This is a genomic window from Coprococcus sp. AF16-5, from assembly GCF_003479365.1.
GTDB classification, from domain to species: Bacteria; Bacillota; Clostridia; order Lachnospirales; family Lachnospiraceae; genus Coprococcus; species Coprococcus aceti.
Map to the genome: position 1 here is coordinate 57672 of NZ_QUGZ01000003.1, position 56564 is coordinate 114235.

67 protein-coding genes (2 of these 67 cut by a window edge) are annotated in these 56564 nt (G+C 43.0%); 2 read left to right on the top strand and 65 right to left on the bottom strand.

Features of this window, described 5'->3' with window-relative positions; all coding sequences use genetic code 11:
- The 13 genes from DWW70_RS08825 to DWW70_RS08885 form a co-directional block, all read right to left on the bottom strand.
- Positions 1-1413, bottom strand: partial view of an MBOAT family O-acyltransferase gene (locus tag DWW70_RS08825; protein WP_118649696.1) — the 5' portion only. Its footprint begins 177 nt before the window's first position; the window shows 1413 of its 1590 coding nt (coding positions 1-1413); it begins with the start codon at positions 1411-1413; its stop codon lies off the left edge, out of view.
- Between the two features lie 31 nt (positions 1414-1444).
- Positions 1445-2866: an SLC13 family permease gene (locus tag DWW70_RS08830; RefSeq protein WP_055273732.1), complete on the bottom strand. Its 1422-nt coding sequence runs from the start codon at positions 2864-2866 to the stop codon at positions 1445-1447.
- A 101-nt stretch (positions 2867-2967) separates the two neighbouring features.
- A complete protein-coding gene (locus DWW70_RS08835) occupies positions 2968-4365 on the bottom strand; it encodes a sensor histidine kinase (RefSeq protein ID WP_118649697.1) in 1398 nt (465 codons plus the stop codon).
- The gene (locus DWW70_RS08840; protein ID WP_015533818.1) at positions 4359-5027 is read right to left on the bottom strand and encodes a response regulator transcription factor; all 669 of its coding nucleotides are present in this window, start codon (positions 5025-5027) and stop codon (positions 4359-4361) included. Before DWW70_RS08840 ends, DWW70_RS08835 begins: the two co-directional genes overlap by 7 nt.
- 160 nt (positions 5028-5187) lie before the next feature.
- A complete protein-coding gene (locus DWW70_RS08845; RefSeq protein ID WP_118649698.1) occupies positions 5188-6414 on the bottom strand; it encodes an ATP-binding protein in 1227 nt (408 codons plus the stop codon).
- 90 nt (positions 6415-6504) lie between these two features.
- Complete coding sequence (locus tag DWW70_RS08850; RefSeq protein ID WP_117874582.1) at positions 6505-7911, bottom strand: amidophosphoribosyltransferase; 1407 nt, start codon at positions 7909-7911, stop codon at positions 6505-6507.
- A gap of 73 nt (positions 7912-7984) precedes the next feature.
- Positions 7985-8221, bottom strand: a complete 237-nt coding sequence (locus tag DWW70_RS08855; protein WP_147360144.1) for a hypothetical protein — start codon at positions 8219-8221, stop codon at positions 7985-7987.
- 125 nt (positions 8222-8346) lie between these two features.
- Positions 8347-9288: a DUF3137 domain-containing protein gene (locus DWW70_RS08860; RefSeq protein ID WP_117874580.1), complete on the bottom strand. Its 942-nt coding sequence runs from the start codon at positions 9286-9288 to the stop codon at positions 8347-8349.
- Positions 9289-9436: 148 nt separating this feature from the next.
- Positions 9437-10444: a LacI family DNA-binding transcriptional regulator gene (locus DWW70_RS08865; RefSeq protein WP_243002923.1), complete on the bottom strand. Its 1008-nt coding sequence runs from the start codon at positions 10442-10444 to the stop codon at positions 9437-9439.
- Between the two features lie 115 nt (positions 10445-10559).
- Positions 10560-12059 (bottom strand): 4-alpha-glucanotransferase, encoded by a 1500-nt coding sequence (malQ, locus tag DWW70_RS08870; RefSeq protein ID WP_117874578.1) that lies wholly within the window; start codon positions 12057-12059, stop codon positions 10560-10562.
- A gap of 78 nt (positions 12060-12137) precedes the next feature.
- Positions 12138-13031 carry a carbohydrate ABC transporter permease gene (locus DWW70_RS08875; protein WP_117550678.1) on the bottom strand — a complete coding sequence of 298 codons (894 nt, stop codon included), beginning with the start codon at positions 13029-13031 and terminating at the stop codon, positions 12138-12140.
- Complete coding sequence (locus DWW70_RS08880; protein ID WP_117874577.1) at positions 13031-13873, bottom strand: carbohydrate ABC transporter permease; 843 nt, start codon at positions 13871-13873, stop codon at positions 13031-13033. Before DWW70_RS08880 ends, DWW70_RS08875 begins: the two co-directional genes overlap by 1 nt.
- Positions 13874-14139: 266 nt before the next feature.
- The gene (locus DWW70_RS08885) at positions 14140-15477 is read right to left on the bottom strand and encodes an ABC transporter substrate-binding protein (RefSeq protein WP_117874576.1); all 1338 of its coding nucleotides are present in this window, start codon (positions 15475-15477) and stop codon (positions 14140-14142) included.
- Positions 15478-15768: 291 nt separating this feature from the next.
- On the opposite strand from DWW70_RS08885, the gene DWW70_RS08890 reads away from it, so the two are divergent.
- Entirely contained in the window at positions 15769-16203 is a 435-nt protein-coding gene (locus tag DWW70_RS08890) for a cupin domain-containing protein (RefSeq protein WP_238051488.1), read from the top strand.
- Positions 16204-16398: 195 nt separating this feature from the next.
- On the opposite strand, the gene DWW70_RS08895 is transcribed toward DWW70_RS08890, so the two are convergent.
- The 44 genes from DWW70_RS08895 to DWW70_RS09110 all read right to left on the bottom strand — a co-directional run bounded on the left by DWW70_RS08895 (position 16399) and on the right by DWW70_RS09110 (position 46043).
- Entirely contained in the window at positions 16399-16932 is a 534-nt protein-coding gene (locus DWW70_RS08895; protein WP_117874575.1) for a hypothetical protein, read from the bottom strand.
- Between the two features lie 370 nt (positions 16933-17302).
- Positions 17303-18082, bottom strand: coding sequence for an amino acid ABC transporter ATP-binding protein (locus tag DWW70_RS08900; protein WP_004850188.1), 780 nt, complete (start codon positions 18080-18082; stop codon positions 17303-17305).
- A gap of 187 nt (positions 18083-18269) precedes the next feature.
- Positions 18270-18956, bottom strand: a complete 687-nt coding sequence (locus DWW70_RS08905; protein WP_004850185.1) for an amino acid ABC transporter permease — start codon at positions 18954-18956, stop codon at positions 18270-18272.
- Positions 18957-19007: 51 nt separating this feature from the next.
- On the bottom strand, positions 19008-19805 hold the full coding sequence (locus tag DWW70_RS08910) for a transporter substrate-binding domain-containing protein (protein ID WP_015533807.1): 798 nt from the start codon (positions 19803-19805) through the stop codon (positions 19008-19010).
- 240 nt (positions 19806-20045) lie between these two features.
- On the bottom strand, positions 20046-21230 hold the full coding sequence (locus tag DWW70_RS08915; RefSeq protein WP_055146501.1) for a cation diffusion facilitator family transporter: 1185 nt from the start codon (positions 21228-21230) through the stop codon (positions 20046-20048).
- A 103-nt stretch (positions 21231-21333) separates the two neighbouring features.
- Positions 21334-21729: a 30S ribosomal protein S9 gene (gene rpsI / locus DWW70_RS08920; RefSeq protein ID WP_004850181.1), complete on the bottom strand. Its 396-nt coding sequence runs from the start codon at positions 21727-21729 to the stop codon at positions 21334-21336.
- Positions 21730-21747: 18 nt separating this feature from the next.
- Positions 21748-22182 (bottom strand): 50S ribosomal protein L13, encoded by a 435-nt coding sequence (gene rplM, locus DWW70_RS08925; protein WP_004850178.1) that lies wholly within the window; start codon positions 22180-22182, stop codon positions 21748-21750.
- A 233-nt stretch (positions 22183-22415) separates the two neighbouring features.
- Positions 22416-23633, bottom strand: a complete 1218-nt coding sequence (locus DWW70_RS08930; RefSeq protein ID WP_015533805.1) for an iron-containing alcohol dehydrogenase — start codon at positions 23631-23633, stop codon at positions 22416-22418.
- 369 nt (positions 23634-24002) lie between these two features.
- Positions 24003-24740 (bottom strand): tRNA pseudouridine(38-40) synthase TruA, encoded by a 738-nt coding sequence (truA, locus tag DWW70_RS08935; protein ID WP_117874640.1) that lies wholly within the window; start codon positions 24738-24740, stop codon positions 24003-24005.
- 186 nt (positions 24741-24926) lie between these two features.
- Complete coding sequence (locus DWW70_RS08940; protein ID WP_015533803.1) at positions 24927-25727, bottom strand: energy-coupling factor transporter transmembrane component T family protein; 801 nt, start codon at positions 25725-25727, stop codon at positions 24927-24929.
- A gap of 10 nt (positions 25728-25737) precedes the next feature.
- Positions 25738-27372, bottom strand: coding sequence for an ABC transporter ATP-binding protein (locus DWW70_RS08945; RefSeq protein WP_055273737.1), 1635 nt, complete (start codon positions 27370-27372; stop codon positions 25738-25740).
- Between the two features lie 146 nt (positions 27373-27518).
- A complete protein-coding gene (locus DWW70_RS08950; protein ID WP_015533801.1) occupies positions 27519-28055 on the bottom strand; it encodes a bL17 family ribosomal protein in 537 nt (178 codons plus the stop codon).
- An 80-nt stretch (positions 28056-28135) separates the two neighbouring features.
- Positions 28136-29092, bottom strand: a complete 957-nt coding sequence (locus DWW70_RS08955; protein ID WP_015533800.1) for a DNA-directed RNA polymerase subunit alpha — start codon at positions 29090-29092, stop codon at positions 28136-28138.
- A gap of 71 nt (positions 29093-29163) precedes the next feature.
- Positions 29164-29757, bottom strand: coding sequence for a 30S ribosomal protein S4 (gene rpsD / locus DWW70_RS08960; protein WP_015533799.1), 594 nt, complete (start codon positions 29755-29757; stop codon positions 29164-29166).
- A 20-nt stretch (positions 29758-29777) separates the two neighbouring features.
- A complete protein-coding gene (gene rpsK / locus DWW70_RS08965; protein ID WP_004850165.1) occupies positions 29778-30173 on the bottom strand; it encodes a 30S ribosomal protein S11 in 396 nt (131 codons plus the stop codon).
- Between the two features lie 45 nt (positions 30174-30218).
- Positions 30219-30587, bottom strand: coding sequence for a 30S ribosomal protein S13 (rpsM, locus tag DWW70_RS08970; RefSeq protein ID WP_015533798.1), 369 nt, complete (start codon positions 30585-30587; stop codon positions 30219-30221).
- A 248-nt stretch (positions 30588-30835) separates the two neighbouring features.
- The gene (rpmJ, locus tag DWW70_RS08975) at positions 30836-30949 is read right to left on the bottom strand and encodes a 50S ribosomal protein L36 (protein WP_015533797.1); all 114 of its coding nucleotides are present in this window, start codon (positions 30947-30949) and stop codon (positions 30836-30838) included.
- Positions 30950-31038: 89 nt separating this feature from the next.
- Positions 31039-31257, bottom strand: coding sequence for a translation initiation factor IF-1 (gene infA / locus DWW70_RS08980; protein WP_004850160.1), 219 nt, complete (start codon positions 31255-31257; stop codon positions 31039-31041).
- Between the two features lie 99 nt (positions 31258-31356).
- On the bottom strand, positions 31357-32127 hold the full coding sequence (gene map / locus DWW70_RS08985; RefSeq protein WP_015533796.1) for a type I methionyl aminopeptidase: 771 nt from the start codon (positions 32125-32127) through the stop codon (positions 31357-31359).
- Positions 32128-32129: 2 nt separating this feature from the next.
- Positions 32130-32774 (bottom strand): adenylate kinase, encoded by a 645-nt coding sequence (locus tag DWW70_RS08990; protein WP_022216653.1) that lies wholly within the window; start codon positions 32772-32774, stop codon positions 32130-32132.
- A gap of 123 nt (positions 32775-32897) precedes the next feature.
- Complete coding sequence (gene secY / locus DWW70_RS08995) at positions 32898-34211, bottom strand: preprotein translocase subunit SecY (RefSeq protein ID WP_022216652.1); 1314 nt, start codon at positions 34209-34211, stop codon at positions 32898-32900.
- Position 34212: 1 nt separating this feature from the next.
- Complete coding sequence (gene rplO, locus DWW70_RS09000; RefSeq protein ID WP_004850150.1) at positions 34213-34653, bottom strand: 50S ribosomal protein L15; 441 nt, start codon at positions 34651-34653, stop codon at positions 34213-34215.
- Positions 34654-34674: 21 nt separating this feature from the next.
- Entirely contained in the window at positions 34675-34857 is a 183-nt protein-coding gene (rpmD, locus tag DWW70_RS09005) for a 50S ribosomal protein L30 (protein WP_004850147.1), read from the bottom strand.
- 14 nt (positions 34858-34871) lie between these two features.
- Positions 34872-35381 carry a 30S ribosomal protein S5 gene (gene rpsE / locus DWW70_RS09010; protein ID WP_015533792.1) on the bottom strand — a complete coding sequence of 170 codons (510 nt, stop codon included), beginning with the start codon at positions 35379-35381 and terminating at the stop codon, positions 34872-34874.
- Positions 35382-35400: 19 nt separating this feature from the next.
- The gene (gene rplR, locus DWW70_RS09015) at positions 35401-35769 is read right to left on the bottom strand and encodes a 50S ribosomal protein L18 (RefSeq protein WP_022216651.1); all 369 of its coding nucleotides are present in this window, start codon (positions 35767-35769) and stop codon (positions 35401-35403) included.
- Between the two features lie 17 nt (positions 35770-35786).
- A complete protein-coding gene (rplF, locus tag DWW70_RS09020; RefSeq protein ID WP_022216650.1) occupies positions 35787-36326 on the bottom strand; it encodes a 50S ribosomal protein L6 in 540 nt (179 codons plus the stop codon).
- Positions 36327-36341: 15 nt separating this feature from the next.
- The gene (gene rpsH / locus DWW70_RS09025) at positions 36342-36743 is read right to left on the bottom strand and encodes a 30S ribosomal protein S8 (RefSeq protein ID WP_022216649.1); all 402 of its coding nucleotides are present in this window, start codon (positions 36741-36743) and stop codon (positions 36342-36344) included.
- Positions 36744-36766: 23 nt separating this feature from the next.
- Positions 36767-36952 carry a type Z 30S ribosomal protein S14 gene (locus tag DWW70_RS09030; protein ID WP_004850137.1) on the bottom strand — a complete coding sequence of 62 codons (186 nt, stop codon included), beginning with the start codon at positions 36950-36952 and terminating at the stop codon, positions 36767-36769.
- Between the two features lie 20 nt (positions 36953-36972).
- The gene (rplE, locus tag DWW70_RS09035; protein WP_004850134.1) at positions 36973-37512 is read right to left on the bottom strand and encodes a 50S ribosomal protein L5; all 540 of its coding nucleotides are present in this window, start codon (positions 37510-37512) and stop codon (positions 36973-36975) included.
- A 20-nt stretch (positions 37513-37532) separates the two neighbouring features.
- Positions 37533-37850: a 50S ribosomal protein L24 gene (gene rplX / locus DWW70_RS09040; protein WP_004850132.1), complete on the bottom strand. Its 318-nt coding sequence runs from the start codon at positions 37848-37850 to the stop codon at positions 37533-37535.
- Positions 37851-37862: 12 nt separating this feature from the next.
- Positions 37863-38231: a 50S ribosomal protein L14 gene (gene rplN, locus DWW70_RS09045; protein ID WP_022216648.1), complete on the bottom strand. Its 369-nt coding sequence runs from the start codon at positions 38229-38231 to the stop codon at positions 37863-37865.
- A 13-nt stretch (positions 38232-38244) separates the two neighbouring features.
- Positions 38245-38499 carry a 30S ribosomal protein S17 gene (gene rpsQ / locus DWW70_RS09050; RefSeq protein ID WP_022058713.1) on the bottom strand — a complete coding sequence of 85 codons (255 nt, stop codon included), beginning with the start codon at positions 38497-38499 and terminating at the stop codon, positions 38245-38247.
- A gap of 23 nt (positions 38500-38522) precedes the next feature.
- Positions 38523-38726, bottom strand: coding sequence for a 50S ribosomal protein L29 (rpmC, locus tag DWW70_RS09055; protein ID WP_004850126.1), 204 nt, complete (start codon positions 38724-38726; stop codon positions 38523-38525).
- On the bottom strand, positions 38716-39153 hold the full coding sequence (rplP, locus tag DWW70_RS09060; RefSeq protein WP_022216647.1) for a 50S ribosomal protein L16: 438 nt from the start codon (positions 39151-39153) through the stop codon (positions 38716-38718). Before rplP ends, rpmC begins: the two co-directional genes overlap by 11 nt.
- A complete protein-coding gene (gene rpsC / locus DWW70_RS09065) occupies positions 39153-39818 on the bottom strand; it encodes a 30S ribosomal protein S3 (RefSeq protein ID WP_022216646.1) in 666 nt (221 codons plus the stop codon). Before rpsC ends, rplP begins: the two co-directional genes overlap by 1 nt.
- A 10-nt stretch (positions 39819-39828) precedes the next feature.
- Positions 39829-40215, bottom strand: coding sequence for a 50S ribosomal protein L22 (gene rplV, locus DWW70_RS09070; RefSeq protein ID WP_004850120.1), 387 nt, complete (start codon positions 40213-40215; stop codon positions 39829-39831).
- Positions 40216-40248: 33 nt separating this feature from the next.
- Positions 40249-40527, bottom strand: coding sequence for a 30S ribosomal protein S19 (gene rpsS, locus DWW70_RS09075; protein WP_022216645.1), 279 nt, complete (start codon positions 40525-40527; stop codon positions 40249-40251).
- A 16-nt stretch (positions 40528-40543) separates the two neighbouring features.
- Positions 40544-41389 (bottom strand): 50S ribosomal protein L2, encoded by an 846-nt coding sequence (gene rplB, locus DWW70_RS09080; protein ID WP_022216644.1) that lies wholly within the window; start codon positions 41387-41389, stop codon positions 40544-40546.
- 98 nt (positions 41390-41487) lie between these two features.
- Positions 41488-41787, bottom strand: a complete 300-nt coding sequence (rplW, locus tag DWW70_RS09085) for a 50S ribosomal protein L23 (RefSeq protein WP_004850114.1) — start codon at positions 41785-41787, stop codon at positions 41488-41490.
- Entirely contained in the window at positions 41787-42407 is a 621-nt protein-coding gene (rplD, locus tag DWW70_RS09090) for a 50S ribosomal protein L4 (protein ID WP_015533790.1), read from the bottom strand. The genes rplW and rplD overlap by 1 nt, the downstream gene beginning before the upstream one ends.
- Before the next feature lie 23 nt (positions 42408-42430).
- The gene (gene rplC, locus DWW70_RS09095; RefSeq protein ID WP_015533789.1) at positions 42431-43114 is read right to left on the bottom strand and encodes a 50S ribosomal protein L3; all 684 of its coding nucleotides are present in this window, start codon (positions 43112-43114) and stop codon (positions 42431-42433) included.
- A gap of 160 nt (positions 43115-43274) precedes the next feature.
- Entirely contained in the window at positions 43275-43586 is a 312-nt protein-coding gene (rpsJ, locus tag DWW70_RS09100; protein ID WP_004850108.1) for a 30S ribosomal protein S10, read from the bottom strand.
- A gap of 333 nt (positions 43587-43919) precedes the next feature.
- Positions 43920-44819 carry an OST-HTH/LOTUS domain-containing protein gene (locus tag DWW70_RS09105; protein ID WP_118649700.1) on the bottom strand — a complete coding sequence of 300 codons (900 nt, stop codon included), beginning with the start codon at positions 44817-44819 and terminating at the stop codon, positions 43920-43922.
- Positions 44820-44882: 63 nt separating this feature from the next.
- Positions 44883-46043 carry a class I SAM-dependent methyltransferase gene (locus DWW70_RS09110; protein WP_118649701.1) on the bottom strand — a complete coding sequence of 387 codons (1161 nt, stop codon included), beginning with the start codon at positions 46041-46043 and terminating at the stop codon, positions 44883-44885.
- A gap of 151 nt (positions 46044-46194) precedes the next feature.
- Between DWW70_RS09110 and DWW70_RS09115 the strand changes: the two genes are divergently transcribed.
- Positions 46195-47058, top strand: a complete 864-nt coding sequence (locus DWW70_RS09115) for a class I SAM-dependent methyltransferase (RefSeq protein ID WP_118649702.1) — start codon at positions 46195-46197, stop codon at positions 47056-47058.
- Between the two features lie 149 nt (positions 47059-47207).
- On the opposite strand, the gene ybaK is transcribed toward DWW70_RS09115, so the two are convergent.
- The 8 genes from ybaK to DWW70_RS09155 form a co-directional block, all read right to left on the bottom strand.
- A complete protein-coding gene (ybaK, locus tag DWW70_RS09120) occupies positions 47208-47705 on the bottom strand; it encodes a Cys-tRNA(Pro) deacylase (protein ID WP_055146749.1) in 498 nt (165 codons plus the stop codon).
- Positions 47706-47828: 123 nt separating this feature from the next.
- A complete protein-coding gene (locus DWW70_RS09125; RefSeq protein ID WP_117550712.1) occupies positions 47829-49187 on the bottom strand; it encodes a citrate/2-methylcitrate synthase in 1359 nt (452 codons plus the stop codon).
- Positions 49188-49373: 186 nt separating this feature from the next.
- Positions 49374-49970 carry a metallophosphoesterase family protein gene (locus tag DWW70_RS09130; protein WP_055223143.1) on the bottom strand — a complete coding sequence of 199 codons (597 nt, stop codon included), beginning with the start codon at positions 49968-49970 and terminating at the stop codon, positions 49374-49376.
- A gap of 49 nt (positions 49971-50019) precedes the next feature.
- A complete protein-coding gene (locus DWW70_RS09135) occupies positions 50020-51978 on the bottom strand; it encodes a BMP family ABC transporter substrate-binding protein (RefSeq protein WP_117550713.1) in 1959 nt (652 codons plus the stop codon).
- A 355-nt stretch (positions 51979-52333) separates the two neighbouring features.
- A complete protein-coding gene (locus tag DWW70_RS09140) occupies positions 52334-53698 on the bottom strand; it encodes a sensor histidine kinase (protein WP_118649703.1) in 1365 nt (454 codons plus the stop codon).
- A gap of 3 nt (positions 53699-53701) precedes the next feature.
- Positions 53702-54376 carry a response regulator transcription factor gene (locus DWW70_RS09145; protein WP_118649704.1) on the bottom strand — a complete coding sequence of 225 codons (675 nt, stop codon included), beginning with the start codon at positions 54374-54376 and terminating at the stop codon, positions 53702-53704.
- Positions 54377-54469: 93 nt separating this feature from the next.
- Positions 54470-56242 carry a Na/Pi cotransporter family protein gene (locus DWW70_RS09150; RefSeq protein WP_118649705.1) on the bottom strand — a complete coding sequence of 591 codons (1773 nt, stop codon included), beginning with the start codon at positions 56240-56242 and terminating at the stop codon, positions 54470-54472.
- 227 nt (positions 56243-56469) lie between these two features.
- Positions 56470-56564, bottom strand: partial view of a hypothetical protein gene (locus DWW70_RS09155; RefSeq protein WP_118649706.1) — the final stretch only. It continues 166 nt past the right edge of the window; 95 of the gene's 261 nt are visible here — the last part of the coding sequence; its start codon lies off the right edge, out of view; its stop codon occupies positions 56470-56472.

Sequence of the window (56564 nt, forward strand, 5' to 3'; positions counted from 1 at the left end):
CACAGCAAGAAGGAGAAGGCATCCAAATATCAAAACTCTCCACTCTCTTCCTGAAAGTGAAAATTCATCCACAATATTATACACCCTTGAGTGATCAAAAACCATGGAACGGATCATCCAGATCGAGCTTCGGATTCCCTGTCCCATAAATATAAGACGTCCGATGACACAGAGGATGAATGTCCTGAGCATTCTGAATATCTCCCAGCTTATGCAGTCAGTCTTTATCCTGAGCGCCTTTGTAAGCTTTGCCAGCGGTTCCTCAAAAAGTGTCGACATGCATATCAGCACTCCGTGATACAAGCCCCATGCTATATAATTCCACTTTGCGCCGTGCCAGAGACCGGTCAGCACCCACACACACAGGATAGGTATGCTCGCTGCAAATACCTTTCCTATCACATTTCCTAGGTGATCTCTTATCTTGACATTGAGCTTGAGGAACAGCTTTGATGTTGACACCGGGTAGAATACATATTCTCTGAAGAATGCACCCAGTGACAAATGCCATCTTCTCCAGAACTCAGGAAGTGTCTGTGAAAAGTATGGTCTTCTGAAGTTCTCTCCCAGAACGATGCCGAAGCACTCTGAAGTGCCCCTTACTATGTCCATACATCCTGAGAAATCGCAGTATATCTGGATGGAATATGCGATTCCCACTGCCAGGAATATTCCGCCATGATAATCAAATGTATGCCCAAATATCTCTGTTGTAAAAGCTCCTATCCTGTCAGCTATAACGATCTTCTTCACAAATCCCCAAAGCATGAGCCAGACACCTCTCATGATAGTGTCCATATTGAAGCTGTGCTCCTCCCAGAGCTGATGTCCTACTTCCTCATATCTGGCTATAGGTCCCTGGGTAACATGTGGGAAATAAAGCACATATGACAGGTATCTGAAGAAATTCTTCTGCGCTGATATTCGTCCGTTATACAGATCCACGAGATATGAGATCATCATGAATGAGTAAAATGATATTCCCAAAGGTGCTATGAGATTCCAGTCAGGAATGCTCTGCAATCCGTCGTATGGTATGAATCTCTTTATATTGTCGAGCACAAAGCCAAATGCCTTGAACACCGCCAGAACACCGATAACTATGACAAGTGCCCACACAAGGAACTTCTTTCTCTTCGCCTTCTCAGCAGCCTTGATCTTTCGTGCGGTTCTTCTGTCCGCATCCTTTGCCAGCTCCTCCTGCTCGTCCAGACTCTTCTGCAGCCTCAGTGAGAACAGATAAACGACAACAGCCGTGGCAATGACCAGAAACAAATACTCTATCCCGGCATATCCGTAGAACACAAGACTCGCAAGGAGCAGTATCACCCACTGTATCTTCTTTGGAACTATGTAGTATAGCACTATTGTACACAATAAAAAAACTATAAATGTATAAGTTACTACTGACATGTCCTCTCCCTCTTCTACAAGTAAAAATTATTTATACACTGCTAAACGCCGGCCAGTATTTTAACAGCAGCGCACATACTACTGACATGACCGCCAGAACCAGCAGAGTTATCTTCCAGCCCTCTTTGAACATATACTTTGGCGACAGGCCGTATCCAACCGGTATCGCCCTGATGGATGTCGGAAGCATGTATGACAGGTTGACTCCCACAGATGCCACATATATGTACGGTATCGGATTGAGTCCGCAGCCCTGTGTGATGGATATTACCAGCGGCATGGCTACCGCAGCCGTGGCTGTGTTAGATGTCACATCCGACATGAGAAGTGTAACGGCAAGTATCACGAACACTGTGATAAATCCGCCCTTCATATCAAGCTTTGATATACACTCACCAAGTGCCTCTGCAGCACCGGATTTGTTGATGAGTGTTCCGGCGGCAAGTCCACCGGCAAATATATACATAAGTCCCCAGATGATCTTACCCTGAACATTCTTCCACACCATAATACGCTCTCCGTTCTTGTTGGTGAGAAGGAATGATACTATGGCGCATATGATAAATACATACGCCGGCTTGAGTCCCGGAAGTATGCTCTGGTAGAGCTGTCTGGTAAATGCAAGCACCGTGGCAAGAACAAATAACACAAGTGCTATCTTCTCCTCGTAGCTCATAGGAGGAAGCTCCTTGTATTTTGCTACAAAGTATTCCCTTGAACCGCCAAGCATCTCTGTCTTCTTCACATCACGGATCATGAACAGGATATTTACAAGCACAAGTATGAGCATGATAGGCAGGAATCTTACGACCCATGAAGAGTACATGTACTCCTCGCCTGTTATCTGCTGTATATATTCGACCGTCACAAGATTCATCGCACCTCCGAGCGGCGATGCCAGACCACCGAGTCCGGTTGCATATGCTATCGTGAGAAGTATCTTTGATGCAGTCTTGTTTGTCTTGATGTCGTCCATTCCTATATACTTGAGCATGGCGATCGCTATAGGTGTGATCGTCGCACATACCACTGCATTTGGAAGCACCGCTGACAGAACTGCAGACAACACAAACCAGAACACAAGCTGTATCCTCAAACTGCTGCCGATAAGTCTCAGGAATGTAATGGCTATCCTCTTGTCAAGCCCGGTATTCTCCCACATCACGCTTATGATGGAAGCTCCCAGAAGAAGCAGTATCGTCTCGTCTGCGTAGTTGGAAATGACCGCCGACATGTCAGTCATCTGAAATATCGCATTTAAGGCTATCGGGAGGAATGCAGTTACCGCATAGTCCACCGGGCCTGTTACCCACCAGTACGCCATCCACATGATGGTTCCTATCGCTGCTCTTGACTCAAATGTCGTGAATACTCCGTGTGGCAAAAGTGCCGTAAACAGCCCGAATAACAATGGGCCGATCAGTAAATGTACTATTCTCTTTCGTTCTTTCATAAATATAGCTCCTATTTTCAATAAAACACTGATTTTAAATTATACACATTTAAGATTAATCTTTCATTAAAAAAATTAATATATATTAAAATCCACAGACATTATTCTGCATTTACCGGGATTTTAAATGTAAACAGGCTTCCTTTTCCGGGCTCACTGTCAACATCCACGATTCCGCCGTAATATCTGGCGATCTGCATTACCTGTGACAGACCCAGGCCAAAACCCTCCGCACTTCTGTCTGGCTCACCTCTGTAAAAACTCTCAAATATCTTTTCCTTTGTGCTCTTATCCATTCCCCGGCCCTCATCCCTGACCGAGATAAAATAGCTGTCATTTTTCACACCGCAGGACACATGGATACTACCTCCATCATTGCTGTACTTCACCGCATTTGACATCAAATTGTTCACGACGATAACTATATGGTTCATATTCGCTTTGACCATCGTTGGCTTCAGGTCGTAGGTAAACTTAAGATTCTTCTTACAGATGTACTCCACATCATCGCACACAGACTCCACCACATCCAGCAGATCTACATCCTCAACCGCTATGACTGCGTTTTCATTGTCCATGACCGACATCTGAAGAAGCTGTTCTATGAGCCCCTTCATACGTGAGGTCTGTCTCTCGAATACCTCTATGCTCTCAAGCATCTCCTCATCGCCATTCTTCTCCGCGATCTCCCTGGAAAGCTGACACTGTGCATGCATGACTGCTACAGGTGTTCTCAGCTCATGGGATACATTTGCATTGAACTCAGCCTGTCTCTCAAGCTCCTGATGGACTTTTCTGTACAGGTTGTTATTCGCATCGGTCAGCATATCAAGCTCTTTGAACGGACCGTCATACTCCAGATTCTCTGTAAAATCAAGATTGTCCACGCTCTTATCTATCGAACGGTTCAGGCTTCCCATTGGAACTGCTATCAGTTTCCTCAAAGCAAATGCATATATCACAAATGCTATCAGCACGATTCCAATAACACAGTATGATTTATATAACAGTTCACTGTAATTGCTCTCTATATCCCTGACGGATACCATGACACAGATCTTGTATTTAGAAGTCTTCTTCAGCGGCTCTTTGTCTGTTCTTCCCTGCCTGACGACCGCAAAATACTTGACCTTCCCTGCATCTATAAGCATAAGATCTCTTATGCTTATATCCGGATTATCCGCATATTCCTCAGGCACCTCGCCGTCAAGGATCTCGCCGTCATTTCCCTGAAGGAACACATATATCTGCTCATTACTGTCCGGATCGTCTTCACGGTCGTAAAATCCATCATCTATATGTGGCTTCTTCTGTGAATCATACACTATGTATCGTCTGATCTGGGCTACCTCCTGTGTCAGCTTCTTATAAGCCATCAGGTTCATATCATCCTTCATAAGATTGTTCTGGATGACCAGCAGACAAGATATACCCACCACCAGAATAAGCGCTGTAATTATAATAGTGTATGTTACAAATGATATTTTTCTCTTTAACATTCCAGTTTATAGCCGACACCTCTTATAGTATGGATCAGCTTCTCCTCATAATTATCGTCTATCTTCCTTCTCAGATAACGGATATACACATCTATCACATTTGAATTGACATCGTCATCTATGTTCCAGATGTTCACCCGTATCTGTTCCCTAGTTACTACCACATTTCTGTTTCTGGCTAGGTACTCAAGGATAGCATACTCCCTGACCGTGAGATCAATTACCTTTCCATCCCTGATCGCCTGTCTGTTGTTCATGTCGACCACCAGTGAACCACAGGTTATCACATTCTCATTTACCGGATTCTGGGTTCTCAGCATGACCCTGAGTCTTGCCATAAGCTCCGAGAACTCAAATGGCTTTGTCATATAATCGCTGGCTCCGGCATCCAGTCCCCTGACTATATCCTGTGTCTCCGTCTTGGCCGTGAGGAAAAGCACAGGAACCTGTATCCCCGCATTTCTCATCTCGCGCAGGACTGTTATTCCGTCCTTGTTCGGGATCATTATATCCATGATCGCCCCGTCGTAATTCTCCGCTTCCATATAATCAAGTGCCGCCTGTCCGTCATAACAGGCATCCACATTATAGCCCTCTTTGACCAGCTTACTGCATATTATGCTGTTCAGATCCTTCTCATCCTCAACTACAAGTACACGCATACATCCATCCTCCCTGTCATTTTCATCTGTTGGCCACTACAGTATATCGCTGCACGATCGCTGAACAGATATATATTGCCATGCTTTTATGAAAATAACATTAAAAGCCGTCACTTACATCTGCCAAATGTAAATAACGGCTCTCAAATGCTGTTTTTATCTATTCTGTCTTACCGCTCTTCTCATCGTAGGTATCAAGAAAGCTGTGTCTCACGCCTCCCTGCTTGTACTCTATAAGGGTATCGATATTGACATTCTCCACACTCTTGAATATGTTGCCCTCCACAAACGGATTTGTCTTCTTGAGTGTCGCTATAAGCTGCTTGATCTCCTGACGCTTGGACTTCGTCTCCTCATTGTTACATGTTGTGCATGTGTCAGTGAACTTACATGCGCACTGTATGAAATGAAGCTCGTTGTAATCTCTCCACGCCTTGATGTCGTCCTCTCTCACCATATAGAGAGGTCTGATTAGTTCCATTCCCTCAAAATTGGTGCTGTGGAGCTTCGGCATCATGGTCTGCATCTGCGCTCCATAGAGCATACCCATGAGTATGGTCTCTATGACATCATCGTAGTGGTGTCCAAGAGCTATCTTGTTACAGCCAAGCTCCTTCGCATAGCTGTACAGATGGCCTCGTCTCATTCTTGCACAGAGATAACACGGCGACTTCTCTACGTTATACACTGAATCAAATATATCAGACTCAAATATCTGGATAGGGATGTTCAGCATCCTGGCATTATCCTCTATGACCTTGCGGTTTGCCGGGCTGTAACCCGGATCCATAACTATGAACTTGAGCTCAAATGGGAACTTGTTGTGCCTTTTCAGCTCCTGAAAACACTTTGCCATGAGGAAGGAATCCTTGCCGCCCGATATACATACGGCTATCCTGTCGCCCTCCTTCACCAGCTCATATCTGTTGATGGCCTTTGTGAAGTTGCACCATATCTTCTTGTGGAACTTCTTGCGGAGGCTCTTCTCAACGTCGGCACATATATCAGTCTGTTCCTGCTTGCCCATGGTGTAGAGCAGCCATGATATATATCCGCCTTTGAGGCTCACCGCATCGTATCCCAGCTCCGTAAGTCTCTCCGCCAGCGGAATGCTGTTGGTTCCGTGGGTGCAGCAGATTATGAGTTTCTTTCCCTTTGAGTTGTCCCCGGGCATATATTTCTCAACCGGGAATATCTCACTGGCTGTCTCCGCCAGATTCTCCGGCATCAGCTTGTCCGTCTGGACTGCCATCGCACCCGGGATTGCTCCGTGGGATATCTCAACTTCATCCCTGATGTCAACTATCAGATATGAATCCTTATCCAGTTCCTGTATCTCTTCTATTGTGATTTCATTTGAAGTTTCTTTTGAGTTTTCTAATGCCATATCCCTGTCACCATTTTTCTTAGTATTACAAATAAGCTATTTTTATATATGCTACTGTCTGCTGCATATGGCATCGCCGTCATCCGCAGCTTACTCCTTACCATCCCAGCAGTATGTACAAAGCTTGCACTTCTCAACTCCGCATGCCTCAAGCATATCATCAAGTCTGTTGAATCTGAGTGATGTGAAATGCAGCTCCTTGCAGATCTCATCAACCATTTTCTCATACTTCTCTGAATCAGGATCTGTGTACTCCTGAAGTACCTCGTCTGTCACGTTGCCGTTCTCAAGTCTCTCGATAACTCTTCTTGTTATAAGATCCATCTCTGATGATGATCTTGAGAAGTTAAGGTATTTACATCCGTATACAAGTGGTGGACATGCAGGTCTGATGTGCACTTCCTTGGCACCGCTGTCAAACAGATACTCGGTTGTCTCTCTGAGCTGTGTTCCACGCACGATGGAATCGTCTATGAGCAGAAGGCTCTTATCCTTTATAAGATCCTCAACTGCCAGAAGCTTCATCTTCGCGATGAGGTTACGCTGGCTCTGTATGGTCGGCATAAATGAACGTGGCCATGTCGGTGTGTACTTGATGAATGGTCTTGAGAAAGGTATTCCTGATTCATTGGCATAGCCGACTGCATGCGCTGTTCCTGAATCCGGAACTCCGGCTACGATATCAGGCTTAACGTTATCTCTCTTTGCCATGCTGGCTCCGCAGTTGTATCTCATCTGCTCTACACTCATACCCTCGTATGAACTTGCAGGGTAACCATAGTATACCCACAGGAAGGTACAGATCTTCATGTCCTTGCCCGGCTGCACAAGCGTCACGCAGTTTGACGGTGTGAGTACAACAACCTCACCAGGACCGAGTTCTTTATAGTCATGATAGCCAAGGTTCTTGTAGGCAAAGTTCTCAAATGACGCACAGAATGCACCATCTTTCTTGCCTATGACCACAGGAGTTCTTCCATACATATCCCTGGCTGCATATATTCCATTCTGGTTCATGAGCAGGAGTGACAGAGAACCATCTATCTTCTCCAGCGCATATCTTATTCCATCTATCAGATTATCCTTCTGGTTGATGAGGGCTGCCACAAGCTCTGTGCTGTTGATATCCCCTCCGCTCATCTCAAGGAAATGTGAATGTCCCTGATCAAATATCTCCTTGGATATCTCGTCAACATTGTTGATCTTGCTGACAGTTGTCAGAGCATATGTTCCGTGATGTGAACGCACTATGAGTGGCTGTGGCTCATAATCGGATATACATCCTATTCCAAAATAGCCCTTCATGTTCTGCATATCTTTGTCGAACTTTGTTCTAAATGGAGCATTCTCGATATTGTGTATGGATCTGTCAAATCCCTTATCTCCATACACTGTCATGCCTCCGCGTCTTGTTCCAAGATGTGAATGATAGTCTATTCCAAAGAACAGATCAAACACACAGTCATCTTTTGCCGCTACTCCAAAAAATCCACCCATTGTTTTCCTCCTGAAGTGATAAAAATTTGTCATTTTCGCAAACATATCTATATTAGCATAGTATCGGCGGTGATTACAATACCTTCATCGCCAACTTCACTATCCCCGCAATGAAGATCAGCACAGCCAGTCCGAAAAAGCAAACCTCCATCTCTCTGTACACCTTGTTTGACTTCTTCTCATAGGCCGTTCTCTTTTCCCTAGAGTATAAAAGTTTATACTCGCTACCGATAGAATGTTTCTTTCTGTTTATCTCCTGATTTACCATATAAGAATCCGGCTCACCGCTGTATGGATCGATATATTCCACTGTGGGTTGTGCATATCCCGGCAATTTTGTCCTGCCGGTCAGGGTATCGTATCCTATGATCTTTCCGGTTATTTCCTACATTTAACACATTCTCACTGTATATAAACCTTCTATCATTTAACCAACTACTGAAAAAGATCTGTATTCATACCAAAGACATCAATAACTTTCAAAATATCGGAAAGTTCATCCCTAAATTTCTGACGATACTCCTCCATGTCACCATTATCCCTGCCATTGTTACTAAGTTCAAATAAATCTCTGTCATTCTTTATCGCTACTGCCACCATATTGCCAGCGATCTGTATCTCCATAAATCCTTCAAGTCCCATAAGTCCCTGCATAAGCTGTGGCGTCAATACCCTCAAAGCAAGCTGGCTGTCAGAGGCATATATATCGAACCTGTTATCAAATGACGCGTTGCCCGTCATAAAACTGTTACGTGAATTCTCAGAACCCAATACTCTTGATAATATGCCACTTTTCTTTTCGTTTTTCATTCTTGGACTAATTCTCTCCTGGATCTGTACAAAACCATTAACATTCTTGTGGGAAGTAGCCATTATGAGCTGGCCTTTAAAATTAACAACATTATCGCCAGGAAACTCACCGTCCGGTGAACCCTTTGTTTCCGTTCTGAGTGTGAGATCACTGAATGTAAATTCTACTCCCCTGTATATTCCATGTATAAAGTCAGAACCATCCATATTATTAAATGAAGGAAGAATCGGACAATTATGTAAAAATGCCTCATTTGTATATCCATTTGGCATGTATTCAATCACATGCAAGCGCTCTCCAAGGACACTCCGTACAACATACTGTCCCATGAGTTCCTTGAGGTCTTTAAGTTTATTTGTCTCCATATATGAGAACAGGAAAAATCCGCCTACAAACAAAGCCGGAATCAGCAGCCAAGCAGAGTCTAATTCATAGCCATTTCTAGATACCACCATAAACGCAACAAATGGCGCAAATATTCCTATAAAAGAAACAATCTTAAACACCTTAAGCACTTTACATAGTTTGCGTTTTTCTAATATTTTCGATTCTATATTCTGATCCATCTTCTCATCTCCAAACTGTGATAAATACTCTATACGAATCTCAGCGCCTTACCGAACTTTTATCTCATAAAAAAATCGCCCTATACCGATATATAATATACCAGTATAAGACGAATTCAAACTTAATTAAAAAGATTTTCCCTGAATCCTAGCCGATGCTCTTAACGCTTTCTCCCTCTATCAGGGAATATGGCACTATCTCATGTTCACCATCTGCTGCATAATTTATATGCTTGAGCATGATGTCAACACTTCTCGATGCCATGATCTCTGTATTCTGTTTTATTGTTGTAAGTCTTGGTACACAGTATCCTGCCAGCTCTATTCCATCAAATCCAGTAACTGACAGCTCCTCCGGAATATGTTTGCCCAGATCAGCAGCCGCTCTCATGACGCCGATCGCTATCGTATCACTGAGAGCCATGATTGCTGTAACCTCCGGCTGTTCCTCCAAGAGACGCTTCGTGGCCTCATAACCTGCCTTCATAGAATACCTGCACGGAATATATGTAAACTCCGCCCGGTCATCATGCTGCCACTCATCTATAGCCCTCTTGCAGCCTTCATATCTATTGAAACTTATCTGTTTCTCGGACACTTGCCCTCCTATGACTCCGATGCGCCTGTGGCCTTTTTCAAGAAGATACCTTGTCATATCGTATGTCGCTGCCGTGTCATCTATCGTTATGGAGGATATGTTGTCATTTGCAAGAATCTCTCCGCCGGTCGTGATTATGACTCCCGGGATCTCAAACTCTTTCACACGCTCATCAAAAAGTGCAAGATTGGCACCCAAAAACATGATTCCCTTCGGATTCACGCTATGAGTGAGTTTGATGGCATACTCGATCTCGTCACCATCCTCGTCTATGTACTCCACTATGACATCCTCATCATATCCAGCAAGCAGGTTCTGTATCCGCTCTACTATATCCGCAAACAACATATTCTGGTTTCCTTTTATGATGACAACCACCGCCGATTTCGCTGACATTTTGAGGAGCTTTGCGTTGACGTTCGGCTCAAAGCCGTTTTCCTCTATAACCCTGAGTATCTTCTCTCTGGCTGCATCGCTGACTCCGGTCTGATTGTTGATCACCCTGGACACGGTTCCGATACCATAACCTGATATACGTGCAATATCCTTTATTGTCATAAGCTGTATCCCACTTTTCTCTTTTATTCCCAATAATTATATTATCCCAATATGTGGAGGTCAAGAAAATACTCTACTTATCATTTCCCGGTAAATATTTTTAGAGAGTACTTTTTCACATCTTGCTTCTCCCGGTCATCAGTGTAAGTCTGCCTATTTCCTCTGCAAGATCATCATCCGTATCGTCGGATATCATGCGCCACCTCCAGTTATCGCCAACTGTGGATGGCTTATTCATCCTCGATTTATTGTCTAGCCCCAAATAATCCTGCATCGGTATAATACAAAGATCTGCAATACTTCTCATAGCAAGCGTGATAAATGGGACATTGATCAGACGGTCCGGTGTATAATGAGCTGCCATATAATCCCTTGCCATGTCTCTGGATCTCTGATCTATACTGCTCCACCAGCCAATAAGGGTCTCATTGTCATGGGTTCCCGTATATACAACACAATTTCGTATGTAATTATGTGGAAGATAATCAGATGCCGCCCCGGTGTCTCTCACATCAAAGGCAAACTCCACAACCTTCATTCCCGGAAATCCGGAATCATGCACAAGCTTTCTGACCGAATCAGTCACAAAACCAAGATCCTCGGCAATGACATCTCTCTTACCCAGAGCCTTTTCTATATTCCTAAACAGATCCATCCCAGGGCCCTTTTTCCACTTGCCATTCACAGCTGTTTCCTCACCATATGGAATGGCATAATATTCATCAAAGCCTCTGAAATGATCAATCCGGACTACATCATAAAGTTTATAGCTATGTCTCATTCTGGCTATCCACCAGCTGTAACCGGTCTGCCTGTTCAGCTCCCAGTCATATATTGGGTTTCCCCACAGCTGTCCGGTCTCCGAAAACCCATCAGGCGGGCATCCGGCAACCTCGTATGGTCGCCTGTCCTCATCAAGCCTGAAAAGCTCCGGGTGTGCCCATACATCTGCGCTGTCCATAGCTACATAGATTGGGATATCTCCTATGATCCTTATATGGTTCTTGTTGGCATAGCTCTTTAGTGCATTCCACTGAGTATAAAACAAATACTGCATGTACTGCTGAAAATGTATCTCATCCGCAAGCTTAATCTGCATCTGCTGCACCGCATCAGGCTGCCTGTTTCTTATATCCTGCGGCCACTCTGTCCACGGAATTCCACCAAGCGAATCCTTTACAGCCATAAATAGTGAATAATCATATATCCACTCTTTGTTCTCATCCATGAACATGGAAAACTCCATGCTGTCAGTCATTTTCCATCTCTCATATGATTTTCTCAGGATTGGATATCTTCCTTCATATATTGTTCTATAATCCACATATCTGCCATCGTCGCCCCAGTCTATCTCTCTGCACTCGCGGTCTGTGAGCAGTCCCTGATCCACAAGTGTATCAAGATCTATAAAATATGGATTTCCAGCAAATGTCGAAAATGACTGATACGGCGAATCCCCATACCCGGTGGGACCCATGGGAAGTATCTGCCAGTAACTCTGGTGTGCAGACCTAAGCCAGTCAACGAAACGATATGCCTCTTTTGAGAAGCTGCCAATTCCATACTTTGACGGGAGGCTTGATATAGCAAGCAGTATTCCTGCTGATCTTTCCATCTGAAATCTCTCCTTTTAACCAATTTCAGGCGGCTGCGAATCTCACAACCGCCTGTTTTTTATAATAATATTATATTACTATCCCTTTACAGCACCAGCTGCAACACCCTTGATGATGTACTTCTGTGCACAGAGGTAGAATACAACAACCGGAATGATAGCCATAACAAGGCACGCCATGATCGCTCCCATATCTACTCTTCCGTAGCTGCCCTTCATATACTGGACAACTATAGATATCGTCTTGTATTTCTTGATGTCGAGTACCAAATATGGCAGAAGGAAATCATTCCATATCCACATAGCCTCAAGTATTCCTACAGATATGTAAGTAGGTTTCATGATAGGGATAACAACCCTGAAAAATGTCTTGAGCGGCGTACATCCATCTATCATCGCAGCCTCCTCGACCTCCAAAGGAATGGACTTGATAAATCCGCAGAACATGAATACTGCAAGACCTGTTCCAAATCCAAGATACACGATCACGATTCCCCATGGAGTATTAAGGTGAAGTGCATCCGCAGTTCCAGCCAGAGTAAACATAACCATCTGGAAAGGTATTACCATAGAGAACACGCAGAGCAGATATATGATCTTTGTCGCTATATTCTTGACTCTGGTTATATACCAAGCTGTCATAGAGCAGAACAGCAGAATTGCCACTACTGAGAGAACCGTTATCACAACTGTCCAGCCCACTGCCTTAATGAAATCATACTGTGTTATAGCCGTTTTATAATTGTCCAAGCCTATGTAGCTGTGCTCATTTGGCAGTTCAAATGTCTCCAGACTGATAAACGTCTTGGCTTTCAGCGAGTTTATAATTACGATTATTATCGGTGAAACAAATATTATGGAAATAATGGTAAAGAATAAAGTAGCCAGAATTCCCGTCAACGTTGGTTTTTCTTTCACTCTGTATACAGGCTTTTTATCCGCTGTATTTGCTGTTTTCTGTATCTTCGCCATTACTGCTGCACCTCCTTTGATCTTGTAATCTTAAGCTGTATGAGTCCTATCGCTACTACCAGTATGAAGAATACGACTGCCTTGGCCTGACCTACTCCCTCATATCCTACTCTTCCATAAAACGTCTCATATATATTGAGCGCTAGCATCTCTGTCTTATGGAGTGGCTCGCCTCCTGTGAGTGCCAGGTTCTGGTCAAACAGTTTGAATGAGTTGGTTATTGTGAGGAATGTACATATAGTTATGGATGGCATCATGTTCGGGATCGTAACCCTGAAAAGTCTCTGTGTTCTATTTGCACCATCAATCATGGCTGCTTCCTGAATGTCTTCAGGAATTGCCTGAAGTCCTGCAATATAAACGATCATCATATATCCTATCTGCTGCCAGCACACCAGTATAACCAATCCCCAGAAACCGAGGACTTCATTGAGCTTCAGGGCTGTATCAAACTTTGAGAATATGGCATCGAATATAAGCTGCCATACATATCCAAGTACGATACCACCTATAAGATTCGGCATAAAGAATACCGTTCTGAATATATTAGTTCCTTTGATCTTCTGTGTAAGTGCCAGTGCCACAAGAAATGCAAGAACATTTATAAGCACAAGTGTGACAATCGCAAATAATGTTGTAAACTTAAATGCATCCGGGAATGTTGAGTCCTTGAATGCGTCTATATAATTCTGAAATCCTACAAATTCAGCGTCCCTTATGGTCGTGAACTTACAGAAGGACAGATATATTCCCTCGGCAAATGGCACGATAAATCCTATTAGAAACGCAGCCATTGTCGGTATCAGAAACACCGGCCAATATCTTTTTATCGTTTTCTCCATAATTTTTTTGATAACCTCCACTCTGTTGCATATCAATTTTCTTTCCAATATCTTCTGAGTCTAAAAATGGATATGTAGACATATTTGCATATGAATACATATCCATCTCTAGTCTGACACCTCTGGGTATGAGCTGCCTTTGCAAAGCTGTTAGCCTTCCTGGTGTCCTGCAGCTTGCAGAACTTTATTCATATTTTAAGTTGGTTTTATTTTGTGATGTTTTTTTATTTTTGGGTTGTGTACTATTGTTTATTTGTTAATATGTTTTATTTTGACTTTGCTGCAGCAGCCTCTTTAGCCCATCCATCTACAAATGCGCTCTTTACAAGATCCCAGTTGGCATCTGTCTGATCTGCCGCATATGCTGTAAGTGCTGATCCAAGGTCGTTCTTCCACTGCTCTGATGGCATTGTTGTGAAGTTCCAGCTTACAGGTGTCTTGCCCTCTGCTACATACTCATTTGCGATGTTTACAAGAAGGTTTGTTGACTCAAGGTTCTTCTTGAATGGTGTTACAAATCCCATTCCATCGGCTCCTGATGGCATAGCGCCCTTTGAACCACAGATTGCCTTAAGTGCGGTGTCATTTGTAGCACACCACTCCATGAAGTCAAGAGTTGCCTGGATATCTTCCTCTGAAGCCTTAGCATTTACACACCAGTAATTCTCACTTCCTGTACAGAGTCCCTGATTCTCCTCACCATCTGCTCCTATATAGATAGGGAGCATTCCGAGGTTGTCATCGCCAAGTGATGATACATCTGCGTATGCCCATGTACCATTCTGATAAAATACTGCCTGTCCTGAAACAAACTCTGCAACCGCATCATCACCAGTCTTTGTGCTGAGCTGCTTTGGATCGGTTGTTGAGTTGTTGATGTACAGATCCCATACATTTTTGTAATTATCAAGATATGTACCCTTGATCGCATCTGTAGTATCGATTCCATCAGCCTTGTATTCATAGTAGATTGGAAGATTTGCAAGATGTGTCTTGAATCTCCAGTCTGATGAGCCATCCATTCCAGCTGATGTGAATGCTGAGAATCCTAATTTGTCTGAATTGGCTGTTATATCCTCTGCCACCTTCTTGAGGTCTGCAAATGAATTGATATCATCCTCTGTGTATCCAGCTTTGCTTAAAAGCTCTTTGTTGTAAATGATTCCGTATGACTCTATAACATATCCGATTCCTGCGACCTTATCGCCATCCTTAAGTGCAAAGTCCTCAGAAGTGAGTTCTTTATACACCTGTGATGATCCAAGATCATAACAATAGTCCTTCCAGGAAGCAAGACCAACCGGTCCATTTACCTGGAACAGGGTAGGTGATTCTGACTTACCCATCTCACTCTTAAGAGTAGTCTCATACTGACCAGAAGCCGCTGTAACTACCGTCACATCAACGCCAGTCTCTTCTGTGTACACCTTAGCAAGCTCCTGCCACTGTGCATCCTGCTCCGGTTTGAAATTCAGATAATATACAGAGCCCTTTGCATCTGCCTTCTTTCCTGCTCCATCTGAATCTCCTGAGCCACATCCTGTCAACATGGTACCTGCCATCATAAGTGACAGTCCAAGTGCCGCAATACCTTTCTTGTTCATATTGGTTCCTCCCATAAAATAATAAAAATTTTTCCTTCAGTCATCTCTTATACGAGCTGCTTAATGGTTACTTTGTTTTTTCGGAAACGTTTTTGGAACCGTTTCCATTTGATATATCTTATATTAGTTGTTTATGTACAAAATGTCAATACTATTTTCAATTTTTTTATCACTTTTTGCATTTTTTCACATAGCTCACAATCCAGGTTACATAAAAATGTATAATTTTTGTCATATTCTATCCTTTCTGAATACTATAAATAGAACTATTAAATCTGAAAGGACTATCCTATGAAATGCAACAACCATTGTTCTCCGAACAGACCTGACTGTCGTGACAACATCTGCACTATAGACCTCCGGGATAAAGCGTTACAGAACCACAATTACCGCGAAACCGTGTGGACCGGCTGTTTCATGCAGATGACAGTCATGTGTATACCTGCCTGCTCAGACGTAGGTTTGGAAATCCATGATAATACCGATCAGATCATCCGGATCGAACAGGGACAGTGTTCAGTCAGAATGGGCTGCTGCCCAAACGAACTGTGCTTCCGTCAGAATCTTTGTGCAGGAGAATGCGTCTGTATACCAGCCGGCACATGGCACAACATCATCAACATTGGCAATAATCCACTGAAACTCTCATCCATATACGCCCCACCACATCATCCCAGGGGAGAGACACAGACCACCAAAGCCAGGGCTATGGGAATGGATTGCTAGTATCTTTTCCTGCGACATGAAGTAGATGCCACTATAGAATCAAATAAAAAAGACACCAAATTCTGCCTGCCCGTCTGATATTGGGCAAGCGGCATTTAGTGTCTTTGCTGCTTCTACTATACTTTATTGTTTTCTCTGTGTCATCACTGCATTGGAAAAACTGTATCACATTTCAATCATGAGATCACATTTCTCCTACTCATTCTCATCCTCTTCCTCTTCATACCAATCGTCCTCATATCCATCTTCCACATAGTCTATGTCATATTCATCGGCTTTGTCTGCTTCTTCATCGCTCAGTTTAGCATATATTCTTCCATCGTCCCAATCATCTGGCATATAGAGATGCGGCTCATTGTCCCCCCACTTATATGAATGCATCACCTTAACGTCAGACAGATCCAGGACGGACTCCATCAATATTGACTTCATATAGTTCTTCACTGTTTCCGGCGCAAGATTGACAAATTCCACTATCGGGTATCTCTGAAAACGGATAGCATTGGTCGATGTCCCATACCCTGAATTCTCAAAGCTGGCATTTACCGGTCTTTCATTTACACTGAGTGATATATTTGTAACAGTGCATACCTCTCGTTTATCAAAAACATATATTTTACCCTCGCTGGTCAGTACCTGTACACGACCATCATTTATTCTGACCTTATCAATACTTCCTGTTTCTCTTTTTGTTTTTTCTACACCTGTTGTTTTTCTTGTTAATGGCATAATGTTCTCCTCCTGTAAAACAAATTTTTAATGTCATGCTTTGTATTCCGTACGGTATATCCAATAGTACACACTGACCTTTTTTTACTCAACGTCTGGGTAGATTTTTTTATCCCTCTGGGTAGACCTCCGATATGTCATTTTCTTGTTTTTTTGTGCATGGGGTAGATGGCATCCCTATCTGCCATGCCTATGTTTCTTATTTCATTTATATATGGGGGAGAATTGCTGCCTTGTTTCTTATTATTGTTTTGTAAATTTTGTATAGTATAGTTTCAGACGGTTTTTCAGATTTTTAGTGATTATTTTTTATATAAACAGAAAATCCCGGTGCATCATTTTTTCGATACACCGGGATCTTATACATCTTTTATGAATATGATGAAAGAAATTGTTTTGTCCTCTCCATCTTCGGATTGTCAAATACCTGGTCAGGTCTTCCCTGCTCAAGTATATATCCATCATCCATGAATATGACCTGACTTGCAACATCCTTTGCAAATGCCATCTCATGGGTAACAATTATCATGGTTGTCTTTTTGTCTGCAAGGTTTCTGAGAACCTTAAGTACCTCTCCTGTGAGCTCCGGATCAAGAGCCGATGTAGGCTCATCGAAACACAGGATGTCCGGCTGCAACGCAAGCGCCCTTGCTATGGCAACTCGCTGACACTGTCCTCCGGAAAGCTGGTGAGGATAGTTGTTCATTCTGTCCTCAAGTCCCATCTGGCGTAGAAGTTCCTCTGCCTGGACTCTTATCTCGTCGAGTATATTCTTCTTATTTACTTTGAAATCCGGTCTCTCCTTTGCAAGAAGCTCTCTTGCAAGCATTACGTTCTGAAGCGCAGTGTACTGTGGAAAGAGATTAAATGACTGGAACACAAGTCCAAAATGCAGTCTCTTCTTGCGCACCTCCGACTCCTTGAGTGTCTCCGGCTTGTCAGTGTCAAGCAGGATTTCATCATTTACACGGATAACTCCATTGTCCGGCATCTCCAGAAAGTTCAGACAGCGAAGAAGTGTTGTCTTTCCACTTCCTGATGATCCTATGATAGAAAGGACCTCGCCCTGCTCCAGAGAAAAGCTTATATCCTTGAGCACATCTGTCTTGCCAAACTTCTTTTTTATATGTTCAACCTCTAATATAGCCATAGCTGCTCCTCCTATTAATCTGTATCGCCCCTCTGCTCCGCAGCGGGGCAGATCGTCGGAGCCGATTCCGAGTATGAACTGCGTTCATTGCGGCTCCTCCTATTAATCTGTATCGCCCCTCTGCTCCGCAGTGGGGCAGGTCGTCGGAGCCGATTCCGAGTATGAACTGCGTTCATAGCGGCTCCTCCTATCTAAAGAAATCAAGTTTCTTCTCTAATTTGCCAAGTAAAACTGTGAGTACGCCATTCCATATCAGATAGTAGAATGCGCAGAAGAAGAGTGGCCATATCGCACCAGAGATTCCCTGTGAACCCTTCATGAATGCCTGTCCTGCCCAGATTATCTCCTGAAGTGCGATGATACGGGCAAGGGACGTATCCTTGACCAGAGTTATGATCTCGTTGGACATCGCCGGAACTATCTTCTTTATCATCTGCAAAAGCTTGACCTTGAAGAATATCTGCTTTGGAGTCATGCCAAGCACAAGTCCGGCCTCCTCCTGTCCTACAGGAATACCCTGAATACCTCCACGGTAAATCTCTGAGAAATAGCAGGCATAGTTCACTATGAATGACACCGATGCCGCTACAAATCTTCCGCCTTCGCCGCCGCCCCATACCGGGTTGTGGAATACAAGTCCCGGGAAATAATATATGATGAGCAGCTGTATCATAAGTGGTGTACCTCTCACTATCCATACAATGAACTTCATAAGATAGCTGAGCGGTTTAAACTTTGACATGGAACCGAGTGCTATGAGAAGTCCAAGTGGAAATGCACCGAGCAATGTCACGAAGAACAATTTTAATGTCTGTATAAATCCTGTATTAAGAGCTCCAAGTACGACCGGGAGCTGTTCAAAAAACAAATCCATAATAATTTTTCTCTCTAAGTGATGGTAAAAATACTAATTATATCTTATCTATTACTTTGCAAGTGCAGCCTGTACCTTATATGTCTCAGCACACTTCTCCATTGAACCGTCAGCCTTACTGTCTGCAAAGAACTTGTTGAGCTCAGCTACAAGATCTGAGTCCTTTCTGAAGCCAACGCCATACTCCTCGCTGTTGAGACCTACGGTATATGTGAGCTTGTCATAACCTGTTCCCTCACCAACCATAGCTGCTGCCATAAGCGAATCAATGATTGCTGCATCTGATGTTCCAGCTGCAACTTCCATGAGTGCATCTGCCTGTGCCTTTACCGCTGTATAGTTGAGACCAAGCGCCTTGGCCTGATCCTCGCCTGCGCTTCCTGCCTCTACAGCAAATGTAAGCTCCTTGATGCTGTCTACTGTCTGATACTTGTCTGCCTTATCATTTGGCACGATAACTACCTGAGCATTGTTGCAGTATGCATCTGAACATGCCATTGAGCTTGTAACCTCATCTGTAAGTGTCATACCATTCCATACACAGTCGATGGTCTTGCCGTCAAGCTCCATGATCTTGTTATCCCAGTCTATCTCTACGAACTCTGCCTTTACGCCAAGGCTCTCTGCAAATGCTGATGCCATATCTGCGTCAAATCCGATCCAGTTGCCTGACTCATCCTTGTAATCCATCGGTGCGAAGTCTGTAACGCCGACAACGAGAGTTCCCTTATCCTTTACATACTCCAGATCACTCTTTGACTCACTCTTAGATCCGTTATCAGATCCGCCACATCCAACCAGTGAAAGTCCCATTGCTGCCACTAAGAGCAGTGATAATAACTTTTTCATACTTCTTTCCTCCTGAAATATCCTTAAATATACTTGGCAGATGCATGAAACACACTACACCGGGCATCTGCATGATATATAAGCCCTATTAGGGCATAACACGGTAACATAGTAACAGTTTATCATGGTAAAGTCAAACCTAAGATTGAGGAAATGCCTGTAAATGTATTATGTATTATGTAATAATAATAACCACAGAAGGTCTTACTATTCTGTGGTCAGGATGCTCACCATCTGGAATTATTTTACATATGCTCTATCAATATGTATCACACAATAGTAATTTTTATTGTACTCACTAACTTTTTCCTTGATATAGGATATTATCTGTTCTTCTGACATTTGATATCCATGTGGCAAAACCACATCAAAAATCAGATTGGAATGTGTTGAACCCTTTACCATTCTAAAGTCGTGAAACTGAACATTTTCATTTTTTCTGCTATCCTTATTAAGTGATTCTATAATTTCAGTGATCCGCGCTTTCGCAGCATTTGTCTCCTCATCGTCATCTACTATCGGATCCATGTGAATGACAGGCTCACAATTTAATTTTTTTCTGAGAGAGAATTCTATCTGATCGATCAGATCATGCAGTTCAAGAATATCTTCCTTATAAGGAACTTCTGCGTGCAGACTAACCATAAGTCTGCCAGGTCCATAATCATGGACCACAAGATCATGAATACCAAGGATCCTTTTATCACACCTCACGATCTTCTCGATCTCGTCCACAAGCTCTGGTTCCGGTGCCTGACCAAGCAAGGGGCTGACCGTATCCTTCATTGCAGTGATGCCAGCTATGAGTATCATTACGCCCACCAATAACCCGCAATATCCATCTATAGGTATTTTCCAGAAATGAGCAGCAAGTGCAGATGCAAGAACAACCATTGTGGAAAATGTATCAGATAAACTGTCTTTCGCCGTCGCTATCATGGTCGCACTCTCTATCTTTCTGCCTATACTCCTGTTGTAGAAATACATATATATCTTTACTCCAATTGAAACAACGAGTATAACGGCAACTAGACTGCTGAATTTTGGAAGTTCCGGATGTAGGATCTTTCCGATTGAATCTTTAATAAGCTCGTAGGCCATCAATATGATCATGACTGCTACAAATAAGCCCGATATATACTCTATTCTTCCATGTCCAAACGGATGATCCGGGTCCGGTTTTCTGCCAGATAACTTAAAGCCTATCATAGATATAAACGAGCTTCCTGCATCTGATAAATTGTTGAACGCATCCGCCGTGATCGAGATGGCACCCGAAAGTAATCCAGCGAAGAATTTTCCCAGAAACAATAATACATTCAAAAATATACCAACAGCTCCGCAAAGAACACCATATTTCTCCCTCACCTTGCTATCCTTATAATTATCTGATTTGATCCACAACTTCGACAATAATGTCACCATATCTTTTGTTCCTCCTAATCTGAATCTCAAAAGTTCTGAAAAAAAGAACCCACAAAAGCGTTGGACTTCTGCGGGTTCTTGATATATCTGAAATGATATATAATTATCTCTTTGAGAACTGTGGAGCACGACGAGCGGCCTTGAGACCGTACTTCTTTCTCTCCTTCATTCTTGGATCTCTTGTAAGGTATCCAGCCTTCTTAAGGATTGGTCTGTACTCAGCATCAACCTCAAGGAGTGCTCTTGAAATACCATGTCTGATAGCTCCAGCCTGACCTGTGAAACCACCACCACATACGTTAACGAGTACATCGTACTTGCCCTCTGTGCCTGTAGCAACGAGTGGCTGCTTTACGATAACCTTGAGTGTATCAAGGCCAAAGTACTCATCCATATCCTTCTTGTTTATAACGATCTTACCAGTACCTGGAGTGATGTAAACTCTGGCGATACTGCTTTTTCTTCTTCCTGTTCCATAGAACTTTGTTGTCTTAGCCATCTGTTAATCTCCTCCTTCTTAGTACTTAATCTCTAATACTTCTGGCTTCTGTGCCTGATGCTTGTGATCTGCACCAGCGTATACGTGAAGCTTTGTGATCATCTCTCTGCCAAGTGGTCCCTTTGGAAGCATTCCCTTAACTGCAAGGTAGATAACATCCTCTGGCTTCTTAGCCATCTTCTCACGAAGAGTTGTCTCTTTCATACCACCTACATAATCTGAGTGGTTGTAGTATACCTTCTGATCTAACTTCTTACCAGTTACCTGGATCTTGTCAGCGTTTACTACTATTACATAATCACCTGTATCAATGTGTGGTGTATATGTTGGCTTGTTCTTTCCTCTTAAAATGCTTGCGATCTCTGATGCAAGACGACCTAAAGTATGTCCTGTAGCGTCAACTACATACCACTTTCTCTCTATTGTTGATGGGCTTGCCATAAAGCTCTTCATCGTGGTACCTCCTAAATTATTCTTTTATAATCTTCTTTACTAATGTATATTCAGCACATTCCTTACCGGGGCATTGGTTCGAAACACACTTATAAACTTCGCATACTTTGCAAGTATATTATAATTACATTTTGTTGTCAACTATTTTTTCAACAAAAATATCCGGCGATACATGTGCACCGCCGGATACCATATTATCATTCATTCTTCTGTCTGTAAATACTATCTTTTATTTAGAAATCCACCTCTGTGTCATAGTAGCAGCACTTCAGCAGCTTCTCCATCTCCTCCTGGCTTGGCTGTCTTGGGTTGGAGCCTGTACATGCATCAAGTATCGCATTTGCAGCGATCTCAGGAAGTCTCTCAAGGAATACGTCCTCCGGAACAAAGCCCTGCTCACATGGATAGCTGTCAGATCCGTAATTCTTGATACAATGAGGAATGTTCAGCTCGTCATTCATCTTGCGCAGATACGCAATAAGAAGGTCTACCTTCTCGTCGAGTGTCTCACCGCCAAGTCCCATGAAGTCCGCTATCTCTCCGTAACGAACCTTTGCGGTCTCATCCTTTGCATTGAAAGCTATAACCTTTGGCAGATACATTGCATTTGCTGCTCCGTGGATGATATGTGCGCCATAGTCAGCAAATGCTGCTCCGGTCTTGTGAGCCATCGAATGAACTATTCCGAGAAGCGCATTGGAGAATGCCATACCTGCAAGACACTGTGCATTGTGCATTGCGTCTCGCTTCTCCATGTCTCCGTTATATGATCCAACCAGATCATTCTGGATCATCTTGATGGCATGAAGTGCCAGTGGATCTGTGAAATCGCAGTTTGCTGTCGATACATAAGCCTCGATTGCATGTGTCATGGCATCCATACCTGTGTGAGCAACCAGCTTCTGAGGCATGGTCTCTGCCAGCTCAGGATCTACGATCGCAACATCAGGTGTAATCTCAAAATCAGCTATCGGATACTTGATTCCCTTCTCATAATCTGTGATGATCGAGAACGCGGTAACCTCTGTTGCAGTTCCTGATGTTGAAGAAATAGCGCAGAAATGAGCTTTCTTTCTAAGTTCAGGTATTCCAAATACCTTACACATATCCTCAAATGTCGCATCAGGATACTCATACTTTATCCACATAGCCTTTGCTGCATCTATAGGTGAACCACCGCCGATGGCCACTATCCAGTCTGGCTCAAATTCAAGCATGGCTGCTGCACCCTTCATAACCGTCTCTACTGAAGGATCTGGCTCAATTCCCTCAAATAACTTAACTTCCATTCCAGCTTCCTCAAGGTACTGAACTGCCCTGTCAAGGAATCCAAATCTCTTCATGGATCCGCCTCCAACACAGACCATAGCTCTCTTACCCTTGAATGTTTTGAGTGCCTCCAAAGCACCTTTTCCGTGATATAAATCTCTTGGTAATGTAAATCTTGCCATCGTTTGCCCTCCTAAAATCAAAATAAAAAAAGCCAATCATGTTATCTTCACTGAAACACCTTGAAATATTCCGAACACTTCGAAACAATTCCTGACATATCCGTCATGTATCAGCATTTCAATGTAATTATAACATGATTGGCTCTTGTTTTCATTATTTTTTGTGCATTTCACACAATGTTTTTCATCTATTTTCCACTGTTTTGCTAGATGTTTTCCACTTTTCATTCTTATTTCTAGATTATTTCAAGTCCACTTTTCCAAATTATTATATACAAAATATAACCACGCTGTTTTATGAACTGCCAATATATTATTAGCAATTTTATCTTATCCCGGCAAATATTATACGTCTACAGCCGTTTACGTTTACAGATATTTTATCTCCACAAGAGTAAGCCCCTTTGCTTCGGCTTTCGGTCCTGCTTTCGTCCTATCCTTCGCCGCAAGTATTGACTCCATACAGTCCTCTGGCCAGATTCCAAGGCCTATCTTCATCAAAGTTCCCACTATGATACGGACCATATTGTACAGGAAACCATTTCCGCTTATCCTTATATGTATCATATCACCAACTTTATCTATGGTTATATCTGTTATTGTACGGACTGTATTCTCTACCTGTGATCTTGTTGAACAGAAGCTCTTGAAATCGTGCTCTCCTACCAGAACAGCCGCAGCTCGTTTCATCTTATCTATATCAAGCGGATAATAGACGAATGTCGAGTAAAGACGCTCCGTCGGCATATCAAATCTTCTGTTTAATATCTTGTATTCATATGTCTTGATCGTATCACAGTATCTCGGATGAAAATCGTCCGCCACCTGGCAGGACTCTTGTATCCTTATGTCTTCCGGAAGCCGCTGATTAAGCGCAAATGAAAACTTTTCTCCTGGTATCCCTGATTCAGTATCAAATACCGCCACATTTCCCAGGGCGTGCACTCCGGAATCCGTCCTACTAGCTCCTATCACCTTTATATTCTCGTGGCAGAGTTCGCTGAGAGTCTTATTCAGGACCTCCTCCACAGTTATTCCATTTATCTGGACCTGCCATCCGCAATAATTTGTTCCATCGTAGGCTACGATCAATTTTACTCTCTTCATATTCATACTAGGGATGTATCTGACACATCCGTATCCTTTTCTATATTATCGATGTATCTGAATTACGCTCCAATTCTTAATCAAGCCCGATCGTCATTGACTCTGTAATATTTAAAACAAATCTATATACAAACGACTTTTGATCCCGAAGTGCGCATGTATCCCGAAATAAGATTGCAGGATTTCCTACATCACACATCTGTATACTATCATGCATCCCAGATACACCAACACTATAGCATAACTTACATAGTCTGTTCCACTGTATTTTAACGGATTCATGCGGCTCCTGCCTTCGCTGCCGTCAAAACATCTGGCATCCATGGCCTGGGCAAGATCTGTGGCCCTCCTTATCGCCGATACAAATAATGGTACAAATACAGGTACATAACTCTTTATCCTCTTGAATATATTGCCACTCTCGAAGTCCGCACCTCTGGAAAGCTGTGCCTTCATGATCTTATCCAGCTCCTCCATAAATATCGGGATAAATCGCAATGCGATCATAAGCATCATGGCCATATCAGACACCGGAACCTTTATTTTCTTCAAGAATCCCAGACTGCTCTCCAGTCCATTTGCCAGATTCATCGGTCTTGTAGTGTACGTCATGACAGATGAGCCTATTATGAGGTATACAAGGCGTATAACCACAAGCACCGTAGTCATCACACTGTTATCTGTTATGCGAAGTCTGTGCCAGCTCCAAAGTACCCGTCCGTCCCCGTTGAACACGCTGAATATTGCTGTAAACAGAATAAACATCCATATGACCTTCAGTCCCCTGCAAATGTATGTTATCGGCACCCTGCTCACCGCCACATATATACAGAGGAATGCCGTTGCGGCAAGTATCATGATCCAGTCCTTGCAAAGAAACAGCGATATGGCATATAGAAATGTTATTGCAAGCTTTGTTCTCGGATCCATTCTATGTATCACAGAATTGCCACTGTAATATTGTCCTATTGTAATATCTCGTATCATAGTAAATCTCCTATTCCGGGCACCCGGAAACATCTATACCGTACCGCTCAAGTAAGCTCCTGTCCTCAAAAAACTCACCTGTCCCTCCATCATACACTATCCTTCCATGCTCCATAAGAAGAATCCTCTCTGACATCTCATACACATCCTCCATGTCGTGGGATACCAGTATGATCGTCACATTTTTCTCTCTGTTGAGCTTTCTGACGAGATTCCATAACTGCTCCCGGCTCTCTCCGTCAAGCCCACATGCAGGCTCATCAAGGATCAATACGTCTGGCTCATATGCCAGTATTCCCGCTATTGCCACCCTCTTTTTCAAACCACCGGACAATTCGAATGGAGAATACTCCGCATATTTCTCCGGTACTCCCACCAACTCAAGCGCCTTTCTGGCAGCATCCTCAGCCTCTCTCTTTGACATTCCAAAGTTTATCGGGCCATACATTACATCCTTGAGCACCGTATTCTCAAACAACTGGGACTCAGGGAACTGAAATACATACCCTATCCTCCTGCGGATATCCTTGATATTCCTTACACTCTGCACATCCGTATCATACAGATATACCTTGCCACTCTGTGGAACTATCAGCTTATTTATCATTTGAAGCAGTGTACTCTTTCCCGAGCCGGTCTGCCCTATTACAGCGACAACCTGTCCTTCATATATCTTGATGTTTATATCAGAAAGCGCCTGAAATGACTCATTTCCATTCACATACGAATATGATACATTCTGAAGCTCAACTATACATTTTTCTGAATTATCTGCAGTCTTCTCATCCTCAGCATGATTACTCTGCGCATTGTTCATATCGCTGCTTATATCCATATGCCTGTTCTTATATTTATAGCAGATATCGATCGGTATTCCGGCCCTACGCTTCATATCAACCGGTATCTCCAGTCCATAGCTCTTAAGCCGGTCAACATCTGTGAATACATCTCCAGGTGTACCCTCTGCCACGATCCTGCTATTATCCAATATGTATACTTTATCCGCCATAAGTGCCTCAGCTATCCTGTGAGTCACCATTATTACGGTTATTTTCTTTTCTTTGTTCAATCTCTGCACAAGCTCCAGCATATCCTTTGCTCCCTGCGGGTCAAGCATGGATGTCGCCTCGTCTAGCACTATACAATCCGGAGTCATCGCCATGGACGATGCGATTGCAAGCCGCTGTTTCTGTCCACCGCTTATTCTTGACGTATTGGCATACTTATAGGCTGTGAGCCCTGTGAGCTCCAGCATCTCATCTATCTTCTTCCATATATCTTCGCTGGAGACGCCAAGATTCTCCAGCCCAAATCCTATATCCTCAGCGAGGGTGTTGCCGACTATCTGGTTATCGGGATTTTGAAACACCATTCCTACCTGTCGTCTGACGGATGTAAGCTCTCCCATCTCCGCCATATCTTTTCCACCTATGACTATCGACCCCTCATGCGGTGCAAGCAGTCCATTCAAATGTCTTGCAAACGTAGACTTCCCTGAACCGTTTCTGCCAAGGATCGCGATTATCTCCCCCTTGTCGGCAAGAAAATCTACATCCTTTATTGCCCAGTTCTCCCCTATCTTATTGCCGTCTTTGTCCTTTATATTAAATTTATGAGATAGTCCTTTTACATTTATGAAGCTCATAATCTTTCCAATCTATATCAATGAAATCTTTCTATATTTCACTAAATTTTATTAAAAAACAGGGCCGCCGTACACGAACGTAAACTAATACGTCTATGTACTGCAGCCCTGTTTATTTATCTGTATAATATCAATCTATCAATCGATTATACTAACTCGAGAATAACCTCAAGAGCCTGATCACCCTTACGCTGACCGATCTTGATGATTCTTGTGTAACCACCCTTACGTCCTGCGTACTTTGTACCATACTCATCGAATAACTTCTGTGTTAAGTCGATCTTCTTAGTACCGGCCTTCTTACCAGCAGCATCTGTAGGAACTTCAACAACTGGATATAAAACCTTGAGCATCTCTCTTCTGGCATGAAGTCTTGAAGGCTGATCCTTCTTAACTGTCTTCTCAACTGTGTCGTATACTGTAACCTTCTTACCGTCTACAACTTCCTTGATTCTCTTGCCATCTTTATCCTTCTTAGCAACCTTAGCCTGAACTGTAACCTCATCGTAGTTGTCCTTCTCAGCAACTGCTAAAGTGATGAGCTTCTCTGCGATCTTAACAACTTCCTTAGCTCTTGCCTCTGTTGTCTTGATCTTTCCATGATACAGTAACTGAGTTACCTGGTTACGAAGTAATGCGTTTCTCTGTGCGCTTGCTTTTCCAAGCTTTCTATACTTTGCCATTTTAATTATCCTCCTATACCCTTTGCGGGTCTTCACTGTGCTTACTATTATTCAGCTTGAGTGGTATACGGGAACTGCTATTAGTCCTCGTTCTGATTAAGTGATAAGCCTAACTCCTTAAGCTTAGCTAATACTTCATCCAGTGACTTACGACCAAGGTTACGAACCTTCATCATATCCTCTGGTGTCTTGTTTATAAGTTCCTGAACTGTGTTGATGCCAGCTCTCTTCAAACAGTTGTATGAACGAACTGATAACTCGAGCTCATCGATATTCATCTCAAGAACCTTTTCCTTCTCGTCTGTTGTGCTCTCAACCATAACATCTACAAGACGTGCGTTCTCTGATAAATCTACGAACAGCTTCAAGTGCTCTACCAGAAGATTTGCAGCAAGACTTACTGCCTCATCTGGAGCAAGAGCTCCGTTTGTATATACATCAAGAGTTAACTTATCATAGTCAGTAACCTGACCAACACGTGTATTCTGAACTGTAAGGTTTACTCTTTCAACAGGGGTGAAGATTGAGTCAATAGCGATGACATCAATTGGTGCATCTGCTTCCTTGTTCTTGTCAAGGCTTACATATCCACGTCCGTTGACAATTGTAAGCTCCATCTCAAGCTTTGCGTCCGGACCACTAAGGTTTGCGATTACAAGATCAGGATTTACGATCTCTATATCTCCGTCAACCTTGATATCTCCTGCCTTAACAACGCGCTCACCAACAACATCGATGTATGCCTGCTTTGGCTCAAATGTATCTGAGTTATTCTTGATAACGACATTCTTGATGTTCATTATTATCTCAGTAACATCCTCTTTTACACCTGGTATTGAGCTGAACTCGTGTAAAACACCCTTTATCTTAACGTGGCTTACAGCGGTACCTGGTAATGAAGAAAGCATTATTCTTCTAAGTGAGTTACCAAGTGTTATACCGTAACCTCTCTCTAAAGGCTCGATTACAAACTTGCCATATTTGTTGTCATCTGAAGTCTCAACGATCTCGATTTTTGGTTTTTCAAACTCAAACATCTAAGCCCCTCCTTTACGGGTTTTAAAATGCTACACTCCAAGTTACAAAATGTATAAATAAAGAACAAATCTTACTTAGAATATAACTCGACGATGAGAGTCTCATTTACAGGAACATCGATCTGCTCTCTGCTTGGCTTCTCTACAACTTCACCTGCGAGGTTATCTCTGTCTGCTGTTAACCAACCTGGTACGAGAACACCCTCTGTTGCAGCCATGATATCCTTGTATCTCTGAAGAGACTTGCTCTTCTCTCTGATCTCGATCTTATCGCCTGGCTTAACTGAGTATGAAGGGATGTTTACACACTTGCCATTTACAAGTACGTGCTTGTGATCTACGATCTGTCTAGCCTCTCTTCTTGTTCTTGCAAAGCCTAATCTGAAGATGATGTTGTCAAGTCTAAGCTCAAGTAATGTCATGAGGTTAGGACCTGTTAATCCCTTCTGCTGCTCAGCCTTTGCATAAAGGTTACGGAAAGGCTTCTCAAGTACACCATAAATGAACTTAGCCTTCTGCTTCTCGCGGAGCTGAAGTCCATACTCGCTCTGCTTTCTATTTGATCTGTTTGGTCTTCTATTTGACTTCTTGTCTATTCCGAGATACATTGGCTCCATGCCTAAAGATCTGCATCTCTTAAGAACTGGGGTTCTATCTACTGCCATCTTGTTTGTACCTCCTCTAATTAAACTCTTCTTCTCTTTGGTGGACGACATCCGTTATGTGGAACCGGAGTAACATCCTTGATACTAACTACATCTATACCACATGCTGAGAGTGCACGAATTGCAGCCTCTCTTCCTGAACCTGGTCCCTTGACAAATACGTCGATTGTCTTGAGTCCGTAAGGTGCAGCAGCCTTTGCGGCTGTCTCTGCAGCCATCTGAGCAGCATATGGAGTTGACTTCTTAGAACCCTTAAATCCTAATCCACCAGCGCTTGCCCATGAAAGCGCATTGCCTTCAGCGTCTGTTAATGTAACAATTGTATTATTGAAAGATGACTGAATATGAGCCTGTCCGTGCTGTACGCTCTTTCTGACACGCTTCTTAGCCACTTTTTTAGTTGCCTGCTTAGCCATTAGCCTAAACCTCCTATGGTTTTTTACAAATATATTCTATAAATATTACTTCTTCTTATTAGCAACAGTCTTCTTAGGACCCTTACGAGTTCTAGCGTTAGTCTTAGTCTTCTGTCCACGAACAGGAAGTCCCTGTCTATGACGCTTACCACGATAGCAAGCGATCTCCTGTAAACGCTTAATATTGAAGCCTATCTCTCTACGTAAATCTCCCTCTACTACCTGAGTTGCCTTGATAACCTCGCTGAGTCTTCTAACCTCATCGTCAGTCAGATCTGCGCAACGTGTATCAGGATTAACGTTTGCTTCCTTAAGAATACGCTGTGATGAAGGAAGTCCGATACCATAGATATAAGTAAGACCAATTTCAACACGTTTCTCTCTTGGTAAATCAACACCTGAAATACGAGCCATTATAATAACCTCCGTAAAATCTTCTTTTAAGCTGAATCCACAAATGTATCCCATAGCACACGCTATGGGGTGAAATGCATACACCGCAAACTTCAACTAAGTTGTATATTTCTATAATTGTATTGGCATATCTACGTATGCCACAGCCGCTTTTAAATAATACAGTACATTAGATATATGTACTGACGCACGAAAATAAGTATACTTCCGGATGGGCTATCATCCATATACTTCTTTTCCTTTTTTGATTAACCCTGACGCTGCTTGTGCTTTGGATTCTCGCAGATAACTCTAACGATTCCCTTTCTCTTGATAACTTTGCACTTATCGCAGATAGGTTTTACTGATGCTCTAACCTTCATTAGAAACTCTCCTTTCAAAAAAAGTCCGCTACGAATTAGCATTCTATCATTTTCATTGATAAAATGCAATAGGGAAATTCATTTTTTTATTATTTATCTCTCCAAACGATTCTTCCCTTGGTAAGATCGTATGGTGATAACTCTATTGTAACTTTGTCGCCAGGAAGAATCTTTATATAATTCATTCTCAGCTTTCCACTTATATGAGCAAGAACCTTGTGTCCATTCTCAAGTTCTACCTGAAACATGGCATTTGGAAGTTTCTCAACTACTGTTCCTTCTACTTCAATTACATCTGCTTTTGACATTTTCAAAAATCCTCCTATATATATAAATCAACTTATGAGTTCTCCATGATATAATGAATATGTCATCGTGCTTACGAACGACGACATATGATATCACATCTACAGCTCAATTCCATCGGCCCTTGAAAGTATCTCAGGCTCTCCATCTGTTATAAGTATTGTATTCTCATAATGTGCCGCCAGTGATTTGTCTGCGGTGACGACCGTCCATCCATCCGGCATCCACTTCACTTCGTAATCGCCAAGTGTGATCATCGGTTCTATCGCTATCGTCATTCCTGCTTTCAGCTTCGGTCCTCTTCTTCTTGTTGCGAAGTTTGGGACCTCCGGCTCTTCATGAAGATTTTTTCCAACTCCATGTCCCACCAGATCGACAACAACTCCAAGTCCACACTCATCGGCATAGGACTCGACCGCTATTCCTATATCCCGCACATGATTTCCCGCACGGGCCGCTGACAGTCCTTCAAAGAAGCTTTGCTTCGTTGCCTCTATGAGATACTTTGCCATATCAGATATCTCGCCAACTCCATATGTTCTGGCTGAGTCTGAATGGTAACCCTTATAGATAACACCGGCATCAAGACTTACTATATCTCCATCCTGAAGCACTCTGTTCTTTGATGGAATTCCATGTACCACCTCATCATTTACAGATACACACACCGACGCCGGATATCCCTGATAGTTCAGAAATGATGGTTCACAGTGATAACTTCTGATAACCTCTTCACCGAGCTTATCTATATCATATGTGGTCATTCCCGGCTTCAATGCTTTTCTCATCTCCTCATGAGTTATCGCCAGAATTCTTCCAGCCTCTCTCATAAGCTCAATCTCTTCCTGGGATTTTATGGAAATACCCTTCATATTTACTCACCTAATATATCAGTGATAGCAGCGAATACATCCTTCATATCTACGGTTCCGTCAACCTCTTTCAGGATGCCCTTTGCCTTGTAGTAATCGATGAGAGGCTGTGTCTGCTCATGATATACATTAAGTCTCTTCTCTACTGTCTCTGGCTTATCATCGTCTCTAAGGATGAGATCAGCTCCACATGCATCACACTTGCCCTCAACTTTTGTTGGGTTGTATACGATATGGTATGTTGCTCCACAACCTACACATGCACGTCTGCCTGACATTCTCTCGATGATATTCTCATCAGGTACCTCAACATTGATAGCGTAATCAACTGAATCGCCGATTGCTGAGAGTGCCTTGTCAAGTGCCTCTGCCTGTGGGATAGTTCTTGGGAATCCGTCAAGGATATATCCCTTTGCACAGTCATCAGCCTTGAATCTATCTATTACCAAGTCGACAACGAGCTCATCTGGTACAAGAAGTCCCTTATCCATGTACTCCTTTGCCTTTGCACCAAGCTCTGTGCCGTTCTTTATGTTCGCTCTGAATATATCTCCTGTTGAGATATGTGGTACGCCGTACTTTGCAGCGATCATCTTTGCCTGTGTTCCCTTGCCTGCGCCCGGTGCGCCTAACATGATTATCTTCATATATTCAACCTCCATTTTTTTGAACGTTTCCCATTCTTATCAAATACTATTCTCTCTATAATACACGAATAGGAAGTGTACTATACGGCACACTCCCATTCGTGTTTATTGCCACGTCATATTTTAGTCTAAAAGGAATCCCTGATAGTTCCTTACCAGCATACGTGACTCAATATTCTTAATTGTCTCTATAACAACACCTACAACGATGATAAGTGATGTTCCTCCAAATGAAACATTTGCTCCAAAGAAACCACTGAAGAACATTGGTATACATGCTACTATGATAAGTCCTACAGCACCTATAAATATGATGTAGTTTAAAATCTTATTAAGGTAATCCTGTGTTGACTGTCCAGGTCTTATACCAGGGACAAAACCGCCACTCTTCTTCATATTGTTGGCAATCTCCATTGGATTGAATGTGATCGCTGTGTAGAAATATGCGAAGAAGAACACAAGTAAAATATATACGATCAAACCGATCGATGCCCAAGGATAAGATCTGTTAAACCAGTAGCCCTGACTCATACCCTGGATTATCTTTGCTCCTACACCAGATGTCTTGATGTTGAACAGATTCACTACGATCTGTGGAACAGACAGTATGGATGATGCAAAGATGACCGGAATAACACCTGCAGTATTGACCTTAAGTGGAATATGAGAGGACTGTCCGCCCATCGTCTTTCTTCCTCTTACTGTCTTGGCATACTGTACAGGAATTCTTCTCTCTGCGCCCTGAAGTGCACATACAAATACTACTGTAATAACTACAACTGCAAGGATAATGAGTCCTACAAGTGTAAATCTTACAAAGTCTCTGCCCTTCATGAACTGTGTGTATAAATTCTTGAAGTCATTTGGCATTGTTGAAACAATGTTGATCAAAAGGATTACTGATATACCATTGCCAACACCCTTCTCTGTTGCTCTCTCGCCAAGCCACATTACTATAGCACTTCCTGCCGTAAGAATGACTACGATGCAAAGAACTGTCCAGAAGTTATAATTCTCAATGACTCCCTTGTTTCCAAATCCTACTACAAGACCAGCACTCTCAAGAATAGCAAGACCTACTGTCATATATCTTGTGATAGCGGTGATCTTCTTTCTACCATCTTCTCCGTCTTTCTGCAGTTCTTCCAAAGCCGGTATAGCAATGGTGAGAAGCTGTATGATGATGGAAGCTGTAATGTAAGGTGTTACCGACAATGCAAAGATCGACATCTGCTCGAACGATCCTCCGGTGAATGAACTGAAGATGTTCAGTGAATCACCGAGTGCATTCTGCATGTACTCTCTTATTGCATCCGCACTTATTCCCGGAACGGTAATCAGACTACCAAGTCTGACTACCACGAGAATGAAGAACGTATATAAAAGTCTTCTTCGTATATCCTGTACCTTAAATGCATTGATTAAGGTTTTGAACATATTACATCACCTCTGCTTTTCCGCCAAGAGCTTCAATTTTCTCAGCTGCTGACTTTGAAAAAGCATTAGCCTTAACATTGAGCTTTTTAGTTAACTCTCCATTTCCAAGAATCTTAACTCCATCACGAGGATTCTTAATGATACCTGCCTCTACTAATGTCTCAACAGTTACGTCTGAGCCATCCTCGAATCTCTCAAGAGCTGATACATTGATTGCAACGATCTCTTTGTGATTGATGCAATTAAAGCCTCTCTTAGGAAGACGTCTATATAATGGCATCTGTCCACCTTCGAAACCTGGTCTAGGTGATCCAGAACGTGCCTTCTGACCCTTATGTCCCTTACCTGCAGTCTTGCCATTTCCTGAACCATGTCCACGGCCTACACGGAAATTAGCACTGTGCTTTGAGCCTTCAGCCGGCTTTAATGTAGATAAATCCATGATCTGCGTATCCTCCTTCTCTTATACTTCCTCAACCTTTACCATATAACTTACCTGCTTAACCATTCCAAGTGTTGCAGCGTTATTTGGGAGCTCTACTGACTTATTAACCTTCTTAAGTCCAAGAGCCTCTACTGTCTTTCTATGCTTTGGTACAGCACCGATAGGGGACTTTACCAAAGTTACCTTTAACTTATCTGCCATCTTCTAATACCTCCTTAGTTAAGTATCTCATCAACAGATTTTCCACGAAGTCTTGCGATATCCTCTGGGTTCTTGATCTCTGTAAGGCCCTTGATTGTTGCAAGAACTACGTTCTGCTTGTTGTTTGATCCTAAGGACTTTGTACGGATGTTCTTATATCCTGCAAGCTCAAGTACGCTACGAGCAGGACCACCAGCGATGATACCAGTACCTTCTGGAGCTGTCTTCAGAAGAACTGAAGCACTGCCGAACTGTCCATTCCAGTCGTAAGGGATACTACCAACTTCATTTACAGGAACTGTAACTAAATGCTTTGCAGCATCCTCCTTACCCTTACGGATAGCTTCTGGAGTCTCAACTGCCTTGCCAACACCAACGCCAACGTGGCCATTTCTATCACCAACAACTACGAGAGCTGCAACTCTAGAATTACGTCCACCCTTAACAACCTTTGTTACACGCTTGATGGCAACAACTTTATCTTCTAACTCTAACTTACTTGCATCAATTATTTCACGCTTCATACGTTGTTCTTCCTCCTTACTAGAATTCCAGACCAGCTTCTCTCGCTGCATCTGCTAATGCCTGAACCTTACCGTGGTATACGAAACCGCCTCTATCATAGATAACAGTCTTGATACCCTTCTCAAGTGCTCTCTCAGCAATAACCTTACCAACGTAAGCTGCTGCATCAACATCATTTGTCTTCTCAAGCTCATCCTTAATAGCCTTCTCTGTTGTAGATGCTGCTACTAATGTCTTACCAACTGAATCATCAATAATCTGAGCGTACATATGATTATTACTTCTGAATACAGCTAAACGTGGTCTCTCTGTTGTTCCAGCTAAACGATTACGAACACGCATATGCTTCTTTACACGAATTGCGCTTCTTGATTCTTTATTAATCATCTTATCTCACTCCTTTATTATTTCTTACCAGTCTTACCAACTTTACGTCTGATAGTCTCATCCACATACTTGATACCCTTGCCCTTGTATGGCTCTGGTGCTCTCTTCTCTCTGATCTCAGCAGCGTACTGACCAACCTTTTCCTTGCTGATTCCGCTTACTATGATTTTGTTTCCATCAACTGATGTTTCGATACCATCTGGATCAACCATCTCAACTGGGTGTGAATAACCAAGAGCAAGAACAAGCTTATTACCCTGCTTCTGAGCTCTGTAACCTACACCGTTAACCTCAAGCTCCTTCTTGTAACCCTCTGTAACACCTACTACCATGTTGTGGATAAGTGTTCTTGTGAGTCCGTGAAGTGATTTCATCTTCTTTAAGTCGTTAGGTCTTGATACTGTGATTGTATCGCCGTCTAACTTTATATCCATTTCCGCAGGGAGAACTCTCTCAAGAGTTCCCTTTGGTCCTTTAACAGTCACTTTATTATTTTCTGCTATATCTACAGTTACGCCTGCAGGTACAGCGATAGGCATTCTTCCGATACGTGACATTTTGCCGTCCTCCTTTTACCAAATAAACGCAAGTACTTCTCCACCTACGTTCTGTTTTCTAGCTTCCTTATCTGTTAATACACCCTTGTTTGTAGAGATAATAGCAGTTCCAAGTCCACCAAGTACTCTTGGAAGCTCATCCTTGCTTGCGTATACTCGAAGACCAGGCTTTGAAATTCTCTTAAGACCTGTGATGATCTTCTCGTTCTTATCTGCACCATACTTCAATGTGATCTTGATTGTCTCGAACTTACCGTCCTCAACGATATCTACAGCCTTAACATATCCTTCTGATAAAAGTATGTCGGCAATAGCTTTCTTCATCTTTGAAGCAGGGATTTCTACTGTATCATGCTTTGCTGTATTAGCATTACGAATTCTTGTAAGCATATCTGCAATTGGATCGCTCATTGACATAATAAATTTCCTCCTTCTTACTCTTACCAGCTTGATTTCTTAACGCCAGGAATCTGTCCCTTATATGCTAACTCACGGAAGCAGATTCTACAAATTCCGTACTTCTTTAAAACTGAGTGTGGACGTCCACAAATGCTGCAACGTGTGTACTCTCTTGTTGAGAACTTCTGCTTGCGCTGCTGCTTAACTTTCATTGATGTCTTAGCCATTTCTCGAATCTCCTCCTTTATTATTTGCTATAAGGCATGCCGAACAGTGTAAGTAACTCACGAGCTTCCTCGTCAGTCTGTGCTGTTGTTACGCAAATTATATCCATACCTCTAACCTTATCTACCTTATCGTACTCGATCTCAGGGAAGATAAGCTGCTCCTTAATACCGAATGCGTAGTTACCTCTTCCATCAAATCCGTTTGGATTGATACCTCTGAAGTCACGTACACGTGGGAGTGCAAGATTTACAAGACGATCAAGGAACTCATACATCTTCTCGCCACGAAGAGTTACCTTACATCCGATAGGCATTCCCTCTCTCAGCTTGAAGTTAGCTACTGACTTCTTTGCTCTTGTTACAACTGCCTTCTGACCTGTGATTGTCTCAAGATCCTTGATAGCAGCGTCGAGAACCTTAGCGTTCTCTCTAGCTTCACCAACGCCCATATTGATAACGATCTTATCGAGCTTTGGTATCTGCATTACATTCTTATATCCAAATTTCTCAACCATGGCGCTCTTAATTTCAGCGTCATACTTTTCTTTAAGTCTACTCACCTAAGACGACCTCCTTCCAATTAATCTATCTTCTCTGTCTTGCCATCAACTTTGGCTACACGAACCTTATCCTTACCAGTTCCTTCAAAACCAACTCTAACTGGCTTGCCCTTGTAAAGATACATTACATTAGAGATGTCAAGTGGGGCTTCCATCTCGATGATTCCGCCCTGCTGGTTAGCCATGCTTGGCTTGCTATGCTTAAATACTTTGTTGATTCCTTCAACTACTACGGTACCATTCTTCTTATCTACTGAAACGACCTTTCCGCTCTTGCCCTTGTCCTTACCAGCGATAACCTGTACCATATCATCTTTCTTAATCTTCATTGTTGCCATAGTCACACCTCCTTATAATACTTCAGGTGCAAGTGATACGATCTTCATGAATTTCTTATCACGGAGCTCTCTTGCAACTGGTCCAAAGATACGTGTACCTCTTGGATTCATATCGTCTTTTATAATTACAGCAGCGTTCTCGTCAAACTTGATGTATGAACCATCCTTACGACGAGCGCCATGCTTTGTTCTAACTACAACGGCCTTAACTACATCGCCCTTCTTTACAACTCCGCCTGGTGTTGCATCCTTAACAGAGGCAACGATGATATCGCCGATATTCGCATATCTTCTAACTGATCCGCCTAACACTCTGATACAAAGTAACTCTTTTGCACCTGTGTTATCAGCAACTTTAAGTCTTGTTTCCTGCTGAACCATTTAATTTGCCTCCTTACTTTGCCTTCTCGATGATCTCAACAAGTCTCCATCTCTTATCCTTTGATAATGGTCTTGTCTCCATAACCTTTACTCTATCGCCAATCTTGCACTCGTTATTCTCGTCATGAGCCTTCAGCTTTACTGTTCTCTTTACAATCTTACCATAAAGAGGATGCTTAACATTATCTACGATAGAAACAACGATTGTCTTATCCATCTTGTCACTTGTAACTATACCAACACGTGTTTTTCTCAGATTTCTTTCCACAATAATTCCTCCTTCCAAGATAATTAAGCATTAGCCTTCTGGGCTATAACTGTCTGTATTCTTGCTATATTCTTTCTAACGTCCTTGATTCTGCTTGTGTTGTCAAGCTGATTTGTAGCATTCTGGAATCTCAGGTTGAATAATTCCTTCTTTGCAGCTACTAAATCTTTCTGGAGATCGTCAACGGACTTGCTATTTAATTCGTTCATAAAATCCTTAGTTTTCACTGCCTGCTACCTCCTCTAACTCTTCCTTTGATGCGATCTTACACTTAAGTGGAAGCTTGTGCATAGCGAGTCTGAGAGCCTCTTTAGCTACCTCCTCAGGTACGCCCTGAACCTCAAACATAACTCTGCCTGGCTTAACTACTGCTACCCAATACTCAAGTGCTCCCTTTCCTGAACCCATTCGAGTCTCAGCCGGCTTTGCTGTAACTGGCTTGTCAGGGAAAATCTTGATAAATACCTTACCACTACGCTTCATATATCTTGTCATTGCAATTCTGGCTGCCTCGATCTGATTTGACTTGATCCAAGCTGGCTCTAATGCTACGAGACCATACTCACCGTTTGTAATCTTATTGCCTCTAAGTGCCTTACCAGCCATTGTTCCTCTGAACTGCTTACGACGCTTTACTCTCTTTGGCATTAACATTATTTATTTCCCCCTTCCTTTACTGTCTTTGTTGGAAGTACTTCACCATGGTAGATCCATGTCTTTACGCCAACCTTACCATATGTTGTATCTGCTTCAGCAAATCCGTAATCGATATCAGCACGGAGTGTCTGAAGAGGAATTGTTCCCTCGCTGTAGAACTCTGTTCTAGCCATATCAGCACCGCCAAGACGACCTGAACATGCACACTTGATACCCTGTGCGCCTGACTTCATTGTTCTACCCATGCAAGACTTCATAGCCTTTCTGAATGCGATACGATTCTCAAGCTGTGCTGCGATGTTCTCTGCAACGAGCTGAGCGTCAGCATCCGGCTTCTTGATCTCCTTAACGTCGATAAAGAGCTTCTTATCTGTTAACTTCTGAGCGTCAGCCTTGATCTTCTCGATTCCGGCTCCACCCTTTCCGATTACTACTCCAGGCTTAGCTGTGTATAATACGATCTTTACATTCTTTGCTGATCTCTCGATCTCGATCTTTGAGATGTTTGACTTGTAAAGAGTTGTCTTTAAGTATTTTCTAAGGATCTGATCTTCTGCTAAGTTCTTAGCAAACTCGTCATTTCTCTTGTCAGCATACCAGTTTGAATCCCAATCTTTGATAATGCCGACTCTTAAACCATGAGGATTAACTTTCTGTCCCATATTTTACCTCCTATTTCTCGTCAAGCACGATTGTGATGTGGCTTGTTCTCTTCTCGATTCTATATGCTCTACCCTGTGCTCTTGGATGAACTCTCTTCATTGTAGGTCCCTTGTTAGCGTAACACTCTGCTACGTAAAGGTCCTCCTTCTTCATGCCATTGTTGTTCTCAGCGTTAGCAATAGCAGACTTCAAAAGCTTCTCTATAACGCTTGAGCCATATCTTGGGTTGTATTCTACGATAGCAAGTGCTGTCTGAACATCCTTACCTCTGATAGCATCAAGCACAAAACATGCCTTGGTTACTGATACTCTTGCGTATGAAACCTTAGCTGATGGTCTTGTATCTTTGTTCTCATTTCTGAGTCTCTTGTCATGGGATCTATGTCCTTTAGCCATTTTGAAAAGTCCTCCTTTCAAATATTCCTAATATTATCTTCTACCCTTCTTTTCGTCCTTACCATGACCTCTGTATGTTCTGGTAACTACGAACTCACCGAGCTTATGTCCTACCATATCTTCTGTTACATATACTGGTACGTGCTTTCTTCCATCATGAACGGCAAATGTGTGGCCAACGAATGATGGGAAGATTGTTGAACGTCTTGACCAGGTCTTTATAACTTCTGTCTTATTAGCAGCGTTTAAAGCATCTACCTTCTTAAGCAGATGTGCATCTGCGAATGGTCCTTTTTTTAATGAACGAGCCATATTTCTTCCTCCTTAACTATTTAACATTCTTACCGTCTCTACGTCTTACGATCAACTTATTAGACTGCTTGTTCTTCTTTCTTGTCTTGAGACCCATTGCTGGCTTGCCCCATGGAGTAGAAGGACCTGGACGACCGATAGGTGCTCTACCTTCTCCACCACCATGTGGATGGTCATTAGGGTTCATGACAGAACCACGAACTGTTGGTCTAACGCCCATATGACGCTTACGACCGGCTTTACCAATGTTAACAAGGCCATGCTCGATGTTTCCTACCTGTCCAACTGTTGCTCTACAGATAATCGGAACCATTCTCATCTCGCCTGATGGAAGTCTAAGTGTTGCATACTTTCCTTCCTTAGCCATGAGCTGTGCAGCGTTTCCTGCTGAACGAACTAACTGTCCGCCCTTACCTGGATAAAGCTCGATGTTGTGTACCTGAGTACCAACTGGAATATTCTGAAGTGGAAGACAGTTACCAACCTTGATCTCTGCCTCTGCGCCATTCATCAGCACATCGCCAACTGCAAGCTTGAAAGGAGCAAGGATGTATCTCTTTTCTCCATCTGCATAGAACAGAAGTGCAATATTTGCTGATCTGTTTGGATCATACTCGATTGCAGCTACTGTTGCTGGAATACCATCTTTGTCATTTCTCTTGAAATCTATTATTCTATACTTTCTCTTAGCACCACCACCGTGATGTCTTACTGTTATCTTACCCTGATTGTTACGACCAGCTGTCTTGCTTGTTGAAACAACGAGTGACTTCTCTGGAGTTGTCTTTGTGATCTCTGAGAAATCAAGGCCAGTCATATTTCTTCTGGAAGGTGTATATGGGTTATATGTCTTAATTCCCATTGTTGTTCTCCTTTCGGTTCAATTTATTCTCACGCTTTGATTGCGTATACAACTAATGTGATGAGCGGCTATACTGTGCAGCCACCCACGGCTATATCTTAAAGTCCCTCGAAAATCTCGATGTCCTTGCTGTCAGCTGTAAGCTGAACGATAGCCTTCTTGTACTTTGCTGTGTTACCAAGTGTCATACCACGTCTCTTGACCTTACCGTCATTGTTCATTGTGTTGACCTTTGCAACCTTTGTTCCCTCGAACATCTTCTCTACAGCTTCCTTAACCTGTGACTTGTTTGCTTCTGGATGAACAAGGAATGTATATTTCTTCTCAGCCATAGCGTTCATGCTCTTCTCTGTGATCACTGGCTTAAGTATAACGTCATAATATTTGATATCTGCCATTATGCGTACACCTCCTCAATTGCTGCAACTGCTTCCTTAGTAAGAACAAGCTTCTCATACTTGAGAATATCGTATACGCTAAGTGAATTAGCTACTGTTGTCTTAACTGTTGGAATGTTGTTTGCTGAAAGAACAACGTTATTGTTCTTATCCTTTGTTACTACAAGAGCCTTAGGAGCTGAAAGCTTTGCAAGGATCTTTGCAAATACGCTTGTCTTAGCCTCCTGAAGATCAAGCTTGTCAACTACTACCAGCTTGTTCTCAGCAACCTTTGATGAAAGTGCTGACTTCATAGCAAGCTGCTTCTCTTTCTTATTCATCTTAACTGAATAATCTCTTGGCTTTGGTGCGAATACAACTCCACCGCCTGTCCACTGTGGAGATCTTGTTGAACCCTGTCTAGCATGACCAGTTCCCTTCTGTCTCCAAGGCTTTCTTCCACCACCAGAAACTTCTGAACGTGTCTTAGCGCTCTGTGTTCCCTGACGGTTGTTGGCTAACTGACCAACTACAGCCTTATGCATTATATGCTCATTTATTTCTACACCGAAAACTGCATCATTGAGCTCTAATGTCTCAACTTCTTTGCCTTCAATGTCATAAACCTTAACTGATGCCATTGTTGTCTCTCCTTTCCAAAGCCCTACTTACCAGACTTTACTGTATCTTTAATCATAACCAATGACTTCTTTGGTCCTGGAACAGCGCCCTTAACCAAGATTACATTGTTCTCAACATCTATTTTAACTACCTCAAGGTTCTGGATTGTAACTCTTACGCTACCCATATGTCCAGGCATCTTCTTGCCCTTGAATACTCTACCTGGAGTAGTTGCAGAACCGTTTGAACCTGCATGTCTGTGATACTTTGAACCATGTCCTGAAGGACCTGACTTAAGGCCGTGTCTCTTAAGACCGCCTGCGTATCCCTTACCCTTTGACTTAGCAGTAACATCAATCTTGTCGCCAGCAGCAAATACGTCTGCCTTGATCTCTGCGCCAAGCTCGTACTCAGCAGTGTTCTCAAGTCTGAACTCTCTATAGAAAGCCTTTGGAGTTGTTCCCGCCTTCTTAGCATGACCAACCTCTGCCTTACCAGCACCATGTGGATTTCTGATAACTTTCTTTCCTGATACGTCCTTTGTTGTTACTCTTTCCTTCTTCTCGCCGAATCCTACCTGAATTGCATCGTAACCGTCATTCTCAACTGTTTTGATCTGGGTTACAACACATGGACCAGCCTGCAATACTGTAACTGGTGTTAATACACCGTTCTCGTCGAAAATCTGTGTCATTCCGACTTTTGTAGCTAATATAGCCTTCTTCATTTCTGTTTCCTCCTAATTTAATTCACAGCGGATTGCATCTGCAATCATACTAAATTACATCCGAAAATGCATTAGGTACTGTTATTTAATTGTTTCTGCGGTTTGTTTTAAATTAGTCCGCATCTAATTGGGTTTCTTTTGAATTGCTGTCTGACTTTGATTATTTCATCTTAACATCGATGAACACGCCAGCGGACAGATCGATCTTCTGTAATGCATCAATTGTCTTCTGAGTTGGTGCTACAACATCGATAAGTCTCTTATGAGTTCTCTGCTCAAACTGCTCTCTTGAGTCCTTGTACTTATGAACTGCTCTTAAGATTGTGATCTTCTCAATCTTAGTAGGCATTGGAACTGGTCCGCTTACCTTTGCGCCAGTCTTCTTAACTGTATCAACAATCTGTGCTGCTGCCTTGTCGATAAGTTTGTGGTCATAAGCCTTAAGTGTAATTCTCATAATCTGATTTGCCATAAAAAAAGCCGCCTCCTTTTCGCACTTAATCTTAGTACAACAAGCGGTGACTGTACACTCTCCCGTGTGTGTCCTAAGTTAAAACCCAGAACCATCACGTCGTTTCTGTCCTCTTGACAGACGGTTATATTGTACAGTGACTTGTCGCCAGTTTTGTAAATTGACATTCGCTCCACGAAAAACCTGCGTCATATATGTACGCAGCAACCTCCGCTTCTCAGCTATCATGCCACAGCACGTTTGATTATATACTAGGGATTTCTTTAAATCAAGAGGTTTTTTTAATTTTTTTATGTTTTTTTGAATTATTTTTTAACGGGTATTTACAGGGTATCACTCGCCAGATTCACTCAGCTTGAATGTCCTCTTCATTTTGATCCCCTTGTTCTCCCATATCTCAAACTTCGAAAAGCTTAAGATGAACCCGTAATCTGTATGGTAACCATAATTCTCCATCGCAAACCCAGGGAATCTGCTTCGAATCGCATCGAGCAGCTCTGCCATATCATCTATCTTATATCCCCTGCCCGTCATATACTCATATGCAAATGTGTCTATCTCCTCCCTGTCATCGACCAACGTCAGCTTTGTCACGCCATTTTCATCGGTATAAACCTTCACTCCACTCACATTATTCTCCACAAATGTATCAAGATGAGTATAGCCATAATTTCTGACATCAAAATCCGGGTATCTTCTCACAACGCCTTCATACACCTGTTCCATGACAGCATCTCTTCCCTGTCCTTTATAATAGGAAGAAACCGAATATATCTCCTTTGCTATATCACCTATATCCGGTATATCAGCAGTGCATTTCCCTCCGGCAAGAACATCTATATACATATATCTCTGGGCGCTGTTCACAAGGATTTTGTCTGCGTCACATGGACCGGCAACCACAACCTCTATATCCGTGAGCCTCAGCTTGTCGAGAAGCGGTACTGTCAGACTGTCCCCCGTTGCTATATATATGCGCTCTGGCTTTGAAAGCGCAGCATCCGCCATAACCTCCACGGCCAGCGCAACCATCGCCGATGACACCTTATACTCTCCGTGCATGCAGTCCTGTATTCTGAACCTCCCTGCACTCTCCATAAAACTGTCATCGTCTTTGTCGGAATTAAACATCTTGCAGATCACAAGCTTGTCCGTTCTGATTATATCCTCATATATAGCAGGCACAGCCTTTGCCTCTATGCTATCACAATCTATATACAGCGCAGCCCTCATGATATCCTCCTTAATAATATTCCACAACCATCACACACACAACAAACCACAGGTTTAATCCAATTATATCCTGCCATCCGCCTTAATCATCTCCATCAGAGTCTGTCTAAATCCAAACTCCTCACAAAGTGCTTCCGCATCCTTAAGAGCCTTCTTTCTCCTGTCCGGAGATACATTTTTCTTCACAGCTCTTATGAGCAGATTTTTAGGCGAATGTGCAATGTCTATAAATTCCATTATATCAGTCTTATATCCACACGCCTCAAGCATATGTCCGCGGATGGAATCTGTTGCCAGCGCAGCTATCCTCTCCTTGATGATACCGTATCTTGTCAGCGCAGCCAGTTCATCAGAATGCATCTGTTTATTCAGCTCATGCTGGCAGCAAGGCACGGACAATATATACTGTGCGTTCCAGCAAATGGCATTGTACAGCGCATAGTCCGTGGCAACATCACATGCATGCAGCGTCATGACCATATCCACATCCACATCCGTCTTATACCCATTTATATCCCCAAGTTCGAATTTTAGTCCGGTATATCCAAACTGTTCCGCCAGCGCATTGCAGTCTTTTATCACCTGCTCCTTGAGATCCAGGCCGGTTATATGGACATCAAGCCCCTTAACCTCATGCAGATAATAATAAACTATAAATGTCAGATACGATTTGCCGCATCCAAAATCTACTATATTAATAGAAGGTTTGTTGTAGCTCTTCATGACATTGTCCACGATCTCCGCAAATCTGTTGATCTGCTTAAACTTGTCATACATGGAGTGCACAACCTTGCCATCCTTTGTAAATATGCCCAGATGGGTAAATACAGGGATATCCATTCCCTCTTCAAGTATGTATTTCTTTCTTCGGTTGTTCCCCTGAACAGTTATGAGTTTATTCTCCGTGTGCCTCTTATTCACAGCTACTTTGCCCTTCTTTGAGATCTTCACATCCCACTCCTCCCGGGCCGAGAACATGTTTATCTGTCTGAATCCATCCTGCAGATCTCCGGCCAGTGCTTCTTCAAGCTCGTCCTCATCTATATTCTGGTGGAACACCTGCTTCTCCGTATACCTTTCTATCTGAAAGCACCTTTTACCGCCTATGATTTTTCTCTCAAATACCACTTTTCTGTATTCACCGCGTCCGCCACTGAGGATAATCTTGTGGGGATCACTCTGTACCATCTCTTCTATTAATTCTTTTATACTTATATCTGCCATTATTCCAACTTCTCCATTACCAACAATCTGTATCGTAATTAATCTCTGTCATCAATCTATGCACACAGCAGCCTTGACGCAGTGCTTTGATACAAGTATAATCTATAGGATATATTTTTTGAAGTTATTTTTATAAGGAAGGATTACATATATGTGGATAGCAGATGGATGGAAGGATTATGAAGTTATTGACTGCTCTGACGGAGAAAAGCTTGAGCGTTGGGGCAAATACACTCTGCTCAGACCGGATCCCCAGGTTCTATGGAGCACTCCAAAGAAAAATCCTGCATGGAATAAACTGAACGGACATTATCATAGAAGCAACAAAGGCGGCGGAGAATGGGAGTTTTTCAGCCTGCCTAAGCAGTGGACGATAAATTACAGGGATCTGACTTTCAATCTGAAGCCATTCAGCTTCAAGCACACTGGTCTATTTCCTGAGCAGGCTGCCAACTGGGACTGGTTCAGCGAACTGATAAAGGACTCACCTAAAAAGGATATTAAGGTGTTGAACCTGTTCGCATACACAGGGGGCGCAACATGTGCAGCCGCCAAAGCCGGAGCTACAGTCACCCATGTTGATGCATCCAAGGGAATGGTTACCTGGGCAAAGGAAAACGCAGCATCATCAGGGCTCGCCGACGCACCGATCAGATGGATAGTTGACGACTGTGTGAAATTTGTCGAAAGAGAGATCAGACGAGGCAACAAATATGACGCGATCATCATGGATCCTCCTTCATACGGCAGAGGACCAAAGGGTGAGATATGGAAGATCGAAGAGAAGATCCATCCTTTCATCAAGCTCTGCAGCCAGCTTCTCTGTGACAAGCCGCTTTTCTTCCTTGTAAATTCATATACAACAGGTCTCGCGCCTGCGGTGCTCACATATATGATATCCACAGAGGTAAAGAGCAGATTTGGCGGACATGTTGTGGCAGATGAGATCGGACTTCCTGTCACAGAGACAGGTCTTGTTCTTCCTTGTGGTGCCGCCGGAAGATGGCAGAGATAACAACGGATCGGTCGAGGCAGATACATTTTGCAGATAAACTAAAAGCAGGAATATGAGCCCCTATAACGAAGTTTGCTGGGGTTCATATTCCTGCTTTTTTCAATTTTCAGCTTCTTAATTTCAGCTTTTTTGTCACGTAATTTAGTCCTTTACACCGTCACATCCACATACTCCAGACGTATGACCTTCTCCAGATCCGCAGGGGCTATCTCTATCTGATACCCAACCTTACCCGCACTTACATACATCTTATCAAGATCTTCAGCACTTGCATCTATCGTGGTCCTGAAAAACTTCTTCATACCGATAGGTGAGCAGCCGCCATGTATATATCCGGTAAGAGGGAGGAGTTCCTTTGCCTTGAGCATATCTATCGACTTCTCTCCCACAGCCTTCGCAGCTTTCTTGAGATCAAGTTCCTCCTTGACAGGAATTACAAACACGTAATTTGCGCCAGACTTCGCAACGGTCACCAGGGTCTTATACACATACGCAGGATCCTGTCCAAGTATAGCAGCAACCTTCTCTCCATTTGTCTCGCCCGTCTCCACATAACAATAATGGTTGTACTTTATCTTCTTGCTGTCAAGTATGCGCATGACATTTGTCTTTTCCTCAGTCTTTGCGTTCTTATTCTTATCTTTCATGTTCCAAGTCATCTCCTTGTCATCAAATGCACTAAGCGCCCCAACCTTGTCTATTGAAGATTGAAGCGCTGTATGCATATCTATTGTATTCTACGGCTTTATCTTAATCTGCCGTACATAACTTTATCTGTCTTCCATCGGCAGATACTCTCTGTGTGTTCCCACATACTTGTATGCAGGTCTGATGATCTTGCCGGCATTGACAAGCTCCTCTATTCTATGCGCTGACCATCCCGCAATACGTGCGATGGCAAATATAGGAGTAAACAGCTCGATAGGGATACCGAGCATCGTATATACAAATCCACTGTAGAAATCTACATTTGCCGATATAGGCTTGCCGCTGCGTCTTCTGGCCGCAAGCAGTCTTCCTGATATCTCCTCAACCTTCTTGTACAGCTCAAATTCCTTTGTCCTGCCCTTCTCCTGGGCAAGTCTCTCTGCATATCCCTTGAGTATCCTAGCTCTAGGATCTGAGTTGGTGTATACCGCATGACCCATTCCATATATAAGGCCTGAATGGTCAAAGCCCTTCTTGTCAAGAAGTCCTGTGAGATATTTCTCCAGTGCAGCCTCATCACCCCAGTTCTTGACATGGCTCTTGAGGTCATCAAACATCTGCTGAACCTTGAGGTTCGCACCACCATGCTTAGGTCCCTTCAGTGATCCAAGTGAACTTGCAACTGCAGAATATGTGTCTGTTCCTGTCGACGATACTACATGAGTTGTAAATGTGGAGTTATTACCACCACCATGCTCAGCGTGTATAACCAGACATATGTCAAGCACCTGCGCCTCAAGCTCTGTATATTTCTTATCTGATCTGATAAGCCTCAGGAAATTCTCCGCAGTGGAAAGCCCCGGCTTCGGATTGTGTATTACAAGACTCATGTCGTGGAAATAGTGCTTGTAGCCCTGATAACCATATGCGGCAATCACAGGGAACTGCGCTATCAATTCCATACACTGTCTGAGAACATTCTCTATGCTTATATCATCCGGATTATCATCATATGAATAGAGTGTGAGAACACATCTCTGCAGAACGTTCATCATATTCTTGCTTGGCGCTTTGAGGATAACATCTCTTGTAAACTTTCTAGGAAGCTCCCTGTAGCACTCCATCATCTCAACAAATCTCTTAAACTGCTGCTCATTTGGAAGCTTTCCAAACAACAGAAGATACATAGTCTCCTCAAATCCGAATTTACTTCCGTGAAAACCTCTCTCAAGATCCTCAACATTGTACCCCTGATAATACAGACGACCATCAGTCGGCACTCTCTCTCCATCTATTACATCATATCCTATGACATCAGATATCTCTGTGAGTCCCGTGAGTACACCTTTTCCTGTGGAATCTCTGAGGCCTCTCTTGACATCATAATTGACATAGAGGTTCTGGTCTATCTTGCCAGATTCTGTACAATAACCTGTAAGCTCATCCAGTATTCTGTTATATTCCTCGCTGTTTCTTTCCAAACCTCATGTCTCCTTCCTTTATCCAATCCCTGTTCATCATCCCGAAGCTTCTCCGGACCTTATCAATAAACTATATCAACTCACCACAGTTTATCAAAAAAACTCCATTTTCGCAAGAAAGACAGCAATAAATTTGATTTATTCCTGTCTTTTCGCCGAAATTATTTAATTTTAAAATATTTCTGCCTAAATTTCAATAATATATCTCTCATAGGCATTTATGATCGTCGTGTCCTCGTATTTTGATTCGCGGACAAAATCTCTTCCATAATTTATATGCACATGGCCATGGACAAAATACTTAGGTCTGTACTCCTCCATAAGCGTTCTGAAACACTTAAAACCTGTATGTGGGAGATCCTCGGAATCATTTATCCTGTATGCAGGCGAATGGGCAACAAGTATGTCAAAGCCCTTGTTCCTCATGATCTTAAACCTGAGTTTCCGTACTCTTCTGGCCATCGCACGCTCGGAATACTGATGATCCGCACCACCAAACTTGTATTCCATCGAACCGCCAAGTCCCAGAATTCTGACACCCTTATACACATAAAGCTTGTCGTCTATGCACTCGCAGCCCCCCGGTGGTGTATCCTTGTAGCACACGTCGTGATTGCCATGGACATAGAGAACGGGCGCATGACTGAATGTCGCAAGGAACGACAAATACTGTGGCGATAAATCGCCACAGGATATTATCAGGTCTATTCCCTCGACCTTACTCTTATCAAAATAATCCCACAAATACTTGGATTCTTCATCCGCCAACAACAAAATCTTCACGTATCTATTCCCCTGTACTACAGTATACCTTCTCCGTAGGAGATTTATCTTATTTCACTTCCGGAACCGACTTGAGCTCCAGACTCTCCGGTGTGTCTATACCCTGAAGTGCAACTACCGTCTTTGCCTCATCGACAAGATCGTCCTCTGTAGGGAGCATGCCCACTACATTCTCAGCAAGCCAATCCATCTTGAGTATATCTTCATGGAGCATCGCTCCGTCATCTTCATTTCTCACTATTCCGTTCTGGGATGTAAGCTTTCCGCTGAACGGTGTGATAGCGCCCTCTCTTATGAGGTTTGTCATAACCGATATGAGCTTCTGTGTTCCGGCCGGAAGGTGCTTTGAGCATATGACGTCAACTATTCCCGCTGACATACCCCACCAGTAGCTTATCGCATTGCTGGTCTCGTTCTTCTCCTCCTGCTTCCAGTTGCCCTCCAGTATGGATCTAAGGATCCTCTCATAGAATGCACCCCAGTTGTAGAAAGGCATGGCAAGGTTGACGACCTCTCCATTCTGATCATAGTGATAAAGTCCGAAGTTTCGTGACGCATCATCCGGCATGATCATGTCTCTATCGGATATATATGTTATTCCATTTCTCTCGAAGAACTTCTGTGGATCAGCATTCTTAACCTTTGTCCACTGCAGATATATCTTTGCCCTAGGGTTGACCATCCTTGCTCCGATGGCAAATGCATTGATGTTCGCTGTTGTTCCGAATATCGGATAATCAGCTACATATCCTATCTGTCCGTCAGCACACAGGCTTCCCGCTATCATACCTGTGAGGAACTTCACCTCGTACATTCTTGCATAATAGGTACGCACATGGCTGTTCGCAAGGCTGAGGGAACAGTTAAGTATCTTTATCTCCGGGTGGAGCACTGCAGTCTTAAGAGCCTCAGGAAGCATCTCAGGCCCTGTCGTAAATATCACATCATACTTCTCATCCACAAGTCTTCCAAGGCACTCTGTCAGCTTGGCAGGTGTATCCACATTACAGAAGGTTCTGCTGTCGATAGAATCTCCGAGTTTATTCTCCATGTCCATTCTACCCAGTTCATGGCTGTATGTCCAGACCGAGTTGGCTGGCGACTTATCATACACAAATGCCACCTTCAGGTTCGAAGGGCCTGATGGCTTTATAACCCTGTCGAGTATAGACTTCTTAGGCTCCACAGGATCGAGCTTTGGAAGAACCGTCTTATCCTTCTTCTCATTTGTGAGGACTATCTCATTCCATACCTTGTCAACACTGTCCTTCACCTGGGATGTAGTCATGTTCTTAAGAGCTTCATAGCCATACACATTGAGGAATACAAGCATGGCATCGTCCACTGTTATAGTGAGCTCCTCATTGCCCTTCTTAGCAAGATAAGCCTTCTCAAATGCGAGATGTGCCGAGTTGAAATCCAGTCTCTCATCCTCTGTGAAAACCGCATCCTTAGTGATCCCTATGAACTCCCTGAGCTTATCATATCCACCGAGCTGTGAGAAATATACATAGTTGATCCCCGTCTGCTTGTGGAAATCTATAAATTCAAAATATATCTTATTCTCAAGTGAGTCTGTCCTTCTAGGTATCTTTCTTGTAACCATGGCAGGAACTGAGTCCGCACCAAAGTATTTGAGCACACTCACTCTCTTATTTCCTTCTACTACATAGAATTTGTTCATATACTCATATACCTTTATCGGATCATGTATACCTTCCTCTATGTGGGACTCACACAATGCGGCCCATTTCATTCCAAATTCAGTATGATAATCCAATATAGGCATAAAATTACTAGCAAACGCCGTCGTCCTTGCAGCGGTAGCGGTTCCAACCACGCGGTCAAGCGATATGGTCTGGAGACCAAGATTCACCTCACCCACAGTGTCGGATGGTGATATTATCTCATCCAAAACCGGAAGATATGGATATTCATTTTTTGCTACGGCTGCCTGATATCTCTTCTCACCAAGCTTCTGAGCCCTTAAATATTCGTTTGCTGACATACTATCACTCTCCTTATTCAAGACCATATAGTAATACTATAAAATTCAATAATCAAGAATTTGTTTCCTTCCGATCCGCCAAAATTATCTGCCTTTCAACTGCATGTTTTGTGAATTATGCATAAACCGCATTGTATGTTATGCATAATTACCACTTGATTTTTTCCGTAACGTGCTGTATTATATTATTAAATTCAGAAGATTTCACATATTTTCGAACTTAATGTCGGTGTGTGTGAATACCAATATACTTAAGGAGTCTGGCTAAAACACTTCCACCAGGCTCCTTTTTATTGTAACATCTATTCTGTCCTTTTACAGTATTTCATCTCAACATTCATTGATTTCGACTGCATCATTGTTCATCTTCCCTGTATTTATCAAATGTCACCGATATATCTGTTCCCTTTCCAGGTTCACTTATCATATCCAGAACTGCATTGTTACGTGCAACTATATGCTTTACTATGGCCAGGCCGAGACCTGTACCACCTGTGGACTTGGATCTGCTCTTGTCCACCCTGTAAAACCTCTCAAATATTCTCTCCTGATGCTCCTTCGGGATTCCTATTCCCGTATCCTTCACCCTGAGTATAACCTTTCCATCCACTGTCTTTACAGATACATCCACGCTTCCACTCTTATTGTTGTATCTGATGGCATTGTCTGTGAGGTTGTACACAAGCTCCTCCATCATCATCTTGTTCGCATATATATATCCGTGACTGCCATCATAGCTGAGCGTCACACTGTTCTTCTCTGCGTTTATCGCCAGCATATCCGTGGCTGTTCTGGCTATGACCGCCAGATTGATTTTCTCCATCAGTGGCGCATCCTCGGATACATCCAGCTCTGACAGTCTGATTATATCATTGATGAGGGTGAGAAGTCTGTTGGAGTTCTTGTGGATCTCAGTTGCAAAATGATGCACATCCACCTCGGTCGCCATACCGGTCTCAATAAGCTCCGAATACCCCGATATAGATGTGAGCGGTGTCTTAAGCTCATGTGATACATTTGCCGTGAACTCCTGTCTCATCTGCGAACTCTTCACTATATCCGCATGCTGCTTCTGTATCATATCTATGAATGGGCGCATCTCCTTGTACGCAACTATGTGGGTATCGTCATCCAGACTGTTCGCCATCTGCTCTATTGGTTTCAATATGTTTCTGGTCAGATAGTGTGTCACTATGATGGTGACACAGACAAGGATCGCCATCACCACCAGCATGACCGGCACAGCCGCAAGGAACATACTGATTACATTGTTGGTCTCCCTCGCTATTCTCAGCACCCTTCCAGACTTGAGCAGTATCGCATAGTAATATGTGCTCTTATTGAGGGTTGCCGACTTTCTTATAACATGTCCATCACCATTTTCAAATGCCTCTGCTATCTCTGGTCTGTCAAGATGGTTCTGCATGGAAATCTCATCGGCCTGATTGTCATACAGAACACTGCCGTCAGGCGCTATAAGCGTCAATCTGAGGTCATTGGTATCCACGCTTGCATACACACCAGGGTCATCCGCGTCGAAATCCCCGGTATTCTTAAGCACCTCAGCATACCCCTTCAGATCCCTTATGATCTCCGCCTTGTACACCTCATAGAATATAAACGTCGACAGGACCATGGTCACCGCTATGGCCACCAGTGAAAAGATGATAAACTCCAGATTGATAACCTTTTTCAGCCTTTTATCGTCTCTCTTACCCATATGCTACTCCATCTTATACCCTACATTTCTAACCGTCTTTATCATATTACCTGCTTCGCCAAGCTTCTGTCTCAAAGTCTTGATATGCATATCAAGGGTTCTGGATTCGCCCTCGTAATCCGTTCCCCACACATCCGACATGATCGTGTCTCTGTGAAGGACTATTCCTGCATTAACCATGAGAAGCTTTAAGAGTTCAAACTCCTTGAAGGTAAGCTCACACAACTCACCACCCACATGCACCTCGCGTCTCTCTGAATCAAGGGTTATATCCCCGAGTACCATCTGCTTGTCATCCTGCAGCGCCCTGCTTCTTCTGAGCAGCGCCTTGACTCTGGATATGAGCTCCATCACGCCAAATGGCTTGGTGAGGTAATCATCCGCTCCTATATCCAAGCCCTTGACCTTGTCAAGTTCTGTAGTCTTGGCTGTCACAAGGATAATCGGAACTCTGACAGTATCAGGTCTGCTCCTGAGCTTCTTCACAATCTCAAGACCATCCATGTCAGGGAGCATGATATCCAGAAGCACCAGATCAGGAACCTTCTCCACAGTCCTTGAGAAGAACGATTTCGCATTCTCAAACTCCTCCACCGCATATCCGCTGTTTTTCAATGCAAACATCTCGATTTCTCGTATATTCTTATCGTCTTCTACAATATAAATATGTACTGCCATTTTGTCTCCTTTCCCTGTGTAATACCACTTTCATTTACATGCGTATTGCATTATATTTTTATCATTATTTTTTATATTAATGCACGCCAGATATCACTTCAGCTTGTACATCTCTCTGTAATATGTGTACATGCTCTGGAAATCTATGTTGGAATCCTTCTTCATGTTATCCAGATATTCATGTGTATCAAAGTTATCTGATTTTAACTGAAGCATTGCCACCGCCACGTTGGAACAGTGATCTGCAACTCTCTCATAGTTGTTGATAAGATTCTCCAGTGATATTCCGAGCTCAATGGTACATTTCCCCTTCTGAAGTCTCTTGATATGCTGCTTCTTAACTGCGCTGTTGAGCTCATTGATGGCTTCCTCAAGCGGCTCCACATGGGATGCCTCCTGAAGGTCTTCTTTGTCGTAAGCCTCCACAGTCATGCTGACTATGTTCTGAACTGCATCCTTGTATACACCAAGCTCTGACCTTGCCTTTTCTGAGAAGGACGCGCCCGCCTCATTCATCTTCCTGCATATATCCGCTATGGTTATGGCGTGATCCGACATTCTCTCAAGATCACCTATGACATGAAGTCCGATTGATACCTTCTGGCTATCCTCATGGGAGAGCTCCTTGCTGCTGAGCTTTACCATATAAGAACCGACCTCATCCTCATAGGTATCTATGATGCCCTCAAGATCCTCAACCTTATCCCTGACCGCTTCATCATAATTATCAACCAGTGACAGTGCCATATCAACACTGTTCTTTGAAAGCTGAGCCATGTATTTTACGACCTCTATACAGTGTCCAACAGCAAATGCTGGTTTCTCAAGGAATCTGGCATCCAGACGCTTGAGCATCTCCAGCTCTGCAGGAGTATTTTTCTCCACCTCATCCTTATCTCTGACAGTGAGCGTTGCAAGCTTCTCAAGTCCGCCTGAGAACGGAAGCAGAAGAAGTGTCGCTGCAACGTTGAACACACTGTGTACAACAGCTATACCAGCTGCATTCGCTGAATCATTCAGGAACTGGAAGTGTACAAATGAATTGACCGTGTAGAACACCACCATGAACACGACTGTTCCTATGATGTTGAAGTACAGATGCACAAACGCAGCTCTCTTGGCATTCTTCTTGGTTCCTATACATGATATCAGTGCCGTTACACAGGTTCCTATGTTTTGACCCATGATGATTGGGATCGCCGTCCCAAATGACACAGCCCCGGTTGCACACAGCGCCTGGAGTATACCTACAGACGCCGAAGAGCTCTGTATGATGGCTGTTATCAACATTCCCACAAGCATTCCAAGGAATGGATTGGAGAACATGGTGAGTATATTCGTAAATTCCGGTACATCCTTAAGCGGAGCAACCGCACCGCTCATCATCTCCATGCCAAACATGAGCACTGTAAATCCAAGAAGGATTCCACCTATATCGTGCTTCTTCTCAGACTTGGTGAACATGAGGAATATTATTCCTATTACTGCGAGTATAGGTGAAAAGGATGAGGGTTTCAACATATTAATAAATATATTGTCACTCTGTATTCCTGTAAGGCTGAGTATCCATGATGTTACTGTTGTTCCTATATTAGCACCCATGATGATACCCACTGCCTGTCTCAGCTTCATGATTCCAGAGTTTACAAGTCCAACCACCATAACCGTGGTCGCAGATGACGACTGGATCACTCCTGTCACCGCGGCGCCCAGCAGAACACCCTTTATAGGTGTGGATGTGAGCTTTTCCAGTATCTTCTCCAGCTTACCGCCAGCCGTCTTGGCAAGGCCATCTCCCATCACGTTCATTCCATACAGGAACATTGCAAGTCCGCCCAGAAGGGATAACACATTGAAAATATCCATATCTTTTGTCTCCTTATTACATTTCCAATTACTTCTGTATAAGGACTTGTATACACAATATCCCTTTTACAGCGTCTGTTTTGTCAGAGTCTATTGTAAAAGGGATATGTAAAATGTGAGATATGTGTATGTAAAATCTGTGTAAATTTAAAATCTATGTAAAATCCTGCAAAATATTTGGCACAGTTTTGTGGTATCACATAGACCTTTTTTCTGTTTTCATCTGTTTATTTGCTTCCCAGAGGCTCATTTATGAGCAGATACACCGCACTTCCAAACATTCCTACCAGGAACATGCCGTAGCCGCCACATATGAACATCA

Bases quoted from the DNA above. Each gene is read 5' to 3' on its own strand.
- DWW70_RS08830 (WP_055273732.1), bottom strand. From the start codon at position 2,866: ATGAAAGAACGAAAGAGAATAGTACATTTACTGATCGGCCCATTGTTA.
- DWW70_RS08835 (WP_118649697.1), bottom strand. From the start codon at position 4,365: ATGTTAAAGAGAAAAATATCATTTGTAACATACACTATTATAATTACA.
- DWW70_RS08840 (WP_015533818.1), bottom strand. From the start codon at position 5,027: ATGCGTGTACTTGTAGTTGAGGATGAGAAGGATCTGAACAGCATAATA.
- DWW70_RS08845 (WP_118649698.1), bottom strand. From the start codon at position 6,414: ATGGCATTAGAAAACTCAAAAGAAACTTCAAATGAAATCACAATAGAA.
- DWW70_RS08850 (WP_117874582.1), bottom strand. From the start codon at position 7,911: ATGGGTGGATTTTTTGGAGTAGCGGCAAAAGATGACTGTGTGTTTGAT.
- DWW70_RS08860 (WP_117874580.1), bottom strand. From the start codon at position 9,288: ATGGATCAGAATATAGAATCGAAAATATTAGAAAAACGCAAACTATGT.
- DWW70_RS08865 (WP_243002923.1), bottom strand. From the start codon at position 10,444: ATGACAATAAAGGATATTGCACGTATATCAGGTTATGGTATCGGAACC.
- malQ (WP_117874578.1), bottom strand. From the start codon at position 12,059: ATGGAAAGATCAGCAGGAATACTGCTTGCTATATCAAGCCTCCCGTCA.
- DWW70_RS08875 (WP_117550678.1), bottom strand. From the start codon at position 13,031: ATGGCGAAGATACAGAAAACAGCAAATACAGCGGATAAAAAGCCTGTA.
- DWW70_RS08880 (WP_117874577.1), bottom strand. From the start codon at position 13,873: ATGGAGAAAACGATAAAAAGATATTGGCCGGTGTTTCTGATACCGACA.
- DWW70_RS08885 (WP_117874576.1), bottom strand. From the start codon at position 15,477: ATGAACAAGAAAGGTATTGCGGCACTTGGACTGTCACTTATGATGGCA.
- DWW70_RS08890 (WP_238051488.1), top strand. From the start codon at position 15,769: ATGAAATGCAACAACCATTGTTCTCCGAACAGACCTGACTGTCGTGAC.
- DWW70_RS08895 (WP_117874575.1), bottom strand. From the start codon at position 16,932: ATGCCATTAACAAGAAAAACAACAGGTGTAGAAAAAACAAAAAGAGAA.
- DWW70_RS08900 (WP_004850188.1), bottom strand. From the start codon at position 18,082: ATGGCTATATTAGAGGTTGAACATATAAAAAAGAAGTTTGGCAAGACA.
- DWW70_RS08905 (WP_004850185.1), bottom strand. From the start codon at position 18,956: ATGGATTTGTTTTTTGAACAGCTCCCGGTCGTACTTGGAGCTCTTAAT.
- DWW70_RS08910 (WP_015533807.1), bottom strand. From the start codon at position 19,805: ATGAAAAAGTTATTATCACTGCTCTTAGTGGCAGCAATGGGACTTTCA.
- DWW70_RS08915 (WP_055146501.1), bottom strand. From the start codon at position 21,230: ATGGTGACATTATTGTCGAAGTTGTGGATCAAATCAGATAATTATAAG.
- rpsI (WP_004850181.1), bottom strand. From the start codon at position 21,729: ATGGCTAAGACAACAAAGTTCTATGGAACAGGAAGAAGAAAAAGCAGT.
- rplM (WP_004850178.1), bottom strand. From the start codon at position 22,182: ATGAAGAGCTTTATGGCAAGCCCATCAACAATAGAGAGAAAGTGGTAT.
- DWW70_RS08930 (WP_015533805.1), bottom strand. From the start codon at position 23,633: ATGGCAAGATTTACATTACCAAGAGATTTATATCACGGAAAAGGTGCT.
- truA (WP_117874640.1), bottom strand. From the start codon at position 24,740: ATGAAGAGAGTAAAATTGATCGTAGCCTACGATGGAACAAATTATTGC.
- DWW70_RS08940 (WP_015533803.1), bottom strand. From the start codon at position 25,727: ATGATACGAGATATTACAATAGGACAATATTACAGTGGCAATTCTGTG.
- DWW70_RS08945 (WP_055273737.1), bottom strand. From the start codon at position 27,372: ATGAGCTTCATAAATGTAAAAGGACTATCTCATAAATTTAATATAAAG.
- DWW70_RS08950 (WP_015533801.1), bottom strand. From the start codon at position 28,055: ATGGCAAAGTATAGAAAGCTTGGAAAAGCAAGCGCACAGAGAAACGCA.
- DWW70_RS08955 (WP_015533800.1), bottom strand. From the start codon at position 29,092: ATGTTTGAGTTTGAAAAACCAAAAATCGAGATCGTTGAGACTTCAGAT.
- rpsD (WP_015533799.1), bottom strand. From the start codon at position 29,757: ATGGCAGTAGATAGAACCCCAGTTCTTAAGAGATGCAGATCTTTAGGC.
- rpsK (WP_004850165.1), bottom strand. From the start codon at position 30,173: ATGGCTAAGCAGGCAACTAAAAAAGTGGCTAAGAAGCGTGTCAGAAAG.
- rpsM (WP_015533798.1), bottom strand. From the start codon at position 30,587: ATGGCTCGTATTTCAGGTGTTGATTTACCAAGAGAGAAACGTGTTGAA.
- rpmJ (WP_015533797.1), bottom strand. From the start codon at position 30,949: ATGAAGGTTAGAGCATCAGTAAAACCTATCTGCGATAAGTGCAAAGTT.
- infA (WP_004850160.1), bottom strand. From the start codon at position 31,257: ATGTCAAAAGCAGATGTAATTGAAGTAGAAGGAACAGTAGTTGAGAAA.
- map (WP_015533796.1), bottom strand. From the start codon at position 32,127: ATGAAGGGTATTTCCATAAAATCCCAGGAAGAGATTGAGCTTATGAGA.
- DWW70_RS08990 (WP_022216653.1), bottom strand. From the start codon at position 32,774: ATGAAGATAATCATGTTAGGCGCACCGGGCGCAGGCAAGGGAACACAG.
- secY (WP_022216652.1), bottom strand. From the start codon at position 34,211: ATGTTCAAAACCTTAATCAATGCATTTAAGGTACAGGATATACGAAGA.
- rplO (WP_004850150.1), bottom strand. From the start codon at position 34,653: ATGGATTTATCTACATTAAAGCCGGCTGAAGGCTCAAAGCACAGTGCT.
- rpmD (WP_004850147.1), bottom strand. From the start codon at position 34,857: ATGGCAGATAAGTTAAAGGTAACTTTGGTAAAGTCCCCTATCGGTGCT.
- rpsE (WP_015533792.1), bottom strand. From the start codon at position 35,381: ATGAAGCGTGAAATAATTGATGCAAGTAAGTTAGAGTTAGAAGATAAA.
- rplR (WP_022216651.1), bottom strand. From the start codon at position 35,769: ATGATTAATAAAGAATCAAGAAGCGCAATTCGTGTAAAGAAGCATATG.
- rplF (WP_022216650.1), bottom strand. From the start codon at position 36,326: ATGTCACGTATCGGAAGAATGCCTATCGCTGTACCTGCAGGCGTAACT.
- rpsH (WP_022216649.1), bottom strand. From the start codon at position 36,743: ATGTCAATGAGCGATCCAATTGCAGATATGCTTACAAGAATTCGTAAT.
- DWW70_RS09030 (WP_004850137.1), bottom strand. From the start codon at position 36,952: ATGGCTAAGACATCAATGAAAGTTAAGCAGCAGCGCAAGCAGAAGTTC.
- rplX (WP_004850132.1), bottom strand. From the start codon at position 37,850: ATGGCAACAATGAAGATTAAGAAAGATGATATGGTACAGGTTATCGCT.
- rplN (WP_022216648.1), bottom strand. From the start codon at position 38,231: ATGGTTCAGCAGGAAACAAGACTTAAAGTTGCTGATAACACAGGTGCA.
- rplP (WP_022216647.1), bottom strand. From the start codon at position 39,153: ATGTTAATGCCAAAGAGAGTAAAGCGTCGTAAGCAGTTCAGAGGAACA.
- rpsC (WP_022216646.1), bottom strand. From the start codon at position 39,818: ATGGGACAGAAAGTTAATCCTCATGGTTTAAGAGTCGGCATTATCAAA.
- rplV (WP_004850120.1), bottom strand. From the start codon at position 40,215: ATGGCTAAAGGACATAGATCCCATGACAAGAGACTCAGAAATGAGAAC.
- rpsS (WP_022216645.1), bottom strand. From the start codon at position 40,527: ATGGCTCGTTCATTAAAAAAAGGACCATTCGCAGATGCACATCTGCTT.
- rplB (WP_022216644.1), bottom strand. From the start codon at position 41,389: ATGGGAATTAAGACATATAACCCATATACACCTTCCAGAAGAAATATG.
- rplW (WP_004850114.1), bottom strand. From the start codon at position 41,787: ATGGCAGATATCAAATATTATGACGTTATACTTAAGCCAGTGATCACA.
- rplD (WP_015533790.1), bottom strand. From the start codon at position 42,407: ATGGCATCAGTTAAGGTTTATGACATTGAAGGCAAAGAAGTTGAGACA.
- rplC (WP_015533789.1), bottom strand. From the start codon at position 43,114: ATGAAGAAGGCTATATTAGCTACAAAAGTCGGAATGACACAGATTTTC.
- rpsJ (WP_004850108.1), bottom strand. From the start codon at position 43,586: ATGGCAAATCAGATTATGAGAATTACACTTAAGGCTTATGACCACAAA.
- DWW70_RS09105 (WP_118649700.1), bottom strand. From the start codon at position 44,819: ATGAGGGCTGCGCTGTATATAGATTGTGATAGCATAGAGGCAAAGGCT.
- DWW70_RS09110 (WP_118649701.1), bottom strand. From the start codon at position 46,043: ATGGCAGATATAAGTATAAAAGAATTAATAGAAGAGATGGTACAGAGT.
- DWW70_RS09115 (WP_118649702.1), top strand. From the start codon at position 46,195: ATGTGGATAGCAGATGGATGGAAGGATTATGAAGTTATTGACTGCTCT.
- ybaK (WP_055146749.1), bottom strand. From the start codon at position 47,705: ATGAAAGATAAGAATAAGAACGCAAAGACTGAGGAAAAGACAAATGTC.
- DWW70_RS09135 (WP_117550713.1), bottom strand. From the start codon at position 51,978: ATGTCAGCAAACGAATATTTAAGGGCTCAGAAGCTTGGTGAGAAGAGA.
- DWW70_RS09140 (WP_118649703.1), bottom strand. From the start codon at position 53,698: ATGGGTAAGAGAGACGATAAAAGGCTGAAAAAGGTTATCAATCTGGAG.
- DWW70_RS09145 (WP_118649704.1), bottom strand. From the start codon at position 54,376: ATGGCAGTACATATTTATATTGTAGAAGACGATAAGAATATACGAGAA.
- DWW70_RS09150 (WP_118649705.1), bottom strand. From the start codon at position 56,242: ATGGATATTTTCAATGTGTTATCCCTTCTGGGCGGACTTGCAATGTTC.